This window comes from Micromonospora sp. NPDC047134 (assembly GCF_040643455.1).
In the GTDB taxonomy this organism is placed as follows: Bacteria; Actinomycetota; Actinomycetes; order Mycobacteriales; family Micromonosporaceae; genus Micromonospora.
On record NZ_JBEYUI010000005.1, the window covers coordinates 141488 to 197975 of the forward strand.

General features: G+C 72.1%; 48 protein-coding genes, 1 tRNA gene and 2 pseudogenes (2 of these 51 cut by a window edge). 21 read left to right on the plus strand and 30 right to left on the minus strand.

Annotation, left to right across the window (positions count from 1 at the left end):
- Window positions 1-50 carry the 3' portion of an SDR family oxidoreductase gene (locus ABZ795_RS09550; RefSeq protein WP_357529953.1) on the plus strand. The gene continues 1408 nt to the left of window position 1, outside the view, so 50 of the gene's 1458 nt are visible here — the last part of the coding sequence; its start codon lies off the left edge, out of view; the stop codon is at window positions 48-50.
- Between the two features lie 12 nt (window positions 51-62).
- Here ABZ795_RS09550 and ABZ795_RS09555 read toward each other — a convergent pair whose 3' ends face one another.
- From ABZ795_RS09555 to prmC, 4 genes are all read right to left on the minus strand, one after another.
- Entirely contained in the window at window positions 63-2174 is a 2112-nt protein-coding gene (locus tag ABZ795_RS09555) for a transglycosylase domain-containing protein (protein WP_357529954.1), read from the minus strand.
- Window positions 2175-2269: 95 nt separating this feature from the next.
- Window positions 2270-2881, minus strand: coding sequence for a phosphotyrosine protein phosphatase (locus ABZ795_RS09560; protein WP_357529955.1), 612 nt, complete (start codon window positions 2879-2881; stop codon window positions 2270-2272).
- Entirely contained in the window at window positions 2882-3526 is a 645-nt protein-coding gene (locus ABZ795_RS09565) for an L-threonylcarbamoyladenylate synthase (RefSeq protein ID WP_327027450.1), read from the minus strand. It lies immediately after the preceding gene.
- Window positions 3526-4479, minus strand: a complete 954-nt coding sequence (prmC, locus tag ABZ795_RS09570; protein WP_327024311.1) for a peptide chain release factor N(5)-glutamine methyltransferase — start codon at window positions 4477-4479, stop codon at window positions 3526-3528. Before prmC ends, ABZ795_RS09565 begins: the two co-directional genes overlap by 1 nt.
- A 70-nt stretch (window positions 4480-4549) precedes the next feature.
- Between prmC and ABZ795_RS09575 the strand changes: the two genes are divergently transcribed.
- Window positions 4550-6100, plus strand: a complete 1551-nt coding sequence (locus ABZ795_RS09575; RefSeq protein ID WP_327027449.1) for a GGDEF domain-containing protein — start codon at window positions 4550-4552, stop codon at window positions 6098-6100.
- Window positions 6101-6106: 6 nt separating this feature from the next.
- On the opposite strand, the gene prfA is transcribed toward ABZ795_RS09575, so the two are convergent.
- The 7 genes and pseudogenes from prfA to ABZ795_RS09610 all read right to left on the minus strand — a co-directional run bounded on the left by prfA (window position 6107) and on the right by ABZ795_RS09610 (window position 17831).
- On the minus strand, window positions 6107-7195 hold the full coding sequence (gene prfA / locus ABZ795_RS09580; RefSeq protein WP_327024310.1) for a peptide chain release factor 1: 1089 nt from the start codon (window positions 7193-7195) through the stop codon (window positions 6107-6109).
- Between the two features lie 95 nt (window positions 7196-7290).
- On the minus strand, window positions 7291-7515 hold the full coding sequence (gene rpmE, locus ABZ795_RS09585) for a 50S ribosomal protein L31 (RefSeq protein WP_327024309.1): 225 nt from the start codon (window positions 7513-7515) through the stop codon (window positions 7291-7293).
- A 374-nt stretch (window positions 7516-7889) separates the two neighbouring features.
- A complete protein-coding gene (rho, locus tag ABZ795_RS09590; RefSeq protein WP_357529956.1) occupies window positions 7890-10010 on the minus strand; it encodes a transcription termination factor Rho in 2121 nt (706 codons plus the stop codon).
- A gap of 294 nt (window positions 10011-10304) precedes the next feature.
- Window positions 10305-11258, minus strand: a complete 954-nt coding sequence (gene thrB, locus ABZ795_RS09595) for a homoserine kinase (protein WP_357529957.1) — start codon at window positions 11256-11258, stop codon at window positions 10305-10307.
- Window positions 11259-11400: 142 nt separating this feature from the next.
- A pseudogene (locus ABZ795_RS09600) lies at window positions 11401-12603 on the minus strand (MFS transporter); the annotation flags it as partial.
- 92 nt (window positions 12604-12695) lie between these two features.
- Complete coding sequence (locus ABZ795_RS09605; RefSeq protein ID WP_357529958.1) at window positions 12696-15962, minus strand: efflux RND transporter permease subunit; 3267 nt, start codon at window positions 15960-15962, stop codon at window positions 12696-12698.
- Between the two features lie 9 nt (window positions 15963-15971).
- Window positions 15972-17831, minus strand: coding sequence for an ABC transporter ATP-binding protein (locus ABZ795_RS09610; RefSeq protein ID WP_357529959.1), 1860 nt, complete (start codon window positions 17829-17831; stop codon window positions 15972-15974).
- A gap of 72 nt (window positions 17832-17903) precedes the next feature.
- Between ABZ795_RS09610 and ABZ795_RS09615 the strand changes: the two genes are divergently transcribed.
- Complete coding sequence (locus tag ABZ795_RS09615; RefSeq protein ID WP_357529960.1) at window positions 17904-18479, plus strand: TetR/AcrR family transcriptional regulator; 576 nt, start codon at window positions 17904-17906, stop codon at window positions 18477-18479.
- A gap of 74 nt (window positions 18480-18553) precedes the next feature.
- On the opposite strand, the gene thrC is transcribed toward ABZ795_RS09615, so the two are convergent.
- The 4 genes from thrC to argS form a co-directional block, all read right to left on the minus strand.
- Window positions 18554-19603 carry a threonine synthase gene (gene thrC, locus ABZ795_RS09620; RefSeq protein ID WP_327024302.1) on the minus strand — a complete coding sequence of 350 codons (1050 nt, stop codon included), beginning with the start codon at window positions 19601-19603 and terminating at the stop codon, window positions 18554-18556.
- Between the two features lie 174 nt (window positions 19604-19777).
- The gene (locus tag ABZ795_RS09625; RefSeq protein ID WP_327027448.1) at window positions 19778-21079 is read right to left on the minus strand and encodes a homoserine dehydrogenase; all 1302 of its coding nucleotides are present in this window, start codon (window positions 21077-21079) and stop codon (window positions 19778-19780) included.
- An 8-nt stretch (window positions 21080-21087) separates the two neighbouring features.
- On the minus strand, window positions 21088-22473 hold the full coding sequence (lysA, locus tag ABZ795_RS09630; protein WP_357529961.1) for a diaminopimelate decarboxylase: 1386 nt from the start codon (window positions 22471-22473) through the stop codon (window positions 21088-21090).
- A 7-nt stretch (window positions 22474-22480) separates the two neighbouring features.
- Complete coding sequence (gene argS, locus ABZ795_RS09635; protein WP_327024300.1) at window positions 22481-24145, minus strand: arginine--tRNA ligase; 1665 nt, start codon at window positions 24143-24145, stop codon at window positions 22481-22483.
- Between the two features lie 100 nt (window positions 24146-24245).
- Between argS and ABZ795_RS09640 the strand changes: the two genes are divergently transcribed.
- The 4 genes from ABZ795_RS09640 (at window position 24246) to ABZ795_RS09655 (ending at window position 26802) form a co-directional block, all read left to right on the plus strand.
- Window positions 24246-25052, plus strand: coding sequence for a DUF3105 domain-containing protein (locus ABZ795_RS09640; protein ID WP_327024299.1), 807 nt, complete (start codon window positions 24246-24248; stop codon window positions 25050-25052).
- 1 nt (window position 25053) lies between these two features.
- Window positions 25054-25710, plus strand: a complete 657-nt coding sequence (locus ABZ795_RS09645; RefSeq protein ID WP_327024298.1) for a DUF305 domain-containing protein — start codon at window positions 25054-25056, stop codon at window positions 25708-25710.
- A gap of 198 nt (window positions 25711-25908) precedes the next feature.
- Window positions 25909-26601 (plus strand): winged helix-turn-helix domain-containing protein, encoded by a 693-nt coding sequence (locus tag ABZ795_RS09650; protein WP_357529962.1) that lies wholly within the window; start codon window positions 25909-25911, stop codon window positions 26599-26601.
- 126 nt (window positions 26602-26727) lie between these two features.
- Window positions 26728-26802 (plus strand) — tRNA-Arg (locus ABZ795_RS09655).
- A 158-nt stretch (window positions 26803-26960) separates the two neighbouring features.
- Here the strand turns inward: ABZ795_RS09655 and ABZ795_RS09660 are convergent.
- Window positions 26961-27320, minus strand: a complete 360-nt coding sequence (locus tag ABZ795_RS09660; protein WP_357529963.1) for a hypothetical protein — start codon at window positions 27318-27320, stop codon at window positions 26961-26963.
- A complete protein-coding gene (locus ABZ795_RS09665) occupies window positions 27266-27661 on the minus strand; it encodes a protein kinase (protein ID WP_357529964.1) in 396 nt (131 codons plus the stop codon). The genes ABZ795_RS09660 and ABZ795_RS09665 overlap by 55 nt, the downstream gene beginning before the upstream one ends.
- 235 nt (window positions 27662-27896) lie before the next feature.
- On the opposite strand from ABZ795_RS09665, the gene ABZ795_RS09670 reads away from it, so the two are divergent.
- Complete coding sequence (locus ABZ795_RS09670) at window positions 27897-28433, plus strand: hypothetical protein (RefSeq protein WP_327027445.1); 537 nt, start codon at window positions 27897-27899, stop codon at window positions 28431-28433.
- Window positions 28434-28508: 75 nt separating this feature from the next.
- On the opposite strand, the gene ABZ795_RS09675 is transcribed toward ABZ795_RS09670, so the two are convergent.
- Together ABZ795_RS09675 and ABZ795_RS09680 are read right to left on the minus strand one after the other, a co-directional pair.
- Window positions 28509-29471, minus strand: a complete 963-nt coding sequence (locus tag ABZ795_RS09675; RefSeq protein WP_357529965.1) for an ATP-dependent DNA ligase — start codon at window positions 29469-29471, stop codon at window positions 28509-28511.
- Between the two features lie 65 nt (window positions 29472-29536).
- Window positions 29537-30307 carry an isocitrate lyase/phosphoenolpyruvate mutase family protein gene (locus ABZ795_RS09680; protein WP_357529966.1) on the minus strand — a complete coding sequence of 257 codons (771 nt, stop codon included), beginning with the start codon at window positions 30305-30307 and terminating at the stop codon, window positions 29537-29539.
- A gap of 128 nt (window positions 30308-30435) precedes the next feature.
- Here ABZ795_RS09680 and ABZ795_RS09685 point away from each other — a divergent pair, with 128 nt between their 5' ends.
- Together ABZ795_RS09685 and ABZ795_RS09690 are read left to right on the plus strand one after the other, a co-directional pair.
- Complete coding sequence (locus tag ABZ795_RS09685) at window positions 30436-30984, plus strand: TetR/AcrR family transcriptional regulator (protein ID WP_357529967.1); 549 nt, start codon at window positions 30436-30438, stop codon at window positions 30982-30984.
- A 34-nt stretch (window positions 30985-31018) separates the two neighbouring features.
- On the plus strand, window positions 31019-33259 hold the full coding sequence (locus ABZ795_RS09690; RefSeq protein ID WP_357529968.1) for an MMPL family transporter: 2241 nt from the start codon (window positions 31019-31021) through the stop codon (window positions 33257-33259).
- A gap of 72 nt (window positions 33260-33331) precedes the next feature.
- Here the strand turns inward: ABZ795_RS09690 and ABZ795_RS09695 are convergent, their stop codons facing one another.
- Entirely contained in the window at window positions 33332-34588 is a 1257-nt protein-coding gene (locus tag ABZ795_RS09695) for an erythromycin esterase family protein (RefSeq protein ID WP_357529969.1), read from the minus strand.
- 86 nt (window positions 34589-34674) lie between these two features.
- On the opposite strand from ABZ795_RS09695, the gene ABZ795_RS09700 reads away from it, so the two are divergent.
- Entirely contained in the window at window positions 34675-34863 is a 189-nt protein-coding gene (locus tag ABZ795_RS09700; RefSeq protein WP_327024269.1) for a DUF2795 domain-containing protein, read from the plus strand.
- Window positions 34864-34873: 10 nt separating this feature from the next.
- Here the strand turns inward: ABZ795_RS09700 and ABZ795_RS09705 are convergent, their stop codons facing one another.
- Window positions 34874-35782 carry a Gfo/Idh/MocA family oxidoreductase gene (locus ABZ795_RS09705; RefSeq protein WP_357529970.1) on the minus strand — a complete coding sequence of 303 codons (909 nt, stop codon included), beginning with the start codon at window positions 35780-35782 and terminating at the stop codon, window positions 34874-34876.
- A gap of 143 nt (window positions 35783-35925) precedes the next feature.
- Here ABZ795_RS09705 and ABZ795_RS09710 point away from each other — a divergent pair, with 143 nt between their 5' ends.
- Entirely contained in the window at window positions 35926-36312 is a 387-nt protein-coding gene (locus ABZ795_RS09710; RefSeq protein ID WP_327024268.1) for a hypothetical protein, read from the plus strand.
- Window positions 36305-36709 (plus strand): annotated as a pseudogene (locus ABZ795_RS09715) (hypothetical protein); the annotation flags it as partial. The gene ABZ795_RS09710 and the pseudogene ABZ795_RS09715, both read left to right, overlap by 8 nt.
- A 98-nt stretch (window positions 36710-36807) precedes the next feature.
- Here ABZ795_RS09715 and fabG read toward each other — a convergent pair.
- Together fabG and ABZ795_RS09725 are read right to left on the minus strand one after the other, a co-directional pair.
- Window positions 36808-37566, minus strand: a complete 759-nt coding sequence (fabG, locus tag ABZ795_RS09720) for a 3-oxoacyl-ACP reductase FabG (RefSeq protein WP_357529971.1) — start codon at window positions 37564-37566, stop codon at window positions 36808-36810.
- A 140-nt stretch (window positions 37567-37706) separates the two neighbouring features.
- On the minus strand, window positions 37707-39359 hold the full coding sequence (locus ABZ795_RS09725) for an alpha-amylase family protein (protein ID WP_357529972.1): 1653 nt from the start codon (window positions 39357-39359) through the stop codon (window positions 37707-37709).
- Window positions 39360-39420: 61 nt separating this feature from the next.
- On the opposite strand from ABZ795_RS09725, the gene ABZ795_RS09730 reads away from it, so the two are divergent.
- Together ABZ795_RS09730 and ABZ795_RS09735 are read left to right on the plus strand one after the other, a co-directional pair.
- Window positions 39421-40011, plus strand: a complete 591-nt coding sequence (locus ABZ795_RS09730) for a DUF1349 domain-containing protein (protein ID WP_357529973.1) — start codon at window positions 39421-39423, stop codon at window positions 40009-40011.
- 101 nt (window positions 40012-40112) lie between these two features.
- A complete protein-coding gene (locus ABZ795_RS09735) occupies window positions 40113-40772 on the plus strand; it encodes a DedA family protein (RefSeq protein ID WP_357529974.1) in 660 nt (219 codons plus the stop codon).
- A 112-nt stretch (window positions 40773-40884) separates the two neighbouring features.
- Here ABZ795_RS09735 and ABZ795_RS09740 read toward each other — a convergent pair whose 3' ends face one another.
- Window positions 40885-42297 carry a carbohydrate-binding protein gene (locus ABZ795_RS09740; protein ID WP_357529975.1) on the minus strand — a complete coding sequence of 471 codons (1413 nt, stop codon included), beginning with the start codon at window positions 42295-42297 and terminating at the stop codon, window positions 40885-40887.
- Between the two features lie 266 nt (window positions 42298-42563).
- On the opposite strand from ABZ795_RS09740, the gene ABZ795_RS09745 reads away from it, so the two are divergent.
- Window positions 42564-43712 carry a glutamate--cysteine ligase gene (locus ABZ795_RS09745; RefSeq protein ID WP_327024262.1) on the plus strand — a complete coding sequence of 383 codons (1149 nt, stop codon included), beginning with the start codon at window positions 42564-42566 and terminating at the stop codon, window positions 43710-43712.
- A gap of 13 nt (window positions 43713-43725) precedes the next feature.
- Window positions 43726-45096, plus strand: coding sequence for an FAD-dependent oxidoreductase (locus ABZ795_RS09750; RefSeq protein ID WP_327024261.1), 1371 nt, complete (start codon window positions 43726-43728; stop codon window positions 45094-45096).
- A 28-nt stretch (window positions 45097-45124) separates the two neighbouring features.
- Here the strand turns inward: ABZ795_RS09750 and ABZ795_RS09755 are convergent, their stop codons facing one another.
- Entirely contained in the window at window positions 45125-45931 is an 807-nt protein-coding gene (locus tag ABZ795_RS09755; protein WP_357529976.1) for a DNA-formamidopyrimidine glycosylase family protein, read from the minus strand.
- A gap of 185 nt (window positions 45932-46116) precedes the next feature.
- Between ABZ795_RS09755 and ABZ795_RS09760 the strand changes: the two genes are divergently transcribed.
- The 4 genes from ABZ795_RS09760 (at window position 46117) to rocD (ending at window position 50186) form a co-directional block, all read left to right on the plus strand.
- Window positions 46117-46806: an SDR family NAD(P)-dependent oxidoreductase gene (locus ABZ795_RS09760; protein WP_327024259.1), complete on the plus strand. Its 690-nt coding sequence runs from the start codon at window positions 46117-46119 to the stop codon at window positions 46804-46806.
- Between the two features lie 160 nt (window positions 46807-46966).
- Window positions 46967-47809: a UbiA family prenyltransferase gene (locus tag ABZ795_RS09765; RefSeq protein WP_357529977.1), complete on the plus strand. Its 843-nt coding sequence runs from the start codon at window positions 46967-46969 to the stop codon at window positions 47807-47809.
- 350 nt (window positions 47810-48159) lie between these two features.
- Window positions 48160-48975: a dimethylargininase gene (ddaH, locus tag ABZ795_RS09770; protein ID WP_357530022.1), complete on the plus strand. Its 816-nt coding sequence runs from the start codon at window positions 48160-48162 to the stop codon at window positions 48973-48975.
- A complete protein-coding gene (rocD, locus tag ABZ795_RS09775) occupies window positions 48972-50186 on the plus strand; it encodes an ornithine--oxo-acid transaminase (RefSeq protein ID WP_357529978.1) in 1215 nt (404 codons plus the stop codon). The genes ddaH and rocD overlap by 4 nt, the downstream gene beginning before the upstream one ends.
- A gap of 56 nt (window positions 50187-50242) precedes the next feature.
- On the opposite strand, the gene ABZ795_RS09780 is transcribed toward rocD, so the two are convergent.
- The 5 genes from ABZ795_RS09780 to ABZ795_RS09800 form a co-directional block, all read right to left on the minus strand.
- Window positions 50243-51391: an FHA domain-containing protein gene (locus tag ABZ795_RS09780; protein ID WP_327024256.1), complete on the minus strand. Its 1149-nt coding sequence runs from the start codon at window positions 51389-51391 to the stop codon at window positions 50243-50245.
- Window positions 51388-51681: a 4a-hydroxytetrahydrobiopterin dehydratase gene (locus ABZ795_RS09785; protein WP_327024255.1), complete on the minus strand. Its 294-nt coding sequence runs from the start codon at window positions 51679-51681 to the stop codon at window positions 51388-51390. Before ABZ795_RS09785 ends, ABZ795_RS09780 begins: the two co-directional genes overlap by 4 nt.
- 69 nt (window positions 51682-51750) lie before the next feature.
- Window positions 51751-55272: a hypothetical protein gene (locus ABZ795_RS09790; protein WP_357529979.1), complete on the minus strand. Its 3522-nt coding sequence runs from the start codon at window positions 55270-55272 to the stop codon at window positions 51751-51753.
- Window positions 55273-55319: 47 nt separating this feature from the next.
- Window positions 55320-55640 (minus strand): divalent-cation tolerance protein CutA, encoded by a 321-nt coding sequence (gene cutA, locus ABZ795_RS09795; RefSeq protein ID WP_327024253.1) that lies wholly within the window; start codon window positions 55638-55640, stop codon window positions 55320-55322.
- Window positions 55641-55649: 9 nt separating this feature from the next.
- Window positions 55650-56488: the 3' portion of a 1-acyl-sn-glycerol-3-phosphate acyltransferase gene (locus ABZ795_RS09800; protein WP_327024252.1), read on the minus strand. Its footprint extends 178 nt past the window's final position; the window shows 839 of its 1017 coding nt (coding positions 179-1017); the start codon falls outside the window, past its right edge; it ends in the stop codon at window positions 55650-55652.

Consider the following 56488-nt stretch of genomic DNA (forward strand, 5'->3'; position numbering starts at 1 on the left):
TCGTCTTCGGCGGCATGGCCCGCAACATCACCGCCCGCGCCGAGGGGTGAGGACAGCCTGGCTCAGTTGCCGGTGCGTTCGCCGGTGACCCGCCAGGCGGTCGTCTCGCTGGGCGGCACGAAGTCACGTACCGGCTGGTCCCGCAGGGTGAAGGCGAGGATCTCCCCCACCGAATCCACCATCGCGCGCTGCACCGCTTGACCCACCGGGTCCTGGGGGTCGTCCGGGTTGGCCGCCATCGCGGCCACCGCCAACTGGGGGGTGAAGGCGACCACCGTCTCCGTGGCGTACCGATCGGAGCTGCCGGTCTTGCCGCCCACCGGCCGGTCTAGCTGGCTGCGCAGCCGGGCGGCCGTCCCGTCGCCGCAGGTGCGGTACATCGACTGGTCGCCGACCGGACAACGAGCCGCGTCCGCCGCCGCCCGGGCCACGTCGACGTCGAGCACCTGCCGACAGTCCGGTTGGCCGGCGGTCACCCGCCGCCCGGCGGCGTCCGTGATCGCGGTGATCGGGGTGGGGGCGCACCAGATCCCCTCCGCCGCCACGGTGGCATACGCCCCGGCCAGGTCCAGGGGGGTGGTGGCGGCCACCCCCAGGGTGAAGGGTCCCCACTCCCGGGCCCCGTGCCGGGCCAGTTGCGCGTCGTCCCGGGCCCGCAGCACGATGCCGAGCCGCTGGGCCATCTCCACCACCCGGTCGGCCCCGATCCGCTCGGCCAGCCAGGCGAAGTAGGTGTTGACCGACTCCCCGAAGGCGGTCCACATGTCGTGCTCCCCGCTCATCGAGGCGCTGGCGTTCTCCGGGCACCAGTAGCCGCCGCAGCTCGTCTCGCCGCTGGCCCGGAAGCCCGTGACGATCCGGTCCGGCGCGTCGAACACGGTGTTCAGCGGCAGCCCGGCCTCCAACGCGGCCAGCAGGGTGAACAGTTTGAAGGTGGAGCCACCCTGGTAGCCGACGATCGTGCCGCCACCGGCGACGAGCTGGTTGACGGTGTTCGGGTGGTTCTTCTGCCCCGCCGGGTTGGCCGCCACGCTGTAGGTCCGGTTCACCGCCATGGCCAGCACCCGCCCGGTGCCCGGCTGCACCACCGCGGTGGGCATCGCGTACCGGGACTGCGCCGAGTAGATCCGCCGCACCTGCTCGGTGGTGGACCGTTGCACGGCCGGATCCAGGGAGGTGACGATCGTGAAGCCGCCCCGGCGCAGGGTGCGCTGCCGCTCGTCGACCGAGCTGCCGAAGGCCTGCTGGTCACTCCACCACCGGGTGAACCAGTCGCAGAAGAAGCCCCAGTCGTTGTGCCCCTCGGGTACCGCGGTGCAGTCGTTCGGGGTCTCGCTGGGGCGCAGGTTCAACGGCTCGGCCTGCGCCTGTTGTGCCACGTCGGGCGGGACCTGGCCGGACTCGACCAGCCGGTCCAGGACGTACCCTCGGCGGGCGGTAGCACTGTCCGCGTCACCGTTGATCGGGTCGTCGGTGTGCGGTGAGCGCACCAGCCCGGCCAGCAAGGCCGCCTGAGCCAGGGTCAGCTCCGCCGGGGAGGTGGAGAAGTAGCGCCGGGCGGCGGCGGCGACACCGTACGCCCCCGCGCCGAAGTAGGCGATGTTCAGGTACCGGGTCAGGATCTGGTCCTTGGTCAGTTCCCGTTCCAGGGCCAGGGCGTACCGGATCTCCTGGATCTTGCGGGCGGTGCTGACCTCGGTGGCGGCGGCCCGCTGCTCCTCGCTGAGCCGTGGATCGTTGCTCAGCACGTTGCGCACGTACTGCATGGTCAGGGTGGAGGCGCCCTGCCGGGTGGTGCCGTCGCGCTGGTTGACCGTGAAGGCCCGCACGACGCCGCGCAGGTCCACCCCGCTGTGCTCGTGGAACCGGGCGTCCTCGGCGGCGATGATCGCCTGGCGCATCACCGGCGCCACCTCGTCCAACGGCACGTCCACCCGGTCCTCCTGGTAGAAGGAGGTGATCAGGGTGGTGCCGTCGTTGGCGTACAGGTTGGACCGCTGGGCGGTCGGTGGCGTACGCAGGCTGTTGGGCAGGTCCGCGTACGGCGCGGCGAGCGACGCCAGCCCGACGCCGTACACCAGGGCGGCGGGCAGCGCCGCCACCGCCAGCGCCAGGCCGGCCAGCGTGCCGGCCAACAGGACGGTGAACACTTTCGGCAGCAACGCCCGGGTCATCAGCTCTCCCCGCAGGAGCCGTCAGGACCCTCCCAGAATGGCGCTAATCACCACTTCTGCTGCCTTTTCCTCCGAATCCGGAGGAGATTCACCGATCAGGGCAGCAGGGTGGCGGCCAGCGGCTGCACGGTCTCCTCGATCTCGTCGGCCACCCGGGTGAAGCACTGGTCCCCGCGCCCCCACGGGTCGTCGAGGTCGTCCGTGGGCAGCAGGGTCGTGCCCTGGCGAGCCGCGTGGGCCGCCTCGACCAGCGCCACCCCCCGGGCGTACACCGCCTCCGGGGAAGCCTCGGCCGCCGGCAAGCCGGAGGGGTCCAGGGTGGCCAGCACCCGCCCGAACTCCCCCAGCACGAAGGTGCGCGCCGCAGCGTCGGGCCGCAGCGCCACCACGTACTCCTGCTGGTCGGCCGTGGCGGTGAGCACCAGGTCGGCCGCGTCGATGTGCTCCGAGCGCAGCTTGCGGGCCGCGAACCCGGCGGTGCTGCCACCCCGGGTGATCACCTGCCGGGCGGCCGGCGGATTCATCTCCTCGCCGGCGTGCCAACCACCCGTGCCGGCGCTGTGGCTGTGCAGCAGTTCGTCGGCGCGGGCCGGGTCGATGTCGCGCCGGTCCAGGCGCTGCCGTACGGCCAGCACCAGCAGCCGCTCCGCCATCGGGGATCGGCAGATGTTGCCCATGCAGACGTGCAGAACGGTGAAGGGAGGCACCTAAGCCTCCTGGCTCTCGCGCAGCTCCGGCACCACTTCCCGCAGCCGGTCCAGCCCGATGGCACCTTCCCGGACGAGCACCGGATCGTCACCGGTGAGGTCCACGATCGTGCTGGGCACCGGGTCCACCGCCGGCCCCGCCTCCAGGTACGCCCGCACCGAGTAGGCGAGTTGGTCGCGTGCCTCCTCGGCCGTCAGGGCGGGCGGCTGGCCGCTCTTGTTGGCCGAGGCGACCGCCATCGGACCGGTCTCCCGCAGCACCTCCAGGGCGACCGGGTGCAGCGGCATCCGTACCGCCACCACCCCGCTGTCGTCGCCGAGATCCCACCGCAGGCTCGCGGAATGCTGCACCAGGATCGTCAACGCCCCCGGCCAGAACGCCTCCACCAGGTCCCGCGCCTCGGTGGGCAGCGAGTAGACCAGGCCGTCGAGGGTGTGCCGGGAGCCGATCAGCACCGGGGGCGGCGTGTGCGGGGCATCCTTGGCATCCAGCAGGGCCTTGACCGCGTACGGGGTGAAGGCGTCCGCACCCACCCCGTAGACCGTGTCGGTCGGCAGGACCACCAGCTCGCCGTTGCGGACCGCTTCGATGGCCGCAGCGATGCCGCGGTCCCGGTCGGCCAGCGACCGGCAGTCGTAGAGCATCACGAGGAGCCAGTCTGCCACGTGCCGGTCGTGCCGGCCGGTGGGTGGTCCGTTCGGCGGGACGCGGTGGCGAAACGGGGACGCCCGGTCAGGTCGGGATGGGCGGTGATCGCGGTGTAGCGACCGTCCGCGGCCAGCAGGTCGGGCACGGCCGCGCCGTGGGTGTCGTCGTGCTCCACCCCGAGGTGACCACCCGGGCGCAACAGGGTCGCCGCACGGTCGATCACCGGACGGATGACCGACAGGCCGTCCATCCCACCGAAGACCGCCTCCGCCGGGTCGTGTCCGGCCACCTCCGGGGGTACGGCCACCGCCTGCGGCACGTACGGCGGGTTGCACAGCAGCAGGTCGACCTGGCCGACCAGGGCGGCCAGCAGGTCCGGGTCGGTGGCGTCGGCCACCACCACCTCGATCGGTCGGTCTCCGGCCGCGGCCCGGTCCGCCGCGTTGCGCCGCAGCCAGGCCAGCGCGGCCGGTGACCGTTCCACCGCCACCACCCGGGCGGCCGGCACCTCCTGGGCCACCGACAGGGCGATCGCCCCGGACCCGCTGCACAGGTCGACCACCAGGGGCTCCTGGCTCGTCATGCTGCGGAGCCGGTCGACACCCCAGCCGGCGAGCAGTTCGGTCTCCGGGCGCGGCACGAACACACCCGGCCCGACCGCCAGATCCAGATGCCGGAATCCGGCAGTGCCGGTGAGGTGTTGCAGAGGCTCACGGCGCGCCCGGCGGTCCACCAACGCCTGGTAACGGTTTCGTTGCTCGTCGGTGAAATCTTCGGCCAGCGCCAGCCGGCCTCGGGACAGCCCCAGAACGTGCCCGGCCAGCAGTTCCGCGTCCGTACGGGCCGATTCCACCCCGGCGGCGAGCAGGTCCCGGGTGGCAGCGGCCACCAGCAGAGACGGACGGTGCCGTCTCGGTCCTTCGGACGGGTGTTGCGGCTGCGTGGTCACGCCATAATCATGAGTCGTCGCGGTGCACGTGCAAAAGCAGGTGCAGCGGCACGCCGACGGGAGGTCGCGGGTGGGCTGGCTCGACCGGGTCGAGGACCAGGTTGACGCCCTGAGGAAAGCGCGGGCGCTCCAGGAGGTGAGTCGCTCCACGGAGGCGTACGCGATCCTGGACGGGGTGCTGCGTACCACCCGGGACCCGCATACCCGGGGCGATGCGCTGGTGCAACGCCTCTCCGCCCTGATCAACCTGGGCCGCACGGCCGAGTACACCCGGGCCATCGAGGAAGCCTCCGCCGTCGTACGCGATCTCGCCGAGCCCTACCTGCACGGGCACCTCAACGCCCTGGCCGCGCTGGCCGCGCACCACCAGGGCGCGCTGGACCGCTGCGTCACCCACCTGGTGCGGGCCGCCCGGGCCTTGGGTGCGGTCGACGACCCGGATCGGGACACCGCCTGGGGCTGGCACGACCTGGCCATGGCCTACTCCTACCTGAGCTTCCACGGCTACGCCCTGGGTGCGATCGAACGGGCCCGGCAACTGGGCAACGCGGCCGGGATCCCGGAGGAGACCTTCGCCGCCCCGGGCATCCGGCTACGCAACGCGGTGGCCCTGGACCACACCGGCGACGGCGACGGCTGTCTGCGCGTACTGCGGGACATCGCCACCGACCTGACCCGGTTCATCGCCAACGGCACCGCCGACCGACTGCGTCCCAGCAGCCTCGCCGCCTACGGGTACGCCGGGGCCCGCCGGGCCGCCCTCGGTGACGTCGTCGAGACCGTGGGAGGTGCCGACCCGGCCCGGCTGCTCGGGCACGGGGCGGACAGCGCCCGCGCCAGGGACATGCGCCAACTCGGTCAGGTCTGCCTGGCCATCGCCGACGGCCGGCCCATCGAGGCGGTCACCCGGCTGGGCAGCGTGCAGGTCAGCGCCGAGACCCTCGGTGCCGCCGAACCGGCCCGGTTGCGCAGCATCGCCCTGGGCCGGGCCGGTGACCACGCGGGGGCGCACCGGGCCGACCGGTTGGCCTTCCGGCTGGCCGCCCAGCGGCACGACCGACTCCGCGACGTCTACATCGACGGCATCGCCGCCCGCATCGACCACGAGGAGATGCGCCGGGAGGCGGCCCGCTTCGAGGGGGAGGCCCTCACCGACCCGCTGACCGGGCTGCCGAACCGCCGCCGGCTGGAGCGCTACATCGCGGCCGTGGTCGCCCGCGGCGAGCGGGTCGTCATCGGCGTCTGCGACCTGGACGGCTTCAAGGCGGTCAACACCCGGCACGGGCACCACTCCGGGGATCTGGTCCTCCAGCGGATCGCCGGGGTGATCAACCGGGTGATGCGCCGGGGTGACTTCGTGGCCCGCTACGGCGGCGACGAGTTCGTGGTCGTCTTGCCCGGTGCCGGGATGACCGAGGCCGCCGAGGTGGCCCGGCGCATCGACGCCGCCATCCGCACCGAGGACTGGGAATCCCTGGTGCCCGGCACCCCGGTCGGGGTCAGCATCGGTTTCTCCGAGGTCGGCGCGGGCGGCCCGGGCCAGCGCGACGCCCTCAGCGCCGCCTTCGAGGCGGCCGACCGGGAGATGCTGCGGGCCAAGGGCTGCCCCCGCGGCGCCTGAGGCTGCTCAGCGGCGGGCCAGTTCCGGGTCCCCGGCCAGTCGGGCGGCCCGGTCGGCCTCGGTGAGGGCGTCCAGCACCCCGTCGAGTTCCCCGGCCAGCGCCAGATCCAGGTTGTACGCCGTGTAGCCGATCCGGTGATCGGTGATCCGGTTCTGCGGGAAGTTGTAGGTACGGATGCGCTCCGACCGGTCGACCGTACGCACCTGGGCCTTGCGGGCGTCCGAGGCGGCCGCGTCGGCCTGCTCCTGGGCGGCGGCCAGCAGCCGGGCCCGCAGGATCCGCATCGCCTGCTCCCGGTTCTGCAACTGGGACTTCTCGTTCTGACACGAGACCACGATGCCGGTGGGCAGGTGGGTGATGCGTACCGCCGAGTCGGTGGTGTTCACCGACTGGCCGCCCGGCCCGGAGGAGCGGAACACGTCGATCCGCAGCTCGTTGGGGTCGATGGTGACATCGACCTCCTCGGCCTCGGGCAGCACGAGTACCCCGGCGGCGCTGGTGTGGATGCGCCCCTGGGACTCGGTGACCGGGACCCGCTGCACCCGGTGGACCCCGCCCTCCCACTTGAGTCGGGACCACACCCCGTTGCCCCCTTCGGGGACCCCCTTGGTCTTGATCGCCAGGGAGACGTCCTTGACCCCGCCGAGGTCGGAGTCCTGGGCGTCGATCACCTCGGTGAGCCAGCCACGTCGCTCGGCGTACCGGGTGTACATCCGCAGCAGATCCCCGGCGAACAGGGCGGACTCCTCGCCGCCCTCACCGGCCTTGATCTCGACGATGACGTCCTTGGCGTCGTGCGGATCGCGCGGGATCAGCAGCTCGGCCAGCCGCTCCTCCAGCGCGGGCAACTCCGCCGCCAGGGTCTCGGTCTCGGCCGCGAAGGAGGGGTCCTCGGCGGCCAGTTCCCGGGCCGCGGCCAGATCCGCCCGGGCCTGTTCCAGCTCGGCGGCGGCCTTGTGCAGCGGGACCAGTTCGGCGTACCGCCGACCGACCCGCCGGGCGGTGCCCTGATCGGCGTGGATGGCCGGGTCGGCCAGCCGCTTCTCCAGCTCGGCGTACTCGTCGAGGAGCCTGGCCAGACGCTCGCTGCTCATGCTGTGCATCGCTCCTTCGAGGATGGCTGGAGGCTGGGAACAGACGGACGACGCCCGCGTCCGGCGAGAGCCGGGCGCGGGCGTCGGACCAGGAGCTACTTGGCCTTCTTGGCCTGAACCTTGGCGTACTTCTGCTGGAACTTGGCGACCCGACCAGCGGTGTCCAGGACGCGCTGCTTACCGGTGTAGAACGGGTGGCAGGCGTTGCAGGTCTCGACGTGGATCGAGCCTCCCTTGGCGGTGCTGCGGGTGCTGAAGGTGTTGCCGCAGGAGCAGGTGACCTCGGTGGTCACGTACTCCGGGTGGATGTTCTGCTTCATGTCGCCTCGGTCCTCTCGTCGTGGTCGCCGGGTCGCCCTGACACGCCGTTGCGCGTCGATCGTGGGGCGTGAACCGGAACCGGTGGCCGATTGACCAGTCTGCCATGGGCTGCCGCGGGCCCCGAAATCGGGCCACACCAGCTGGTCGCCGGTAGCAACAACAGCCCTTCCGTACGCATTCCCACCGCCCCGCCCACCATTCCTCCACCTCCCCCGCCGGCCGGTCGCCGCGCCGGGGCGGACTGGGCCAGCGGAGACAACACCCCCTTTGCGCCCAAAGGGGTACGGGCGGCGGGATCCGGCAAGGGAGCGGCCATGCGAAGGGGGCGCGGCCAGTCGGCCACGCCCCCTTCGTCGATCTTCGTCGGCGGAGGTTACTCCCCCGGGGTCGACTTGGCGATCTGCATCAGGAACTCGATGTTGGTACGGGACTGCTTGAGCCGGTCCAGCAGGAGGTCCAGCGACGCCTGCGAGTCCAGCGAGTGCAGCACCTTGCGGAGCTTGTGGATGATGGCCAGCTCCTCCGGCGCGAGGAGGATCTCCTCCTTGCGGGTACCGGAGGCGCTGACGTCCACGGCCGGGAAGGTCCGCTTGTCGGCGATCTTCCGGTCCAGCTTGAGCTCCGCGTTACCGGTGCCCTTGAACTCCTCGAAGATGACCGTGTCCGCCATCGAACCGGTCTCCACCAGCGCGGTGGCGAGGATGGTCAGCGAGCCGCCGTTCTCGATGTTGCGGGCCGCGCCGAGGAACCGCTTCGGCGGGTACAGCGCGGTGGAGTCGATACCACCCGACATGATCCGGCCGCTGGCCGGCGCCGCCAGGTTGTACGACCGACCGAGCCGGGTCACCGAGTCGAGCAGTACGACCACGTCGTGGCCCAGCTCGACCAGGCGCTTGGCCCGCTCGATCGCCAGCTCGGCGACCGTGGTGTGGTCCTGCGGCGGACGGTCGAACGTGGCCGCGATGACCTCGCCCTTGACCGAGCGCTGCATGTCGGTGACCTCTTCGGGCCGCTCGTCGACCAGCACCACCATCAGGTGGCACTCCGGGTTGTTGTGCGTGATCGCGTTGGCGATCGCCTGGAGCACCATGGTCTTACCGGCCTTCGGCGGCGAGACGATCAGCGCCCGCTGCCCCTTGCCGATCGGCATGACCAGGTCGATCACCCGGGTGGTGAGGATGTGCGGCTCGGTCTCCAGCCGCAGTCGCTCCTGCGGGTAGAGCGGGGTGAGCTTGTAGAACTCCGGCCGCCGCTTGGCCTCGTCCGGCTCCATCCCGTTGATGGTGTCCAGCCGGACCAGGGGGTTGTACTTGTCGCGACGCTGCTCGCCGTCCCGGGCCGCCCGCACCGCACCGGTGATCGCGTCACCCCGGCGCAGGCCGTACTTCTTGATCTGGGACATCGACACGTACACGTCGTTCGGGCCGGCCAGGTAGCCGGTGGTCCGGACGAAGGCGTAGTTGTCGAGGACGTCGACGATGCCGGCCACCGGCACGAGCACGTCGTCCTCGCCGACCTGCGGCTCACGGCCGCCGGACTCGCCGCCGGACTCGCCACGCTCGTTCCGGCCGCGCCGACGGTCCCGGAAGCGGCTACGCCGGCTGCGCCGACCTCCGCTCTCGTCGTCGTCGTCGTTGTTGGTGTCCCGCTCGGCACGCTGTCCGCGGTCCCCGCGCTCGCCACGCTCAGCACGGTCACCCCGCTCGGAGCCGCGCTCACCGCGGTCGGCACGGTCACCCCGCTCGCTGCGGTCGGCACGGTCGGCGGCACGCTCGCCCCGCTCGGTGCGGTCGCCCCGCTCACTGCGCTCAGCACGATCGCCCCGCTCGGTGCGCTCGGTGCGGTCGCCCCGCTCGGTGCGCTCGGTGCGGTCGCCCCGCTCGGTGCGCTCGGCCCGCTCGGCGGTGCGCTCGGCGGCACGCTCGCCCCGCTCGACGGCACGGTCGGTCCGCTCGGCGGTCCGCTCCGCGCCGCGCTCGGCACGCTCGGCAGGACGCTCAGCGGTCTGCTCCGCAGCCCGCTCGGTACGGCGCGCCCGGCCCTCGGTCCGCTCGCCGGCCTCGGCTGCGGGCTCCTCAACGCGCGGCTCCGCTGCGGCGGTGGCCCGGCTGCGCCGGGTCCGGGTCCGGCCCTCGGTCTCGACGCTCGCCGCCGGTTGCTCGGCGGCACGGCGACCGGACTCCGGCCGCTCAGCGCTCTCGCGTACCTCGGCGTGGACCTCTTCGCGGGCCGGTGCGGCGGCCGCCGCTACCTCGGCCCGTGGTCGAGGGGCGCCCGCGGCGCTGCCCTGCCGCTCGGTGATCGCGCTGATCAGCTCGCCCTTGCGCATGCGAGCCGTCCCCGAGATGCCGAGCGACGCAGCCAGGCTCTGCAGCTCCGGCAGCAGCATCGCCGACAAGCCGGTGCCGCTACGCCGGCGGCGGGCAGGAGCAGCGGTGGTGGCATCGCCAGCGACGTTGGAAACATCCGACGTCACGTCGGTGGTGTCGCTCAATGGATTCCTTCCCTCGATAGGCCGGGACTGCCCGGAATCGACTACAGGTGGCCGGGCGGCCTCGGTGCACCCGCCTCGCATGACGCTTCGCGGGAGTCTGTGACACAGCAGCCGGTCGGTCGCCCGACCCACCCAGGAAAGCTGTGGGCGGCGTTTCGCCGTCTGCGGCGACCAGTGAAGACTGCGGTGCGGCGTGGCCTAGGCAGGGGTGACGGGCTTACCGCCGAAAGCTTCGGGGGGCGCCGACCCGCAGGAGATCGCATGCTTCGCGGCTGTGCTAAGTCTAGAGCGTAATCAACTCTTGCGACCTGCGGCAACAGGGTCCCGCTCCGCGTGTCCGAGTCTACCTTGCCCGACCTGGGCGCCGCGTACGTCCACCGGCAACCGCAGAATCCGCCAATCTGTTCCCGGCTCGAACCCTTCGGGCAGGTCAGACAGGGCGAGGGCGGTCGGACCCGCCCCACTGACCACAGCGGCCACACCGGCCGCACGCAACTCTTCCACCACGGCGGCCGTACCCGGCATCGAGGACGCCCGGTAGTCCTGGTGCAGTCGGTCGACCGTGGCCGGCAGCAACAGATCCGGCCGGGTGGTCAACGCGTGCACCAGCAGCGCCGCCCGACCGGCGTTGAGCGCGGCGTCGCCGTGCGGCACGGTCGGCGGCAGAGCCGCCCGGGCGGAGGCGGTCAGGCCCCGCTCGGTGGGCACCAGCACCGTGGGGCGTACCCCCTCGGCCACCGGCAACGACACGGCCCGTGCGCCGGAGGGCTCCGTCCAGGCCAGGGTGAACCCGCCGAGCAGGCAGGGTGCCACGTTGTCGGGATGGCCCTCGATCCGGGCGGCCAGCCGCAGCGCGGCGTCGTCGTCGAGCCGCTGGGTCCCGTCGGTCACCAGGGCCCGAGCCAGCAGCACCCCGGCGACGATGGCGGCCGAGGAGGAGCCGAGCCCACGGGCCTGCGGGATCCGGTTCACGCACTCCACCGACAGTCCCCTCGGCTGCCCACCGAGTTCGTCGAAGGCCGCCCGCATCGCGCGTACCAACAGGTGGCTGTCGTCCAGCGGCAGGTCACCGGCGCCCTCACCGACCACGGAAACGGTCACGCCGCTCGTGGTCACCTCGGCGGCCACATCGTCATAGAGCGCCAGGGCCAGACCCAGGGCGTCGAAGCCGGGCCCCAGGTTAGCGCTGGTGGCGGGGACCCGGACCCGGTAAGGGCCGGCGGCGAAGGTGGTCGGCACGCCGTCCATGCTAGGGGTTCACCGACCGGGTCCGGGGCACCGCCCGTCCCCTGAGACGCAACTCGCGCCCGAGCGCGCTTTGCTCGCAGGCTCTAGCCTGACCGCACCAGTGCCCTGTGCCGGTCTCGGCGACGGTCGGCTCCGGGGCGGCCAGCGAGAGCCGTCGGGTGGCCACCCGCCAGCCGATCGCGTACACCAGAGTGACCAGGCCACAGCCGGCCAGCACGACCCGTTCGTCCACCACGTCGATGACGAAGGCGACCACGAGTTGGCTGACCGAGATGGCCAGGGTCGCCAGCATCATGTCGGTGGCGAAGACCCGGCCCCGCAACCGGTCCGGCACCTCGCCCTGCAACGCGAAGTTGGACATCACCCAGTTGCTGCCACCGGCGAAGTGCGCCACGAAGACCAGGACCAGCACCAAGGGGAACCAGGACACCAGGGAGGTGCCCAGGTAGGCCAGCCCGTAGGCCGACATGGACAGGGCCAGCCCCGGCAGCAGCCAGGCGCGGTTGGTCAGCACCCGGCGCATCAGGATCGGACCGATCAGGGCGCCCGCACCGCGTACCGCGAACAGCAGGCCGGTGCCGATCGGGCCGACCCCGTACAGCCCGGCCAGCAGCGGGAAGACCGTCAGGACGCCGTTGCCCAGCCCCACCGCCGACTTGACCGTGACCAGGGCCAGCACCCGGGGGCGGTGTCCGATGTAGCCCAGGGCCTCGCGGATCGCCGTCCAGGTCTGCGGTACCGGCGTGTTCTTGTCGCGGGGGGCCTGCAAGGGCCGGCGGATGCGCCCCGCCAGGCCGGCGGCGACCACCAACGCGACCACGGCCACCCAGAAGCAGACGTACGGGCCGGTGGCGGCGGTGAGCACCCCGCCGAGTGAGGCCCCGACGATGGTCATGGTGCCCCAGGCCGAACCGGCCACCGCGTTGCCCGCGGCCAGTTCCTCGGGTTCGAGCACATTGGGCAGGGCGGCCTGCGCGGCCGGGGAGTAGAAGGCCTTGGCCACCGCGATCACTCCGATGCCCAGCATCGCCAGCCACGCCGTACCGGCGCTGCGTACCCCGAGCAGGAGCAGCACCCCGACGAGCGCGGCCAGGTTGGACACGATCATGATCTTGCGGCGGTCGAACCGGTCGGCGATGGCCCCGGCGTACGGCAGCAGCAACGCCAGGATGCCGGTGTCCACCGCGAGCACCAGGGCGCCCCACACCCCGCTGCCGGTCAGCTTCGGCAGCAGGACCAGCAACGGCACCATCACGAACCAGTCGGCCCCGAAGACCACCAACTCGGCCATGAACAGATTCCGGAAGTTCCGGTTGCGGGTGAGGACCGACACGGTGGAGACCACGAGGCGGACCATACCTGCCCGGCCTCCGAGTCACGGCACAGCGGACGCCGAGGCCCCCGGCGGTCGACCGGGGGCCTGAAGCGTCGACGTGGTTACTCCGCCGGTGGGAGGGGTGAGTTGCGGCTCCTGGGCAGCCGGAGCACCTCGAACTGGTCGGTGCCCTCCAGCAGCGCCCCGGAGGGTGCCGCCGGCACCGGCCGGCTCTGCGCCGGCTGCTTGTCGGTGGCCTCGACCTCGGCCGAGGCGGCCTCGCCGGTGGGCTGGGTGGCCCCGGCGTCCGACCCGGACCGCCCTGCCGCCGAGGAGTCGCCCGAGCGCCGGTTGCGCAGCGACTGCTTGGTGTCCTCCACCATGGCGTACAGGGTGGGCACCAGGACCAGGGTGAGCAGGGTGGAGCTGAGCAGCCCACCGATCACCACGATCGCCAGCGGCCGGGAGATGAAGCCGCCCTCCCCGGTGAGCCCGAAGGCCATCGGGGTCAACGCGAAGATGGTGGCGATCGCGGTCATCAGGATCGGGCGCAGCCGGTGCCGGCCACCCTCGACCACCGCCTCCCGTACCCCCATCCCCTGTGCCCGGTACTGGTTGACCAGGTCCAGCAGCACGATCGCGTTGGTCACCACGATGCCGACGAGCATGAGTACGCCGATCAGCGCCGGCACGCTCAGCGCGGTTCCGGTGGCCAGCAGCAGGGCCACCGCCCCGGTGGCCGCGAACGGGATGGAGACCAGCAGGATCAGCGCCTGCACCACGCTCCGGAAGGTGGCCATCATGATCAGGAACACGATCGCGATCGCGGCCAGCACCGCCAGGCCCAGGTCGGCGAAGGTCTCCTGCTGCTCGGCGCTGACCCCGCCCAGGGTCAGGGTGGCCCCCGGCACCTCGATCGCGTCCAGCCGCCGCTGCAACTCGCTGCTGATCGCGCCGAGGTCCGAGCCGGTCACCGTACCGGTCACCGAGACGCTGCGCTCACCGTCGATCCGGCGTACCTGCTGGGGTCCTTCGGTCTCGGTGACCTCGGCGATGTCGCCCAGCTTGACCGCCCCGACCGGCAGGGCCTCGAGTTCCTCCACGGTCAGCGGCGGCTTGGCCGACAGCCGCAGCACCAGGTCCCGGCTACCGCCGTCGAGGCTGATCTGACCCACCGGGGTGCCCCGGAAGGACTGGGCCACGAGTTGACCGACCGCCGCCTCGGTGAGCCCGGCCCGGCTGGCCGCTACCCGGTCGACGGTCACCTCCACCCGGGGTACCTGCTGGGCGAGGGTGGTCGAGACGTCCTCGACACCGGAGATGCCGGCCAGGGCCACCCGGGCCTGCTCGGCGGCGGTGGCCAGGGTCTGCTGGTCGGCGGCGGTCACGATGACGGCCAGTTCGTTCGCGGAGGCGCCACCCTGCCCGGCCGGGAAGGTGATCTCACCGGCCGTCGCGCCCAGCGCGGCGAACCGCTCCCGCAGGATGCCGCGCATGGCCTTGGCGTCGGTCTCCCCGTCCAGCCGCAGGGCGTAGCTGGCCACGTTGTTGCCGGCGCTGCCGGTCCACGGGCTGTCCCCGCCACCGGCCGTGACCTGGTACGACTCCACACCGGGGGTCTGGGCCAGCACCGCCTCGACCCGACGTGCCGCCGCGTCGGTGCCGGCCAGCCCGGTGCCCACCGGCAGTTCCTGCCGGATGTTCAGGGTGTCCTGGCCGGAGTCGTCGAGGAAGTTGCTCTCCAGTTGCCGGGCCAGGCCGAAGGTGCCGAAGAGCACGAGCACTCCCACGGCCAACGTGGCCCAGCGGTAGGCCCGCCGTCCGGTGGCGAACCGGATCACCGGCAGGTACGCCCGCTGCAACGGGCTGCGCAGTTCGCGCTGCTCGGCGGCCTGACGCAGGGCCGCACCGTCGGACCCGGTAACCGGCTTGAGGAACCAGTACGCCAGCACCGGGATCACCGTCAGCGACACCAGCAGGGAGGCCAGCAAGGCCACGGTGACAGTGATCGCGAAGGGCGCGAACAACTGCCCGACGAAGCCGCCGACCAGGGCGATCGGGGCGAAGACGGCGACCGTGGTGAGGGTGGAGGCGGTGACCGCCCCGGCCACCTCGCGTACGGCGGTGAGGATCGCCTCCCGCTTCGGCTCGCCGTAGGTCAGATGCCGTTTGATGTTCTCCAGCACCACGATCGAGTCGTCGACCACCCGGCCGACCGCCACCGTCAGCGCGCCGAGGGTCAGCAGGTTTAGCGAGTAGTCGCCGAGCCAGAGGGCCAGCAGGGCGACCACCACCGACAGCGGGATGGAGACCGCGGTGACCACGGTGGACCGTACCGACAGCAGGAACACCAGGATGACCACCACGGCCATGATCAGACCCAGCAGGCCCTCGGTGCTCAGGGTCTTGATCGACTTCTCCACGAACGGCGCCTGGTCCAGCACCACGGTCAGCTCGGCTCCGGTAGCGGTCCGCAGGTCGTCCAGCCGGTCGCCGACCGCGTGTGAGATCTCCACCGCGTTGCCGTCCGGGTCGGCGGTGACCGTGATGCCGAGGCTCTCCCGGCCGTTGGTACGGGTGATCGCGGTGGCCGGGGTCAGCTGCTCCTCCACCGTGGCGATGTCACCCAGCCGTACCGCAGGGGTCTTCTTGACCGGTGGGGCGACGACCACCTCCCGCAGCTCCTCCAGAGTGGTCAGCGGCGCCCCGACCTGCACCGGCAGGCTGCGCTCGCCGTCGCGCACCACCCCGGCCGGTACGGCCACCCCGTTGGCCTTCAGGGCGGTCGTGATCGCGGTCGGCTGCACCTTGGCCTTGGCCAGCTTCGCCGGATCCGGGGTGATCACCACCAGTTCCTCGCGGACCCCGGTCAACTCGACGCCGCGTACCCCCTCGATGGCCGCCAACTCGGGTACCACGACCTCACGCAGCTTCGCCGCCAGCTCCCGCTCGTCGCCCCCGCCGGAGGCGGCCAGCACCACCGCCGGCAGGTCGTCCGTGCTGCCCGCGAAGACCTGCGGCTCGACCCCCTCGGGCAGCCGGGTGCGGTTCAGCGCGGTCTGCATCTTGTTGACCACGTCGTCCAGGTCGGTACCGAACTCGTACTGGACGGTGACCGTGGTCAGACCCTCACGGGAGGTGGAGGTGACCGTGTCCAAGGCGGGGATGCCCCGCAGGCTGTTCTCGATCGGCTCGGTGACCTGGGACTCGACGACCTCGGGCGCGGCGCCGGGGTACGAGGCGACGATGAAGGCGGCGGGAAACTCCAGCGAGGGCAGGAGTTGCTGCTTCAGCGACGGCACGGCGTACGCACCGAACGCCGTGGTCACCACCGCGATGAGGGCTACCAGCCCCCGGTTGGCGAGGCTGAATCTGGCGAGCAGCGACATCGGCGTGACTCACTCCTGGGGGAGACGGTCGTGGGGCACGAGCAGTGTGCCCGACCCGTTCCCTTCGTCAGCTTCCGGGGCGGTCATGACCGGTTCCGCCACGGTGCCGATCCGCAGCGCCGCCACCAGGTCCCGATAGAGCTCGTCGGTACGCAGCAGGGTGGCGTGGTCACCGACGGCTCGGATCCGGCCACCCTCCAGCACGACGATCTGGTCGGCATCGAGCACGGTGGAGAGCCGGTGGGCGATCGTCACCACGGCACCCTGCCGGGCCCGCTGCCGCACGCACCGGCTGACCACCGCCTCGGTCAGGCCGTCGACCTGCGAGGTGGCCTCGTCCAACAGCAGCACATCCGGGGTACGCAGCACCGCCCGAGCCAACGCGATGCGCTGCCGTTCACCCCCGGAGACCGTGGTGGCCGCCAACGGGGTGTCCAATCCGAGTTCCAGGCCGGTCACCTTCTCGTGCAGGTCGACCGCCCGCAGGGCGGCCCACAGTTCGTCGTCGGTGGCGTCGGGATGGGTGAAGCGCAGGTTGTCGCCGATGGTGCCGGGCACCACCGGCGCCTCCTGCTCCACGTAGGCCAGTCGGCCACGGATCTGCGCCGGGGTGTGCTCGACGTACCGGCGGCCGTCCAGCAGCAGTTCACCGTGCTCCGGTTCGAGGAAGCGCAGCAGCAGGGAGAACAGGGTGGTCTTGCCGGCCCCGGAGGGTCCCACCAGGGCGGTGTGGCCGACCCGGGGGATCTCCAGGTCGATGTCCCGTACGGCGGGCGGGGCTCCGGGGGCGTACCGGGCGGTGACCCCGCGCAGGGCCAGCACCGGCCCGGCGGTGGCACCCCCGTTCGCTGATACCTCGGCGGGCGCGGAGCCGGGCTCCGCCGCCAGGGCCTCGATCTCCCGCAATCGGCCGGCCGCCGCGATGCCGGCCTGCATGGCGGTCAGGTTCTGGGTCAGGTCACCGATCGGCCCCATCAGCCCGAAGGCGTAGAGCAGGAAGGCGATGAGGGTGGACACCTCGATCAGGCCGCGTTCGGCCCGCGCGGCCCCGACCCCGAGGATGACGATGACCGCTAGTTGGATGCCGGTCCAGGAGATGGTCCAGACCAGGGCGGTACGCCGGGCGGCGTGCAGGCCGTGCCGGGCGGCCTCGCGGGCGTGGGTGGTGAGGGCCTCGGTCTGACGCTGCTCGGCGCGGCTGGCCTTGACCGTGCGGACCGCCCGCAGGGAGCCTTCCAGGATTCCGCCCAGCCGTCCCACCGACTCCTGGGCGGCCTCCTGGGCTCGGCCGATGGTGGGCAGCAGCAGGCCCATCAGCACCGCGACCACCAGCACCGCGACCATGGTGACGCCCAGCAGCACCAGGTCCAGGGTGCCCATCAGCACCAGGGTCCCGATCAGCGCCAGGGCGCCGTTCGTCAGTCCGACCAGGCTGCCGGATGCCTGGTGCAGCAGCGCCGGGTCGGAGGTGGCCCGGGTGACCAGTTCACCACTGGGGCGGCGGGTCAGCTGGTCGATCCGGGCGGCCAGGTAGCGGCGGATCACCCCGGTGCGGGCGTCGAGCACCACCGCCTCGGCGATCCGGCCCATCAGGATCCACTGCCACAGCGAGATGACGGCACCGACCACCACGAGCATCAGCAGCACGGTGACCGGTCGGGTCAGGGGCTCACCGGCACCGAGGGTGTCCAGCACCCACTTGGTCACCAGCGGGGCGGCCAGCCCGGCGGCGTTGGCGAACAGGCCGAGCAGCAGCCCGACCAGCATCGCCGGCCAGTGCGGCCGGAGGTAGGCCAGCAGCAGCCCGGTGCGGGCCCGCTGGGTGGGCGGCTGCGGTTCGGTCCGGGTGGGTAAGACGGTCGAAGTCACCCCACAATGGAACATTACTGTTCCATTGCGGGCAAGCACTATTCCAAATTCGTACGTTGTAGCCTCTTCGACGTGGCGAGCAGGGATGAGAGCGGCAGCCGGGCGCGGACCCGGCAGGCCATCCTGCAAGCCGCGATCGAGGTGCTCAGCCGCAACCAGACCGCCAGCCTGGGTGATATCGCCACCGCCGCCCAGGTCGGCCGGACCACCCTGCACCGGTACTTCGCCGAACGGTCCGACCTGCTGGCCGCCGTGGCCGCCGAAGGTACGGCCCGGCTCAACGAGGCCACCACCCGCGCCCGCCTGGCCGAGGGCAACGGCGCCGAGGCCCTGCTGCGGCTCTGCGCGGAGTACTTCGACCTGGGCGACCTGCTCTCGCTGGCCTTCTCCGAGCCCGCGCTGGTCGGCGACCCCGCCTGGAGCACCGAGGTCTGCGACGACGACTTCCACGCCATGGTCGCCCGAGGCCACGCCGACGGCAGTATCGACCCGGCCCTACCCGCTACGTGGTTGCAGTCGGTCCTCTGGTCCCAGCTCTACGCCGGCTGGAGCTACCTCACCGAACACCATGTCTCCCGCCACGAAGCCCTGGCCCTGGTCCTCCGCACCCTGACCGGCGCAGTCAAACCCCCACCCCACCCCGCTTGAGTTGATCAAGAGTTTGCGTCGGAAATGGCGCTCGCCAAGACGCAAACTTCTTGATCAACACGGAAGTCCGGGGGTCAGGCCAGGTCCAGGGAGCGGGCGGCGGCCAGGGGGTCGTTGGCGATGGTGACCGGGGAGGGGGCGGTGGAGATGGCCCATTCCGGGTCCTTCAGGCCGTGGCCGGTGACCGTGCAGACCACGGTGGAACCGGCCGGCACCCGACCGGCGGCGGCCTGCTGGAGCAGACCCGCCACGCTGGCCGCGCTGCCCAACTCGACGAAGACCCCGACCTCCCGGGCCAGCAGCCGGTACGCGGCGAGGATGTCCCGGTCGGTGACCGCGTCGATCAGACCCCCGGAGGCGTCCCGGGCGTCCAGGGCCTTGGTCCAGCTCGCCGGGTTGCCGATCCGGATGGCGGTGGCGATGGTCGAGGGCTCCGGCACCACCTGGCCGGTGACGATCGGCGCGGCACCGGCGGCCTGGAAGCCGTACATCCGGGGGGTGCGGGTGGCGTTGCCGGCCGCCAGGTCCTCGGTGTAGCCCATCCAGTACGCGGAGATGTTGCCGGCGTTGCCGACCGGCAGGCAGTGGATGTCCGGGGCGTCACCGAGGGCCTCGACGATCTCGAAGGCCGCCGTCTTCTGGCCGTGCAGCCGGTCGATGTTCACCGAGTTGACCAGCGCCACCGGGTAGTCCTGGGCGAGCTTGGCGGCCAGCGCCAGGCAGTCGTCGAAGTTGCCGTTGACCTGGAGCAGCTTGGCCCCGTGCACCAGCGCCTGGGCCAGCTTGCCCAACGCGATCTTGCCCTGGGGCACCAGCACCGCGCAGGTCACCCCGGCACGGGCCGCGTACGCGGCGGCGGAGGCGCTGGTGTTGCCGGTGGAGGCGCAGATGATCGCCTTGTTGCCGGCCTCGACCGCCTTGGAGACCGCCATCGTCATGCCCCGGTCCTTGAAGGAGCCGGTGGGGTTGGCCCCCTCCACCTTGAGGTAGACGTCACAGCCGAGCCGGGCGGAGAGCACCGGGGCGGGCAGCAGCGGGGTGTTCCCCTCGTGCAGGGTGACGACCGGCGTGGCGTCGGTGACCGGCAGTCGGTCCCGGTAGGCGTCGATCAGGCCCCGCCACATGTCGTTCTCCTCAGTCTCAGCTCTGCACCGTCGGCAATTACCAGCCTCGCGCGGCCGCGCCGCGCGGAGGCCGGCGCACCCCGCGCCAACCACCTGGCGGGACGGCCCCACCAGTCAACCAGCCGGCCCGACCGCCCTGGCAGCGGCCGTCCCCACCCGCGTTGGTCGAGGACCTCAGAGACCGCCCTCGACCCGCAGCACGCTGGCCACCGACCGGACGATCTCCAGCCCACGCAGCTCGTCGACCGTGGCCGCCAGCGCCGCGTCCGGGGCCACATGGGTCACGATCACCAGTACGGCGTCGTCGTTGTCGCCACCTGAGGGGCCCTGCCGGACGGTGGCGATGGAGACGTGGTGCCGGGCGAACACTCCGGCCACCGCCTCCAGCACACCCGGACGGTCGGCGACGTCCAGGCTGATGTGGTAGCGGGTCAGGGCCTCCCCCATCGGCCGGACCGGCAGGTCGGCGTAGGCGGACTCACTGGCCGAGCGGACCCCGGCGAGCCGGTTGCGGGCCACCGCCACCACGTCACCGAGAACGGCGCTGGCGGTCGGCGCCCCACCGGCACCCCGCCCGTAGAACATCAGCTGACCGGCCGCGTCGGCCTCCACGAAGACCGCGTTGAAGGCGTCGCCGACGCTGGCCAGGGGGTGGGTCAGCGGGATCATCGCCGGGTGCACCCGGACGTTCACCGACTCCCGGCCCTGGGCGTCCGTGCCCCGGGCCGCGATGCAGAGCAGCTTGATGGTGCAGCCCATCGCCTTGGCGCTGGCCACGTCGGCGGAGGTCACCTCGGTGATGCCCTCCCGGTGCACGTCGGCCGCGCCGACCCGGGTGTGGAAGGCCAGGGAGGCGAGGATGGCGGCCTTGGCCGCGGCGTCGAAGCCCTCCACGTCGGCGGTCGGGTCCGCCTCGGCGTACCCCAGCTCGGTCGCCTCCTCCAGGGCCTCGGCGAAGCCGGCGCCGGTGGCGTGCATGGCGGAGAGGATGAAGTTGGTGGTGCCGTTGACGATGCCGGTGACCTGGGTGATCCGGTCCCCGTGCAGCGACTCGCGCAGCGGGCGCAGCAGCGGGATCGCCCCGGCCACGGAGGCCTCGTAGTAGAGGTCGCCACCGCCCTCGAGAGCCGCGTCGTGCAGGGCGCCGCCGTCCTCGGCGAGCAGGGCCTTGTTGGCGGTGACCACGCTCTTGCCGCCCCGCAGCGCCTCCACCAGCCAGCTGCGCGCCGGTTCGATGCCGCCGACCACCTCGACCACCACGTCGACGTCGTCGCGCTTGATCAGGCCGAGGGCGTCCGTGGTGAACAGCGCCGGGTCCACCGGCAGGTCACCACGGTCACGACCGATCCGGCGTACGGCGATGCCGGCGATCTCCAGCGGGGCACCGATCCGGGCGGCGAGGTCAGCGGACTGCTCGTGCAGCAGCCGGACCACCTCGGCACCGACGGTGCCACAGCCGAGCAGGGCCAGGCGCACAGGTTGTTTCATCCCACATCCAAGGCGAGCAGGTCAGCTTCGGTCTCCCGCCGGACGATCAGCCGGGCCTGGCCATCCCGTACCGCGACCACCGGGGGTCGGGGCACGTGGTTGTAGTTGCTGGCCATGCTGCGGCAGTAGGCACCTGTGCCAGGCACCGCGACAAGATCTCCGGGCTGCACGTCCGCGGGCAGGAATTCATCCTTCACCACGATATCCCCGGACTCACAATGCTTTCCCACCACGCGGGCGAGCATGGGCTCGGCGGTGCTGGACCGGCTGGCCAGGGTGGCCGAGTACGAGGCGTCGTAGAGGGCGGTGCGGATGTTGTCGCTCATCCCCCCGTCGACACTGACGTAGGTCCGGATGCCATCGACGTCCTTGACCGTACCGACCTCGTAGAGGGTGAACACGGCCGGGCCGACGATCGCCCGGCCCGGCTCGATGGACAGGTGCGGCACGGCCAACTGTTCCGCCGCGCACTCCGAGTCGACGATCTTGCGCAGCCGCTTGGCCAGGTCGTGCGGGGCGGCCGGGTCGTCCTGGCTGGTGTACGCGATGCCGAAACCGCCACCGAGATCCAGCTCGGGCAGCTGCACCCCCCGGGCGTCGCGGATCTGCGCCTGAAGGGCCAGCACCCGACGGGCGGAGACCTCGAACCCGCTGGTGTCGAAGATCTGGGAACCGATGTGCGAGTGCAGCCCGCGCAGCTCCAGCACGCCCTCGTCGAGGATGCGCAGGGCGGCGGCGATGGCCGCCCCACCGGCCAGGGAGAAGCCGAACTTCTGGTCCTCGTGGGCGGTGGCGATGAACTCGTGGGTGTGTGCCTCGACACCGACGGTCACCCGGATCAGCACCCGGGGGCGGATCTCCCGCTCCCGGGCCAGCGCGGTCAGCCGGTCGATCTCGGCGAAGGAGTCGACGATGATCCGGCCCACCCCGGCGTCCAGCGCCCGCCGCAGCTCCGCCTCGGACTTGTTGTTGCCGTGGAAGCCGATCCGCTCCGGTGGCATCCCGGCGGCCAGCGCCACGGCCAGTTCACCGCCGCTGCACACGTCGAGGAAGAGGCCCTCCTCGGCGATCATCCGGACCACCGCCCGGCAGAGGAAGGCCTTGCCGGCGTAGTAGACGTCCTCGGTCGGGAAGGCCGTCCGGAAGTCCCGGCAGCGCGAGCGCAGGTCGTCCTCGTCGAGCACGTAGACCGGGGTGCCGAACTCGGCCGCCAGGTCGCGTACCCGCAGGCCCGCGACGACCAGGTCGCCGTCGGCGCCGCGCGCGGTGTTGCGCGGCCACAGTTGCGGCATCAGGGCGTTGACGTCGGCCGGGGTACGCAGCCAGGCCGGCCCCCGGTTGCCGATGTCGCCGTGCAGGGCACCGGCCTCATGAGCACGCATTCGAGAACTACATCCTCTCCGGAGCCGAGACGCCGAGCAGGCGCAGGCCGTTGGCGATGACCACCCGGGTGGCGTCGTTGAGCCAGAGCCGGGCCCGGTGCAGGTCGGTGACCTCCTCGTCACCACGCGGCAGGATCCGGCAGTTGTCGTAGAACCGGTGGTACGCCCCGGCCAGGTCCTCCAGGTAGCGGGCCACCCGGTGCGGCTCGCGCAGCTCGGCGGCGGCGGCGACCACGGTGGGGAACTCGGCGAGCGCCTTGAGCAGCTCGTTCTCCTTGTCGTGGTCGAGCAGCTCGGGGCGGAAGGCGTCCGCCTCGCCCCGGGTCAGCCCGACCTCGGCGGCGTTGCGCCCGACGCTGGCCGTCCGGGCGGCCACGTACTGCACGTAGTAGACCGGGTTGTCGCGGGTGGCCCGGGTCCACAGCTCGATGTCGATGTCGATCGGGGAGTCGCTGGAGTAGCGGGCCAGGGCGTACCGGGAAGCGTCCACCCCGATCGCCTCGACCAGGTCCTCCAGGGTGATCACCGTGCCGGCGCGCTTGCTCATCCGTACCGGTGCCCCCTCGCGGACCAGGTTGACCAGCTGGCCGATGAGGATCTCCAGGTTCTGGGCCGGGTCGTCACCGAAGCAGGCCGCCATCGCCTTCATCCGGCCGATGTAGCCGTGGTGATCCGCCCCCAGCATGATCACGACCCGGTCGAAGCCGCGCTCCCGCTTGTCCAGGTAGTAGGCGCAGTCCGCGGCGAAGTAGGTCCACTCGCCGTTGGACTTGCGCAGCACCCGGTCCTTGTCGTCACCGAAGTCGGTGGTGCGCAGCCAGGTGGCGCCGTCGGCCTCGAAGATGTGCCCCTGCTCACGCAGCCGGGTCAGGGCGTGCTCCAACTCACCCCGGTCGTGCAGGTCCTTCTCGTTGAAGTAGGTGTCGAACTCCACCCCGAAGTCCCGCAGCGAGGACTTGATCTCGGTGAACATCAGCTCGACGCCCTCGACCCGGAAGACCTCCTGGGCGGCGGCCTCGTCGAGCGACAGCACCTCCGGCCGCCGGGCGGTCACCTCATCGGCGATCTCGGCGATGTACGCCCCGCCGTAGCCGTCCTCCGGAGCCGGCTCCCCCTTGGCGGCGGCGAGCAGGGAACGGGCGAACCGGTCGATCTGGGCACCGGCGTCGTTGAAGTAGTACTCCGTGCCGACCTGCGCGCCGGTGGCCCGCAGCAGCCGGCTCAACGCGTCGCCGACCGCCGCCCACCGGACCCCGCCGATGTGCACCGGGCCGGTCGGGTTGGCCGAGACGAACTCAAGGTTGATCTTCAGACCGGCCAGGGTGTCGCCCCGGCCGTACTCCTGGCCCGCCGTGACGATCGTGCGGGCCAGCTGGCCGGCGGCGGCGGCGTCCAGCCGGATGTTCAGGAAGCCCGGACCGGCGATCTCCACCGACTTGATCCCCGGTGTGCTGGCCAGTTGGGCGGCCAGTCCGGCGGCCAGATCCCGGGGTGGCACCCCCACCTTCTTGCTCAACTGCAACGCCAGTGTCGAGGCGTAGTCGCCGTGCTCGGGGTTACGCGGTCGCTCGACCGTCGTCTGCTCCGGCAGCGCCGCACGGTCCAGCCCTCGGTCGGCAAAGAGGGCGTGAGCGGCGGCTAGGACAGCTTCGGCGAGTTCTGCGGGAGTCACCGAACCATGTTATCGGGGGTAGACTCGGCCTCCGCGGCGGCGACCCGGCATCGGGGGCCGGGCCGCCAAATCCCCTGACCGACCGACCTGACGAGGACCGATGAGCATCAGCACCCCGGGCGGCCCGCAGCGGCGCCCGACCGTGGTCAGCACCGGCAAGAAGCCGGCGGCGGGCCGGCCGGCCGCCGACACCAAGGCCGCCTCCACCAAGCCGGCGACACCCAAACGTGCTGGTGGGGGCGGTAAGGGACCACGCAAGCCAATCACCCCGGTCAAGGTCAGCCAGGGCCGGCCCTGGGGCCCGATCGCCCTCTTCGTCGCCGTCGGCGTGCTCGCCACGTCGATCATCGGGTACGGCGCCTGGGCGGCCATCCGGGGCGCCCAGACCTGGGAGGAGAAGGCGGCCCAGATCGAGGGCATCGTCAACTTCCGCGAGACCGACCCGGAGGCCATCTCCAACTCGGAGCACCGCTCCGGCAAGCAGGAGTACGCGCAGAGCCCGCCGGTCGGCGGCCCGCACAACAACACCTGGCAGCGCTGCCTCGGTGACGTCTACGACGCGCCGATCGCCGCTGAGCACGCCCTGCACAGCATGGAGCACGGCGCGGTCTGGCTCACCTACCGCCCCGACCTGCCCGCCGCCGACGTGGAGAAGCTGGCCGAGGTGATCCGTGGCAACGACTTCATGATGATGAGCCCGTACGAGGGCCTCGACAAGCCGGTCTCGATCCAGGCGTGGGGCTACCAGCTCAAGGTCGACAGCGCCGACGACCCGCGGATCAAGGAGTTCGCCACCACCCTGGCGCAGAACGCCACCGTGGAGCCGGGCGCCACCTGCTCCGCCGGCAACTACACCACCGGCACCGGCACGGAGCCGCGTGACATGCAGCCGTCGATGGGCGGCTGACATGCCCAGCGCGGTGCAGGAGACGGCGGTCGAGGAGCGGGCCGCCTCGGCGCAGCCACGGCCGGGGTCCCCGATGCTGCGCTACCTGACCCTGGCCATGACGGCGTTGCTGCTGCTCGGGGCCGGCTGGACGGCCGCGACCCTCTACGCCGGGCGCACGCCGGGTGAGACGTCGGCCGAGGCCGGGTTCGCGCGGGACATGTCCCGTCACCACGCCCAGGCGGTGGAGATGGCCATGATCGCGTACGCCAAGGGCCAGGATCCGGCGGTCCGGCAGATCGGGTACGACATCGCCCTGACCCAGCAGGCCCAGATCGGGCATATGCAGCGCTGGTTGCAGGAGTGGGATCTGCTGCCGACCGGCTCCCGGCCGTCGATGGAGTGGATGTCCGACGGGGTCACGGTGGACGCCAACGGCCTGATGCCCGGCATGGCCACCCGCGAGGAGATCGCCAGCCTGCACGAGGCCCAGGGCCCCGAGGTCGACCGGCTCTTCCTCGACCTGATGATCAAGCATCACATCGGCGGGGTGCACATGGCCGACGGAGTCCTTGAGGCCACCGACCGCCCCGAGGTGGTCCGGATGGCCCAGTCGATGAAGCAGGGGCAGCAGAAGGAGATCAACGAGCTGCGCAAGCTCCAGCAGGGCGTCGGCTGAGGCCGGCACCCACGGCGTGACCGGTGCCGCCCCGCTCATCCGAGCGGGGCGGCACCGTTTTGTCTGCACCCCGGGATTGCTACCCCATGACGAACAACCCAGAAAGCCCGGGATCAGAGTTTCCGTCACGACTTGAGGCATACGACCGATTTTCCCTCTAGGGGTTACTTAGAGAGAAGTGCACTCGTTGTCCAGGACGTGGGGGTTGCACTCAGAGACGCACGGCGTTCCGTCACCAGCTGGTGCCGGCGCCACACCATCGGCGGTGACGGGACGGTGGCAGCCGTCCGTCGCGGACAGCGGCAGGGCGAGCCGGGAACGCTCAGCCGCGAGCAGGAGTTGGAACTGATCGACACCCTCCGGGGGGTCCACCCCGACCAGTTCGGCCTGGACGAGGAGCTCTGGACCCGACAGAGCCTGCAAGCGCTGATCCAGCAGCACTTCGGGCTCTCCCTGGAGACCGGGGCGGTCGGGGCGTACCTGCGGGCCTGGGGGTTGGGTCCCCGCGAGCCCCGCGAGCGGGCCTGCGGCCTCTGCGTCGGTGCGGTCGAGCGCTGGGTACGCAGCGAGTACCCGGCCATCACCCGGGCCGCCCAGGAGCACCTAGCCGAGGTCTACTGGCTCGGCCGGGTGCGCCTGCGCGGCACCATGCCGGCCGCCGACGTGATCTCCGCGGTCTCCTCCCGGGGTCGGGTCCGCTTCATGATCACCACACCCTCGCTGGACCCGGCGCTGCCCCGGGACTTCGTCCTGCGGCTCAGCGGTGCCGAGCAGCGCACGGTGCACCTGATCGTGGACGGCTCCTGGGCCCGCAACGAGTGGCCCCGCCGACTGCCCCGGCGCATCGTGCCGCACCCGCTGCCGAGCTGCGGCCGGGCCGTGGCCGCCTGAGCCCGCCCACCGGGGGCCGACCAGGGCTGGAGCGGTCCGGGCCCCGGTCGCAAGGGTGATCACGACCGGCCGGAGTACCGATTCGGCGATCCCAGGAGGAGTTTGCTAGTCTTCTCCAGTCGCTGAGCCCCCGTAGCTCAGGGGATAGAGCACCGCCCTCCGGAGGCGGGGGCGCAGGTTCGAATCCTGCCGGGGGCACCAGAGCCACTCAGCACGCAAGGCCGCCGACCAGGGAAACCCGGTCAGCGGCCTTGACTGTCTCCAACCACAACGCCCCCTCAGAGGGCGTTCGCCCTGCTCAACGGCGGCTCATACACTGCCCTGATGCCAGATGATCATGTGTGATCGAGCGGTTGGCGCTAGCCGCCGCCAGCGGCGACCGGGCCGCCCTGGAGGCGCTGCTGGCGCGGGTGCGGCCGGAGGTGCTCCGACTGTACCGATCGGCCGGGGCCACAGCGGTAGCGGTAGCCAACACCGCCGCCACCGCCGAGGGCACCCCCGGCCGCAACCGGAACCTCGTCGAGGGTTGCTGCCCCTCCTGCGGTACGGCCAGCAGGGTGACCCCCCAGACGACCCAGCCCGTACACGTCGGCGCGGGCGTCCACGATCGCCAGTGGATCGTCCTGTTCCGGCGCCATGTAGCCGGGGGTACCGGCCCGGGCGGTCAGACCGGACGCGGCCGCCAGCGCCTTGGCCAGGCCGAGATCCGCGATGAGCACCTGTTCCTCGCCGGTGGCGCGGGTCCGGAACAGCACATTGCCCGGGGTGATGTCCCGTGCACGATGTCGCTGTCGTGCAGCACCGCCACGCCCGCGGCCACCTCGCGCAGCAGCCGCACACCCGGCTCCGCCGGCAGGGGTCCCGCCGCCAGGCGGTCGCGCAGGCTACCGCCGTCCGCCCAGGCCAGCACCGCGTACGGCCGACCGTCGTCCAGTTCACCGACCGCGTGCACGCTGACCAGCCGCTCGTGGTCCAGCCGCCACAGCAGGCGGGCCTCCTGCCGGAACCGTTCGCGTACCCGCAGCTCGATGCGGTAGGAGCCGATCTTGGTGGGCTGCACAGCCCGCACGGTACCAACCACCAGGCCCAGGTCGCCCCGGCCGCGTCGATCAGCCGGGCTGAAGGGACCCCCTCAGGTCGGGACCTTGGTCCCGGTGTCTTGAGGTGTTCCGGCCCGCGCGCCGGGACCCCGCCGACGGCGAGAGTAAGGGGGAAAGAAACAGACACCGGAGGCAACGATGACCATCCAGCGCAACACCCACCGTTCGATCGAACGCCCCCTCGAGCGCGCCGAGATGCCCGGCTCGATGCTCACCACCACCGCCGCCCGGGCCCTGGCCGTGCTGCGGGTCGCCACCGGCCTGATCTTCGGGTGGGCCTTCCTGGACAAGATGTTCGGCCTCGGCTACTCCACCCCGACCGAGCGGGCCTGGATCAACGGCGGCTCCCCCACCAAGGGCTTCCTGGCCAATGTCGATGTCGGCCCCTTCCAGTCGATCGCCCACTCGATCGCGGGCGCCTGGTGGGCCAACGCGCTGTTCATGATCGGCCTGGCCGCCATCGCTGTCGCCCTGCTCGCCGGCATCGGCCTACGCATCGCGGCCGCCTCGGGCAGCCTGATGATGGCGCTGATGTGGCTGGCCGACTTCCCGCTGGCCCGGTTCAACGCCGCCGGCGAGCCGACCGGTTCGACCAACCCGGTCGTCGACTCCCACCTGATGTACGCCGTGGTGCTGGTCGTCCTGGCCGCCGCGTACGCCGGGCACACCTGGGGTCTGGGACGGCGCTGGGCGCAGCTGCCCTTCGTACAGCGCAACCGCTGGATGCTCTGACCTTCTCGATCACCGGTGCGCCGGACCGTCACCACGGTCCGGCGCACCGCCGTGTCCGGAGCACGCCGGCCGCGCTCAATCGGCGGCGGCGCGGCGGGCGCGGGCCCGGCGTCTGCCCTCGTGCATGGCCTGCACCCTCGGCACCGGGATCGTCCGGCCCTCCTCGACCAGGTCGGCGGGGAGGGACTGCGGTGCCGGCATCAGCTCCGCCCAGGGGTCACCCTGGGCCAGCAGGCCCGGGACGGTACGGATGGTGAAGTCCGCCGGGGCCACCGACGGCAACTGCGCCCAGGGCACCGGGAAGGAGACCGGTACCCCCGGACGCAGCCGTGGGCTGTAGACCCCGACGACGGTGGCCCCGCCGGTGCGGGTGGGGTCGATGAAGACCTTGCCGTCCCGGTCCTCCCGGATGAAGGCCGTGGTCGCCAGCGCCGGATCCAGCCGTTGCGCCCGGGCGGCCAGCGCCCGGGTGGCCGCGGCGAGCTGCTCGGCGTCCGGGCCGGGTGCCACCGGGACGAACACGTGCACCCCCTTGGCCCCGCTGGTCTTCACCGCACCGGCCAGCCCGGCCTCCGTCAGGGCCTGCCGGACCAGCAGGGCGGCGGCCACCCCGGCGGCGAAGCCGTCACCTTCCGGAGGGTCGAGATCCAGCACCAGGTGGGTGGGACGGCCCAGGTCCTCGGCCGTGGCCAGGGTGGGGTGGTATTCGACCGCCCGCTGGTTGGCGAACCAGAGCAGGGTGCGACGGTCGTCGCAGAGGGCGTACGAGATCTCCCGCCGGGAGGCCTCGGCCCAGATCGGCACCCGCCGTACCCAGTCCGGGGTGTAGCGGGGCAGGTTCTTCTGCATGAAGGGCGGCTGCCCCGGGCGTACCCGGACCACCGACAGGGGTCGGTCGCGCAGCGGCGGGAGGATCCGGTCGGCCACCGCGTCGAGGTAGTCGACCAGGTCACGCTTGGTCGCGCCGGACCCGTCGAACAACGGCTGGTCCAGGTTGGTCAGCGCCACCCCGTCCCGAGTCTCGTCCGCCCCGCTCACCCGACCACCATCCCGGCTGGACGCCCGGCGGTCAATCGCAACACAGCGATGTCTAGCGCAGATGCTCAGGCGAGCCGGTCTCCGGCGGCCACCGAGGTGAGCAGTTCGGCGGTGTGCGCGTAGGTGGCCGCGTACAGGGCGGGGCCGTAGCTGATCCGGGCCACTCCCAGGGCGGCCAGCTCGGCCGGGGCGGGTGCCGCCGGGTGGGCCAGCACGTTCACCGGCGCCGCCACGGCCTCGACGAAGGTACGCAGGTCGGCCGGGTCGGCGAGCATGATCGGGTAGACGCAGTCGGCACCGGCGGCCAGGTAGCGCCGAGCCCGGCGGATCGCCTCGTCGAGCCGTCCGGCCGGCTCACCGTACCCTCGCAGGAAGACGTCCGTCCGGGCGTTGATCACGATCGGCACCCCGGCGGCCTCGGCCGCCGCCCGCACCCCGGCCAGCAGCTCGGCCTGGGCCCCAGGGTCCACCAGGTTCCCGTCGTACGGGTCGGAGTCCTCCAGGTTCAGCCCTACGGCTCCGGCGTCGAGCAGCCGTTGCACCAGTTCGGCCGGGGACAGCCGGTAGCCCCGTTCCAGGTCGGCGGTGACCGGCACCTCGACCGCCCGGGTGATCCGGGCGACAGCGGCGAGCATCTCCCCGACCGGGGTGCCCTCCCCGTCGGCGTACCCCAGGGACTGGGAGACGGCGGCGCTGGCGGTGGCGATCGCGGGGAAACCGGCCTGGACCACCGCCCGGGCCGAGCCGGCGTCCCAGACGTTCGGCAGCACCAGCGGGTCGCCGGGGTGATGCAGGGCACGCAGCGTGGCCGCCCGGTGGGCCGGGGAACTGGTCATGATGATGATTCTCGGCGATCGACAGAAGGCCGGCGGAGGTCCAATCCTCCGGCCATGGTCTGTGGGGAAGGCCACTGATCTGACCGTTCGGTCAGCACCTGACCGAACGGTCAGGCATTCTGGTGGTCATGGCCCGCACCACCCCGCAGACCCACGACGAGATCCTCGCCGCCGCGGCGCGACGGTTCGGCGTCACCGGTTACCGGGGCACCTCCTTGCAGGACATCGCCAGCGAGGTGGGTTGCTCCAAGGCGGCTGTTCTCTACCACTTCGCCAACAAGGAGGCCATCCTCACCGAGCTGATGGCCCCGGCGATCGAGATGTTGCGGTCCCTCGACGAACAGATCGTGGCCCAGCCGGACCCCGCGCGGGCCCAGCAGGTCGCCGCCGAGGGGTTCGTGGACCTGGCGGTCCGCTTCCGGGGGGAGATCGCCCTGCTCCGTGGCGAGTTCCCGGAGTTGCTGCAACAGCCCGTCTTCGCGCACATCCAGCAGATCTCCGAACGGCTGGCCGAGGCCCTGGCCGGGCGCTCCGGTCGGGCCGCCGCGCGGATCTGCGCCCTGGTGCTGCTCGCCGGCATCGCCGAGACCTGCGGCGAGTTCGCCGACGTACCCGACGACGACCTTCGCGACGCCCTGCTGGCGTTGCTGAGGCGGGCCCTGGAGCCCGCCCGCTGACCCGTTGCACCATCACGACTGAGGGAAGGACCTCATGGCGACCCTGCTCTACCGGCTAGGCCGGGGCTCGATGCGCCGGCGGCGACTCGTCGCCGCGATCTGGCTCGTCGTACTCGTCGCACTCGGCCTGGCCGCGGCGACCCTGCGCAGCCCGACGGCCAGCAACTTCTCCATGCCCGGCACCGAGTCCCAGCAGGCCATCGACCTGCTGGCCGAGCAGTTCCCGGCGGCGGCCGGTGCCACCGGCACGATCGCCGTCAAGGCCCCCAACCCCGGCCAGCTGGGCACCCCTGAGGGGCAGGCGGTGGTCCAGACGGTCACCGAGGAGGCCACCACCGTGCCCGGGGTGCTCGGCGCGGTGAACCCCTTCCAGGTCGGTGCGGTCTCCCCCGACGGCCAGTACGCCCTGATCCAGGTGCAGTTCGGCGGCGGCGTCGACACGGTGACCGACGAGCAGCGGGACGCCTACGAGAAGGTCGGCGCCCAGGCGAAGGCCCAGGGCTGGCAGGTGGCCCCCGGCGGTGAGGTGCTCAACGCCGAGCCCGAGGTGGGTTCCACCGAGGTCATCGGTGTCGCGGTGGCCCTCCTCGTCCTGATCATCACCTTCGGCTCGCTGGTGGCCGCCGGCATGACCATGCTCAACGCCCTGATCGGCGTCGGGGTCGGCATGGCCGGTCTGTTCGCCCTCAGCAGCGTCGTCGAGCTGACCAGCACCGCGCCGATCCTGGCGCTGATGCTCGGCCTGGCCGTCGGCATCGACTACTCGCTGTTCATCACCTCCCGATACCGGCAGAACCTGCTCGACGGGCTGCCCGCCGACGAGGCCGTGGGCCGGGCGGTCGGCACCGCCGGCTCGGCGGTGGTCTTCGCCGGAGCCACCGTGGTCATCGCCCTGGCCAGCCTGGCGGTGGTGAACATCCCGTTCCTGACCGTCATGGGTCTGGCCGCCGCCGGCACGGTGACCGTCGCGGTGCTGGTCGCGATCACCCTCCAGCCGGCCCTGCTGGGCTTCGCCGGGGGCCGGGTGCTGCCCCGGCGGCTGCGCTCCGTGGTCCCGGTGACGACCGAGGACAGTTCCCGGATCGCCGAGGGCGCCGGCAGCGCCTCGACCGACCACGCGGCACCGGAGGCGGCCACCCTGGCCGGTGAGGACCGCTCGGCCTTCGGGTTCCGCTGGGCCCGGCTGGTCACCAGGTTCCGCATTCCGGTGATCCTGGTCGGGGTGCTCGGGCTGGGGCTGCTGGCGCTGCCCGCGCAGGACATGCGGCTGGCCCTGCCGGACGCCGGCACCGCGCCGGCCGGCTCTCCCGCCCGGGTCTCCAACGACCTGATCACCGAGGGCTTCGGGCCCGGTTTCACCGGCCGGCTCGCGGTCGTCGTGGCCGGGGACGACGCCCAGTCCACCGCGGCGGCGATCCCGCAGGTGACCAACCTCGTCCAGGGCACCGAGAACGTGCTCGCGGTGGCCCCGCCGCAGTTGAGCCCGGACGGCAAGACCGCCCTGTTGGGAGTGATTCCGCAGACCGGTCCGACCGACCCGGCCACCGAGACGATGGTGCACGACATCCGGGACGCCGTGGCCGAGGTGCCCGGCGCCGAGGTACTGCTGACCGGGGTGACCGCGGTCGGCATCGACATCTCGGAGAAGCTCTCCGACGCCATGCCGGTCTACCTGGGCCTGGTGGTCGGGCTGTCGATCCTGCTGCTGATGCTGGTGTTCCGCTCGCTGCTGGTGCCGGTCAAGGCCGCGCTGGGCTTCCTGCTCACCGTCGTCGCGACCTTCGGCATCACGGTGGCGGTGTTCCAACAGGGTCACCTGGCCGACCTGGTCGGCCTGGACACCCCGGGCCCCCTGATCAGCTTCCTGCCGATCCTGCTGATCGGCATCCTGTTCGGCCTGGCCATGGACTACGAGGTCTTCCTGGTCTCCCGGATGCGGGAGGACTTCGTGCACGGTGACACCGCCCAGCAGGCCACCATCAACGGGATGGGGCACGGTGCCCGGGTGGTCACCGCCGCCGCACTGATCATGACCGCGGTCTTCGGTGGCTTCGTCTTCCTCGACGACCCGGTGATCAAGTCGATGGGCTTCGCCCTGGCCATCGGGGTGGCGATCGACGCCTTCGTGGTCCGGATGACCATCGTCCCGGCGGTGATGTCCCTGCTCGGCAAGTCCGCCTGGTGGCTGCCGCGCTGGCTGGACCGGGCGCTGCCCAATGTCGACATCGAGGGCGAGAAGCTGCGCGCCCAACTCGACGCCAAGGCCACGGTGTAAGGAAGGGCCCCCTGTTAACGCCTCGCGTATAGCAGGGGGCCCCTATTAACGTCGCGCGTACCCGGCTGGCGGTCACACGCCGGCCGGGTACGTCTCCATCTCCCCGGGAGTGGTGAGGGCGGGCAGCGGATGCAGGGCGGTCGTCTCGTCGCACCAGATGAAGGCGTCGTACCGCTGCCCCAGCCGGGTCGGCACGTAGTTGCCCCACGACTCGAACGAGGGGTCGTACACCACCCCGATGGCCCGGTGGTCGAGGGTGTCGGTGACCCAGCCCGGCTGGTCGGGGCCCTCGAAGACCAGCACCGCCCGCTTCGGCATGAGCTGGTGCAGCAGAGCCTCCACCGAACCGGCCCGCGCGGGCGGTACGACCATCGGCTCGGCCGGCGAGCCCCACCTTGGGGCCGCGATCACCGAGCCCCGCCACCCCCCGAAGCCGATCAGCACCACCTCGTCGGCGCCGTACCGTTCCCGCGCCAACTGGCCGATGTTGAGCATCCCGTCGTCGGCCATGTCGGTCGCCCGGGCGTCACCGATGTGGGTGTTGTGCGCCCACACCACCCCCCGGGCGTCCGGTCCGTAGCGTTCCAGCAGCCGATCCAGGGTGTCGGCCATGTGGCTGTCCCGTACGTTCCAGGACCCGGGACCACCGGCGACCATCTCCCGGTAGTAGCGTTCCGCGCCGGCCACCACCTCGGCGTTCTGCCAGGCCGAGAAGGCGTCCGGCCCGTCGCTGGCGGCGATCTGCCGGGTACGCGCCAACAGCCGTACCACCTCCTGCTCGCAGCGGGCGGAGACGAACCGGCTGGCCAGGCCGTACTCCTCGACCCGTTTGCCGTACGGCTCGAAGCACCGGTACGCCTCCTGGGCGGCCTCCAGCGACGCCGGGTCCTCCTCGCCCAGGTAGTCGAAGATCGCCTGCATCGACTCCCACAGGCTGTAGACGTCCAAGCCGTGGAATCCCACCCGGGAGGCCTCGACCCGCTCGACGTTCCACGCCCGCAGCCAACTGCAGAAGCGGGCCACCTCGGCGTTGGCCCACATCCAGGTCGGCCAGCGTTCGAACCGTTCCAGGGCCACCAGCGGATCGACCGCGCCACCGGCCGCGCCGACCACACAGCGGTGCACCCGGTCGCAGTCCGGCCAGTCCCCCTCCACCGCGACGAAGTCGAACCCGCACTCGGCGATCAGCCGCCGGGTGAGCTGTTCCCGGATGCGGTAGTAGTCGTGGCTGCCGTGCGTAGCCTCCCCGATCATCACCACCCGAGCGTCCCGGGCTCGCTCCAGCAACGGGTCGAGGTCGCTCGGCGCACCGAGCCGCTGTACCAGCATGCCTGCGGCTACCCGGGACCCGCACGGGCAAACGCGAGGGTGCTCCGGTGGTGTGCCGAGGCGCTCGGGTGGGTAGAGCGCACGGTATGACCGACCGCGGCGGCGCCCTACCGGAGTACCTGGCGGGGCTGGAGTATCCGGTCTCCCGCGAGGACCTGATCCGCTGGTGCCAGGAGAACGGCGCCAGCACCGAACAGTTGCAGGCCGTACGGGCCCTGCCGGTGGACCAGATCGGCTCCGCCGCCGAACTGTCCGACCTCCTGCCCGCCCGCTAGGGGCAATTAATCAGGGATTCGGCAGGTCGATGACGGTCCCCAGGACGCGGGCGGTCTCCGCGGCGGCCAGCACCCCGACCACCTCCCGGCCGAAGCGCACGTCGCACCGGTGATCCCGGGTGCCGGCGTCCACCTCCGCCAGCAGTTGATCGATCGCCACCTCGAAGGCGGTCGCCGCGGAGGCGCTCACCGGCGGCAGGGTTTCGATGCCGTTCGTCCCGTAGAAGGTGAATTCCGCCGCCACCCCGGCGGGCGGGGCGTCCAGGCTCAGCGACACCGTGCTGGTGGCACCGCCGGTGTGGGTGAGCAGCAGATGCACCAGGCCGCCCAGCCCGTCGCCGGCCGCCACCCGGGTCACCCGGCCCAGCACCGGCAGCAGGACCGCCAGGGCGTGCGGGCCGACGTCCCACAGGGCACCGTGTTCGCGCCGCCAGGCCGACTGGGCGTACGGGCTGCCGGGCTGGAAGATCGAGGCGAAGCGGATCACCCGGGCGGTGTGCCAGCCACCGGCGGCAGCCGCCGCGGCGATGAAACCGGCCACCTCCGGGTGGTACCGGCCGGTGAAGAAGACCACCGAGGCCACCCCCGATCCGGTGGCCGCCTCCACCACCCGGTCGGCGTCGGCGAGGGTCAACGCCAGGGGCTTGTCCAGCAGCAGGTGACGTCCGGCGGAGGCGGCCCGTACGGCGATCTCCGCCTGCACGTCCGGGGGCAGCGCCACGGCGACCGCCTCACACGCCTCGATCAACTCGTCTACCTCGTCGAAGGCCGGTACGCCGTACCGGGTGGCCAGCGCGGCGGCCCGATCCCGGTTGCGCCCCCACACCCCGACCAGTTCCGCCCTGGGGTGCGCGTCCAGTGCCGCCCCGTGCGTCTGGGCCGCCCAGTGACCCGTACCGAACAACCCGAACCGCATCACCGGTACCTCCGCCCTCGTCTGCGCCCACGCTAACCGTTGCCCGCCGAGCGAGTCGGCGCGCCGTACGGCGGGCGTGCCGACTCCTCTTACTACGCGGGTTAGTAGAGTGGGCCGGTGATCGGAACCAGCAGCGGAGGGCTCAGGTGAACGCGGCCGGGTCACCGGTCGACGGCGTACTGGCCGTTGCCGCCATCGTGTTGTCCCTGCTGGTGGCCGGATGGGCGCTGATCGCCACACTGCGCCACCGGCCCCCGGACTGGATTCAGTTGATCGGCCTGGGGGTCCTGGAACTGGCCCTGCTGGGGCTGGCCATCATGGCGGGGGTGGCCCTGGCCGGTGGCGACCAGCCCGGTGAGCCGGGCGCCTTCTTCGGCTACCTGGTCACCCTGGTCTGCCTGCCGCCGCTGGCCGGGGTGCTGGCCCGGATGGAACCGACCCGCTGGGGCTCGGCGATCGTCTGCGCGATCTGCCTGGTCACCCCGGTGGTCGTGGTCCGTCTCCAGCAGACCTGGGAGGTGCTCGGTGGCTGAGCCGGGTACCGCCCAGCCGCTGCGGACCAACAGCGGTCCCGGCCGGCTGCTGATCGCGGTCTACCTGGTCTTCGCCATCGCCGCCACCAGCCGCGCCACTTTGCAGATCGTCACCCGGTTCGACGAGGCCCCGCTGGCGTACCTGCTCTCCGCGCTGGCCGCGGTGGTCTACATCGTGGCGGCCGTGGGCCTGGCCCGGGCCGGGCACGCCGGCCGTCGGGTGGCCCTGGCCTGCTGCCTCGTCGAACTGGTCGGGGTGCTGGGGGTGGGCGCCTTCAGCCTGGCCCGGCCGGACCTGTTCCCGGACGAGACGGTCTGGTCCGGCTTCGGCAGCGGCTACGGCTACATCCCCCTGGTCCTGCCCGTCCTCGGCCTGGCCTGGCTCTACAAGACCCGGTAAGGAAGGGCCCCTTCTTAACGCCTGGTGCATAGGAAGGGACCCTTCCTAACATCGGAAGAGCCGAGCCGACGTCGGCGGAGCGGCCGGGTGAGGGGTCAGTCCCGGGGGCCGCCGGCCACGTAGATCACCTGGCCGGAGACGAAGGACGCGCCCTCGCTGGCCAGGAACGAGATGGTGTGGGCGACATCCTCGGGTCGGCCGACCCGCCGGACCGGGATCTCCGACTCGGCGTGCTTCTGCATCGCCTCGAAGTCGATCTTCATCCGGGCTGCGGTGGCGGCGGTCATGTCGGTGACGATGAACCCGGGCGCGACCGCGTTGACGGTCACCCCGAAGGGGCCCAACTCGATGGCCAGGGTCTTGGTGAAGCCCTGCATACCGGCCTTGGCCGCGGCGTAGTTCGCCTGCCCCCGGTTACCCAGGGCGGAGGTGCTGGAGAGGTTGACGATCCGCCCCCACTTCGCTTCCACCATGTGCTTCTGCGCGGCCTGGCTGAACAGGAAGGCACCCCGCAGGTGTACGCCCAGGACGGTGTCCCAGTCGGCGTCGGTCATCTTGAACAGCAGGTTGTCGCGGAGCACCCCGGCGTTGTTGACCAGTACGGTCGGGGCGCCCAACTCGGCGACGACCCGGTCGACGGCGGCCTCCACCTGGGCCCGGTCGGACACGTCCGCGCCCACCCCGAGGGCCCGGCCACCGGCCGAGTTGATCGCGTCCACGGTTTCCTTCGTCGCCGACTCCTCGATGTCGACCACGGCCACGGCCAGGCCGTCGGCGGCCAACCGGCGGGCGGTCGCCGCGCCGATGCCGCGCGCGGCTCCGGTCACGATGGCGACGCGGGGCTCCTCCGACATGCTTACCTCCCGGTAACTTGGGCTCGATCGAAGGAGCTTAACCCAGTCGTACGCCCGATCAGGGCCGGTGAAGACGGGGCCGGAGAGCTGCCGGCCCCACCTTCGGTGTGCCTGGCTGCGGACGCTTTTCGACGCCCCGCCTACCGGTCGTGGCCCAGGCGGAGCCGGATCCACCGGTAACCGTGGCCGGCCAGCTTGAGCCGGTCCAGCTTGCCGAGGTCGTCGTAGTTGTGGTCGCTGAGCACGTCGATCGGCTGGTCCGCCTCCGGCGCCAGCGTGCTCAGGTCGACCTCTACGTCCTCGGTGCTCAGGTTGTGCAGGAAGACCATCGTCCCGGTAGGCCCGTCCGCCCGATGGGCCAGCACCCCGGGGGGCATCGGTACGTCGATGTAGGTGGTGCTGCCCGAGCCGGTCTCCGGCGCCTCCCGCAGGGTACGGATCATCCGTTCGAACCAGCCCAGCAGGGAACGCGGATCCCTGCGCTGGGCGGTGACGTTGACCTGCTGGTAGCCGTACTCCCCCTTGTCGATCACCGGGCGAATCAGCTTCTCCGGCTCGGCGGTGGAGAAGCCGGCATTGTCCTGATAGGACCACTGCATCGGGGTACGGATGGCGTCCCGCCCCTCCAGGGACAGGTCCTCCCCCATCCCGATCTCCTCGCCGTACCGCAGCACCGGGGTACCCCGCAGCGAGAACTGCAGGGAGTAGGCCAGTTCGATGTGCCGACGGTCGTTGCCGAGCATGGGGGCCAGCCGACGGCGGATGCCCCGGCCGTACAGCTGCATGTTCTCGTCCGGACCGAACCTGGCGAACACGTCGTTGCGCTGGTCGGCGGTGAGCCGGGACAGGTCGATCTCGTCGTGGTTACGCAGGAAGGTCGCCCACTGGCCGCCGGTAGGCAGCTTCGGGGTGTCCCGCAGCGCCTCGATGATCACCTCGGGGTCCTCGCGGGCCAGGGCCAGCATCAGTCGACCGTTGAGCATGAAGTCGAAGAGCATGTGGATCCGGTTGCCCGAGCCGCTGCCGTCGCCGAAGAAGGCCGGCAGCTGATCCGGCTCGACATTCGCCTCGGCCAGCAGGACCGCGTCGCCGCGCCGCCACTGCACATGCTGGCGCAGGTCGGTGAGGAAGTCGAAGTCCTTCGGCGAGTCCGGGTTGCCGGGCTCGGTGCGCTCGATGATGAACGGCACCGCGTCCATCCGGAAGCCGGAGACACCGAGCTGGAGCCAGAACGAGGTGATCTTCTTGATCTCCGCCCGGACCTGCGGGTTCTCGATGTTCAGGTCGGGCTGGAACTTGTAGAACCGGTGGTAGTACCAGGCCTTGGCGGTGCGGTCGTAGGTCCAGGTCTCGTGCTGTTCGCCCGGGAAGACCATGCCCTGGTGCCGGTCCGCCGGCTCATGATCGGACCAGATGTACCAGTCCCGGTACGGCGAGTCCGGCGACGATCGGGCGGAGATGAACCAGGGGTGCTGGTTGGAGGTGTGGTTGACCACCAGGTCGATGATCACCCGGATGCCCCGGTTGCTCGCCTGGTGCAGCAGTTCGGCGAAGTCGCCGAGGGTGCCGAGTCGGGGGTCGACGTTGTAGAAGTCGGTGGCGTCGTACCCGTCGTCCTCGTTGGGTGAGGGATGGATGGGGTTGAGCCAGAGGCAGGTGACTCCTAGCCGGGCGAGATAGTCGAGTCGACCGATCAGACCCTGGAAGTCACCCACCCCGTCGCCGTCGGAATCGGCGAAGGTGTCGATGTCGAGGCAGTACACGACCGCCTCCGAGTACCACCTGTCAGACATGCCCCCGTACCTTCTCCCCGGCCGGGCCACGGCAAACCCGACGGCCCGTTACGGTTCCGTGGTGCGAGACATCGATTGGTCCAGTGGCAGTTGGCATCGACGACCCGTGCAGGCGATCGAGGAGGCCGACGGCGGACTGCGCGTAGAACCGGGCCCGGGCAGTGACCTGTGGCGGCACACCGGCTACGGATTCGTGCACGACGACGCCCCGGCCCTGCTCGTCGACCTCCCGGTCGGCAGCGCGATGGAGGTGGACTTCCGGCTGGACTACGCCGAACAGTTCGACCAGGCCGGGGTGCTGGTGTGGGTGGACGACCGGAACTGGGTGAAGGCCGGGGTGGAGGTCAGCGACGGCCAGCCGCAGGTCGGGGCGGTGGTGACCCGGGAGTTCTCCGACTGGTCGGTAGCGCCGGTGCCGCAGTGGGCAGGCCGGGAGGTGACCGTACGGGTCAGCCGGGCCGGTGACGCCCTGACCGTACGCGCCCGCCCGGCCGGTGGAGAGTGGCAACTGGTCCGGCTGGCCCCGTTGCCCGCCGACGCGCCGGCCGCCGCCGGCCCCTACTGCTGCTCCCCCACCCGAGGCGCACTGACCGTGCGCTTCAGCGGCTGGCGGCAGGGCCCGGCCGACACGACCCTGCACCCACAGGAGTGACGACTCTGCAGCCGGGTGTCCACCGGGGCCGCACCGGGTAGGAACGTCGGTACGCCGCCTGCTCGCGGCGGGCTACGCCGACTAACCACGGAGGCATCGCGATGGCGCTCGCCCAGGATGTCGATCCCAGTCAGCTCGGCGGCCTGACCGGCTGGGTGGCCGGGGTGATCGACGCGGCTGGACCGCTGGGGGTAGCCCTGCTGGTCGCCCTGGAGAGCATCATCCCGCCGATCCCCAGCGAGATCGTCCTGGCGATGGCCGGCTACCTGGCCGGCGAGGGCCGGTTCAACGTGGTGGTGGTGACTGTCGCGGCCACGGTCGGCTCGGTGCTGGGCGCCCTGGTGCTCTACTGGCTGGGCGCCGTGGTCGGTGAGGACCGGCTCAAACGCTGGCTCGACCGGCTGCCCCTGGTGGACCTGGAGGACCTGGAGAAGGCCGACCGGTGGTTCGAACGGTACGGCCGCTGGGCGGTCTTCTTCGGCCGGATGGCTCCGGTGGTCCGCAGCCTGGTCTCGATCCCGGCCGGCGCCAACCGGATGCCCCTGGCCGAGTTCGTCACCCTGACCACCCTGGGCAGCGCCCTGTGGAACGGCCTCTTCATCGCCCTGGGGTACGCCCTGGGCTCCCGCTGGGATCAGATCGACCGCTACAGCTCCTGGTTCGACTACGCCATCCTGGCCATCCTCGCCCTGATGATCGTCTCCTGGGCCATCAAGAAACACCGCCGCCGCACCCACCCCCGAACCCCCTCCCACCCCTAAACCCCTCCCTCCCTCCCACCCCCGCCCTCGCCCGCCGCCCTCGCCCCGCCCCGGGGGCGAGGGGGCCTGCTCCACCCCGGGAGGGCGGTGGGAGGGAGGGCTTGCTGGCAGGTCAGCGGCGGAAGTGGAACCAGTTGACGTTGACGAAGTCGTTGGGTTGGCCGCTGCTGAAGGTGAGGTAGACCGTGCGGCGCCCGGTCACCGAGGACACGTTGCCCGGTACGGACCGCCAGCTCTGCCAGCCGCCGGTGTTCGCGATGGCGAAGCTGCCGATCGGGGTACCGGTCGGGCTGTCCAGCCGCACCTCTACCAGGCCACTGACCCCGCCCGCCGCACCGGAGGCGACCCGGGCCACGAAGTCACGCGGGCCGCTGGAGCCGAACTCGACATTGTCGTAGCGCACCCAGTCGCCGTTGCGCAGCGCGCCGATGTTCTGCCCGCCCTCGGAGCATGCCTCCACGAGCACGCCGTTCTGGGCGTTGAACGACTCGGCCTGGATGGTCGCGTACGCGTCCCGCACCCCACCGGTCGGCGGGGGCGTGGTGGGCGGCGGGGTGCTGCCGCCACCTCGGCTGTAGACGGCCACGTAGTCGACCAGCATGGGTCGACCGGGCACGGTAGCCGAGGTGGGGGTGGTGCTGCCGGCCACCCCGTTCGGGAAGGCCCCGCCCATCGCCACGTTGAGCAGCAGGAAGTAACCGGCATGGTTGGTCATCTGCGACCAGTACGGCTCACCGACCCGGCTCTGGCTGACGGTGTGGTAGAGCTGCCCGTCGACGTACCAGCGCAGTTGTTGCGGGCTGACCGAGGCGTCCCACTCGAAGCGGTAGGTGTGGAAGGCCGACTGGCAGGTGCTGCCCGGGCAGGCCCGGGAGGCACCGATGCCGTTGAACTCGTCGCAGGGCCCGCCGGGGGCCACCCCGCAGTGCAGCACCCCCCACACCGTGTTGAGCCCGTTGACGTTCTCCATCACGTCGAACTCGCCGATGCCGGGCCAGTTCTGGTAGTTGCCCCGGTACGGGGAGCCGAGGGCCCAGAAGGCCGGCCAGTAGCCGGCGGCGGCGGCCCCGGTGATGTTCGGCATCTGGAGGCGGCCCTCGATGGCCAGCACCCCGCCGGTCGGGGCCTTGAAGTTGCTGCGGACGGTCTCGATCCGGGCCGAGGTCCAGTTGCCGGCCCCGTCGCGCAACGGGGTGATCCGGAGGTTGCCGGCACCGTCGTGGCTGATATTGGCGGTGCTGTTGGTGTACGTCTGGATCTCGCCGGTGCCCCAGTTCGGCGGGCCACCCGGGTAGCTGGTGCCGGTGTCGATGATCCAGTTGCTGGCGGACGGCAGGGTGCCGGCGGCACCGGTGAAGTCGTCGCTCCAGACCAGGCTCCAGCCGGACGGGGGCGGCGGCACGGCGGCGTCGGCGGTCGCGGTCAGCCCGGCCAGGCCGGTGGTGGCGGTGATGAGCAGGGCCATCGCCAGCGACAGCCGGCGTCTGGCGGGTAGGGCGGGCGCGGCCGCCGGGACAGGGGTCATCGGTCTGCCTCTCTACGGGACGAGTGAGAGAGCGCTCTCTCGATGAGTTGTACGGCCCTCCCGGACAGTTGTCAATGTCGATAGGTTCGTCCGCGCCACCCACGCCGGACCGAGCAAGGGACGCGCCCACCCCGCGCCGCCATGAGGCGACAGACGAGCCGTACGCCACGCGCGGGCGGCGTTTCCGGGGACCGCCACTGCGGGTAATTGCCGCCGCGACCCGGTGCGGACCTACCGCCCCGGCTTAGGTGCGGACGGTGGTGGCGATGGTCAGGCAGCCTGCGGTGGCTCCGAACCCTCCGGCGGAACAGACCGACCTGCTCACGGTGGGCGTCGAGGAGGAGTTCCTGCTCGTCGACCCGGACACCGGGGCTGCGGTGCCGGCCGTCGACGAGGTGCTGGAGCAGGTGCCCCCGGAGTTGCGCGGGCAGGTGGAGCGCGAGTTCCAGACCAGTCAGATCGAGATCGGCAGCCCACCGGGGGTGGAGCTCTCCTCGATCCGGCACTCCCTGGGCCTGCTGCGGTCGGCCCTGGCCGAGGCCGCCGAGCGGGCCGGTGCCCGGCTGCTGGCGATCGGCACCGGACCGGTCGACGGGCCGGTGCCGCCGGTGGTCGACAAGCCCCGCTTCGACCGGATGATCGAGCGGTACCGGCTGCTGGTCCCCGGGCCGGGCAACAACGGCATGCACGTCCACGTCGGGGTGCCCGATCCCGACACCGGGGTGCAGGTGCTCAACCACGTACGCCCCTGGCTGCCGATCCTGCACGCGATCACGGTCAACTCGCCCTTCAGCCGGGGGGAGGACACCGGCTACGCCAGTTGGCGCTCGATCGAGTGGGAACGGTGGCCCTCGGTGGCCCCGACCCCCTACCTGGCCTCACACGAGCACTACCGACGGTTGATCCGCCAACTGATCGCCAGCGGGGTGATGCTCGACGAGGGGATGCTCTACTGGTATGCCCGACTGTCGGCCAAGTACCCGACGGTGGAGCTGCGCATCGGTGACGTCTGCCCCACGGTGGACGACGCCGTCCTGGTCGCCGCCCTGGTCCGGGGCCTGGTGGCGACCGCGTTGGACGACATCGCCGCCGGTCGGCCACCCCTGCCCACCGACCATCACCTGCTGGTCGGCGCGCACTGGCGGGCCGCCCACGACGGGCTGGAGGGCTCGGCGGTCGACCCGACCAACGGTGAGCTGCGACCGGCCTGGGACCTGCTGCACCAACTCGTCGGGCGGCTCGGGTCGGCCCTGGAACGCCACGGTGACCACGCCGAGGTGACCGGGCTGCTGGAGGGGTTGCGCGAGCACGGCACCGGCGCGGCGCGGCAGCGGATGGCGTACGCCCGGACCGGACGGTTGGAGGATGTGGTGGCGCAGGTGGCGCGACAGACCCGGGGCGAGGCCCCGGCCTGACAGGAGGGTTGCCGTGGCCGAACGTTTGATCGTCATCGGTGGCGACGCCGCCGGGATGGCGACCGCCGCCCAGGCCCGACGGCGTCGGGACCGCCAGGATCTGGAGATCGTCGCCTTCGAGCGGGGGCACTTCACCTCGTACTCGGCGTGTGGGATCCCGTACTGGATCAGCGGGTTGGTGCCCGAGGCCGAGCAGTTGATCGCCCGGGACCCGGCGACCCACCGGGAGAAGTACGACATCGACGTACGGCTGCGCCACGAGGTGGTCGCGATCGACCTGGACCGTCGCGAGGTGACCGCGGTGGACCTGGAGGGCGGCGGCGAGGTCCGGGAATCCTTCGACCTCCTGATGTACGCCACCGGGGCGGTGCCGACCAAGCCGGACTGGGCGCGTACCGAGGCCGCCGGGGTGTTCGGGGTGCAGACCCTGGACGACGGCTCGGCGCTGCGCGAGTGGCTGGACCGCGACCCGCAGCCCCGCAGCGCGGTGGTGGTCGGCGGCGGCTACATCGGGGTGGAGATGGCCGAGGCCCTGGTACTGCGTGGGCTGTCGGTCACCCTGGTGGAGCGGGGCGAGCAGCCGATGTCCACGGTCGACCCCGACATGGCCGGGCTGGTCGCCGACGCGATGCGCGGGCTGGGGGTGGACATCCGTACCGGGGTGCAGGTCACCGGGCTGTCCGAACGTGACGGCCGGGTGGCCGCCGTGGAGACCGACGCCGGCCCGATCCCGACCGACCTGGTCGTCCTGGGCCTCGGCGTACGCCCCAACACCGCCCTGGCCGAGGCGGCCGGTCTGCCGCTGGGTCCTACCGGCGGGCTGCGGGTGGACCGCCGGATGCGGGTGCTCGGGGTGCCCGGGGTGTGGGCCGCCGGGGACTGTGTGGAGACCCTGCACCGGGTCAGCGGGATGCCGGTGCACGTACCCCTGGGCACCCACGCCAACAAGCAGGGCCGGGTCGCCGGCATCAACATCGGGGGCGGATACGCCACCTTCGCCGGGGTGATCGGCACCGCGGTGACCAAGGTCTGTGAGCTGGAGGTGGGGCGTACCGGGCTGCGTGAGCAGGAGGCCCATGCGGCCGGGTTCGAGTTCGTCTCCGTGATCGCCGAGTCGACCAGCCGGGCCGGCTACTACCCGGGCGCCCGCCCGATGACGGTCAAGCTGCTCGCCGAACGGCCCAGTGGTCGCCTGCTGGGGGCCCAGATCGTCGGCTGGTCCGAGGCGGCCAAGCGGATCGACACCTTGGCGGTGGCGCTGTGGAACGGGATGACGGTGGACGACATGACCGCCCTGGATCTCGGCTACGCCCCGCCGTACGCCCCGGTCTGGGATCCGGTGCTGGTCGCCGCCCGCAAGGCGGTCGACGCCCTGGCCCGCTGACCCCTCGCGGCGCTGATGGCGCCCTTCCTCACCGCTGGCAGCGGGGGCACCAGTAGAGGTTGCGGGCGGCGATGGTGCCTCGGCTGATCGGAGTGGCGCAGATGTGGCAGGGCTGGCCGGGGCGGCGGTAGACGTACACCTCTCCCCCGTGCCGGTCCACCCGGGCCGGGCGGCCCATCGCCTCGGGCAGGTGCTCGGCCCGGACGGTGTCGATCCGGCCGGTGGTCACCGCCGGCCTCATCAGCTCCACCAGGTCGGCCCAGAGGGCCGCCCAGTCGGGGCGGGTCAACGCCCGGCCGGGCAGGGTGGGCGGCAGTCCGGCCCGGAACAGGGCCTCCGTCACGAAGATCAGCCCGGTGCCGGCCACCACGGCCTGATTCAGCAGCAGTGCCGCCAGGGGGGTCGAGCTGCGGGAGATCCGGTCGTACCCCCGCTGGGGGTCGGCGTCGGGGCGCAGCGGGTCGGGGCCCAGGCGGGCGCGTAAGGTCGCCGCCTCGGGTGGGGTCAGCAGTTCGCAGGCGGTCGGCCCGCGCAGGTCGAACCAGTGCCGGTCACTGGTCAACCTGAGTCGGATCTGCCCCACCGGCTCCGGCGGCTCACCCGCACCGTCGGTCACCTTGCCGTACAGGCCCAGGTGCACGTGCAGGATCCGCTCACCGGTGTAGTGGTGCAGCAGGTGCTTGCCGTACGCCTCGGTGCCCTCCAGCACGCTGCCGGAGAGCAGGGCGGCTCCCTCGGCGAACCGGCCCTGCGGGCTGGCGGCGAGGACCTTGTCCCCGGCGAACAGCTCGGCGTGCCGGGCCGCCAGGCGATGAATGGTGTGTCCCTCTGGCACGGTTGCCAAGCGTAGCCAGCGGAACCTCACTCGGATCGGGCCCGGCACCCGGAGCCCGGGAGTTGGCGCAGCGGGGCCGGATCCGACTACCGAACGGTAACGATTCGGCCGGGCTGTCTGGTTCAATTGCCGGTCGGGCCGACGGCATTCTGAGCAGTGGGTCAGCGGCAACGAGGACGGTGGACATGACGGATCGGGTGCGCCGTGCGGTACTGGTCGGCAACAGCGACGGCATCGGGTTGGCCTTCACCCGGCGGCTGCTGGCCGACGGGTGGCGGGTGGCCGGACTGTCCCGCCGGGACAACGTCATAAACGTCCCCACGTACACCCACCACACCGTCGACGTGACCGCGTCGGACTACCCCGAGGTGCTGGCCAAGGCGATCGACGAACTGGGCGGGGTGGACCTGTGCGTGTACGCCGCCGGGGTCGGGGAGCCGATCGACCTGGCCGACCTGCCCGCGCAGACCCACACCTTCGAGGTGAACCTGTTGGGTGCGGTACGCACCGTGGCCACTGTCGTGCCCCGGATGATCGATGCCGGCGAGGGGCACTTCATCGGGATCTCCAGCCTGGCCGACCGGATGGTCTCCAGCGGATCTCCCGGCTACGCCGGAAGCAAGGCCGGTCTGTCGTCGTACCTCCTGGGGTTGTCCCGGCCCCTGCGTGACCGGGGGGTGAGTGTGACCACGGTCCGGTTCGGGTTCGTGGACACCAAGATGGCCAAGGGCCCGGTACGCCCCCTGATGATCTCGGTCGACCGGGCGGTGGAGATCCTGGTCCGGTGCGTACGCACCCGGCCCGTCCTGGTCTCCCGACCTCGCCGGATGGCCCTGCTCACCTCGGCGCTGGCCACCTTCACCCGCCCTCGCTGACCGGGGCGGCGCTGGGGCGGAAAGCCGCTGGTCAGGAGCACTGCCGGGCACGGGAGTGTCGGCAGCGGGATGGCTGGGTACCTCCGAGGACATCAGGCGTGGGTGATGGCGACTCCTGGGGCTCGCGGCACCCCGCACGCACCTGTCAGGAGGTACAGCCATGAGATTTCCTTCGCTGTCGCGCCGTACGGAGCCCGCGCCCTCGACGGTCGAGGAGGACACCGACCAGGGCGGCGCGGTCGCCACCGACACCCGGGACACCGACACCAGGAGCCCGGAGAGCCGCACGGAGAGCCGGACGGCCGACACCCGGAGCAGGGACGTCCGCGCCGACGGGTCGGAGCCTGGCGCTGATGCGGCGCGGGGGTCCGCTGCTGCGGACCGCACCCCCAACGAACGGGCGGCCGCCGCCCGGGCCGCCACCGCCCGATCCGGGGTCGACGGTTCCCGTCGGGCCCGCAACGCCCCACCGGCCGTCCGGTCGGACCTGGACCAGAACACCACCCCGGACCGGTCCGCCCCGCGCGCCGCCACCGCGGCCCCCGCCGTGGCCGCCTCGGACACCACCCTCGCGCCGGACACCACCCGCGAGACCGAGCGGGACCGCGACGGCGTCGGGCCGGTCCGCACCGCCGACCGGGAGTCGGCACCGGATGCCCCGCCGGCCCCCGTCGGGCCGCGGCCCCGGGCCAGTCTGCTGGCCACCTTCGGCCTGGTGGTCGGGCTGGCCGGGCTGGGGTTCGTGCTCACCGGCACCCTCGCCGGCTACGGCATCGCCCTGGGCGCGATCGGCGCGATCCTCGCCGTCCTAGGGATGATCAGCACCCGGCGGCGGCACATCGCCGGCAAGTCCGACGCCCTGCTGGGGATCGCCTTCGGCCTCGGTGCGGTGGTCGTCGGGGTGCTGGCGATGACCGGCATGTACGACTGGCCGAGCACCGACGGTGACCTGGTGGCACGCTTCCGCGAGTGGCTTGATTCACAGTTTGCCGATCGCTTCTAGTGGGGCACATTTCGGCCCGCCGGTGGTGCACCGGCGCCCGGCCGGCGAGTTACCGGCCACAGCCCGACCAGTTCTGGTGGTTCACCAGCCGGGCGCACTCCTCGTCAGGGGCGGCGACTTCGCCGCCCCTGATCGCTGTTCAGGCCCCGGTTCCGCCCGCCGCCGGCGGGACCAGCGGGCCGACGCAACGATCCGCCGCCGGAACTCCACCACACGCAACGAACAGTCGTTCATCGCAATGCTTCGCGGTGGATCCTGCGAGTCGGGGCCGCATAGCGTTGAACCACGCGCCAGCCCGTGGGCCGACCGTGGCCAGGGCGCGCGGAGACCCTGGGAGCAGGACAATGACGATGGACGCCACCCGCCAGCACCTTCTGATGTGCCGGCCGACGTACTTCGCCGTCGATTACGCGATCAACCCCTGGATGGACCCGACCGCCCCGGTCGACACCGACCTGGCCATCCGGCAGTGGGAACAGCTGCGGCAGATCTACCGGGATCTGGGCCACACCGTCGAGGAGATCACCCCGCTGCCCGGCCTGCCGGACATGGTCTTCGCCGCCAACGGCGGCACCGTGATCGACGGCAAGGCCATGGCGGTGCAGTTCCGCGACCCGCAGCGCGCCGACGAGGCCCCCGCCTACCGCGCCTGGTTCGAGGAGGCCGGCTTCGAGATGTACGACCCGAAGCACGTCAACGAGGGTGAGGGCGACATCCTGCTGGCCGGTGACCACCTGCTGGCCGGCACCGGATTCCGTACCGCGCACGCCTCCCACGCCCAGTTGCAGGAGGTCTTCGGCTACCCGGTGATCACCCTCCAGTTGGTCGACCCCCGCTTCTACCACCTGGACACCGCGCTGACCGTGCTCGACGAGCAGACCCTGGCGTACCTGCCGGAGGCCTTCTCCCCCGGCAGCCAGGCGGTGCTGCGTCGACTCTTCCCGGACGCGCTGCACGCCACCATGGCCGACGCCGAGGTGCTCGGCCTCAACGCGGTCAGCGACGGCCGGCATGTGGTGCTGCCCGTGCAGGCCACCGGCCTGGCCGCCAAGCTGCGGGACCGGGGCTACCAGACCATCGGGGTCGACCTGTCCGAGCTGCGCAAGGCCGGCGGTGGACCGAAGTGCTGCACGTTGCGACTGCGTCAGGGAAAGGCGAGCCGATGATCGAGGACATGCTGCGGACCCCGGCCGCGGTGCAGGAGGCGCAGCGCCACACCGCGCACAACTACCACCCCCTGCCGGTGGTGATCGCCTCCGCCGAGGGTGCCTGGGTCACCGACGTGGACGGCCGGCGCTACCTGGACTGCCTGGCCGGCTACTCGGCGTTGAACTTCGGTCACCGCCACCCGGCCCTGATCGCCGCCGCCCACGCCCAGCTCGACAAGCTGACCCTGACCAGCCGGGCCTTCATCCACGACCAGTTCGCCGACTTCTGCCGGGAACTGGCCGCCCTGTGCGGCAAGGACCTGGTGCTGCCGATGAACACCGGGGCCGAGGCCGTGGAGACCGGGATCAAGGTGGCCCGCAAGTGGGGCTACCAGGTCAAGGGGGTACCGGCCGGTCAGGCCACCATCGTGGTCGCGGAGGGCAACTTCCACGGGCGTACGACCACCATCGTGAGCTTCTCCACCGATGACGACGCCCGCGCCGACTTCGGGCCGTACACCCCGGGTTTCAAGATCGTCCCGTACGGCGACCTGACCGCGCTGGCCGAGGCGGTCGACGAGACCACCGTGGCGGTGCTGCTGGAACCGATCCAGGGCGAGCAGGGTGTGGTGGTGCCCCCGAACGGCTACCTGCCCGGGGTGCGGCAGCTCTGCACGGAGCGCAACGTGCTGTTCATCGCCGACGAGATCCAGTCGGGTCTGGGGCGTACCGGGGCCACCTTCGCCTGCCAGCAGGAGGGGGTCGTGCCGGACATGTACCTGCTGGGCAAGGCCCTCGGCGGGGGCATCGTGCCGGTCTCCGCGGTGGCGGCCGACGCCGAGGTGCTCGGGGTGCTCCAGCCGGGCCAGCACGGCTCCACCTTCGGCGGCAACCCGCTGGCCTGCGCGGTGGCCACCGAGGTGGTCCGGCTCCTGGCCACCGGCGAGTTCCAGCGCCGCTCGACCGAGCTGGGCGAGCGGCTGCACGCCGGGTTGCGCGCCCTGATCGGCAAGGGCCTGGTCGCCGTACGCGGCCGGGGTCTGTGGGCCGGGTTGGACATCGATCCGGCGCTGATGAGCGGCCGGGAGGCCTGTGAGCGGCTGATGGAACGCGGGGTACTGGCCAAGGACACCCACGGCTCGACCATCCGGCTGGCCCCGCCGTTGACCATCACCGCCGAGGAGATCGACCACGCCCTCGCCCAGTTGGCGGCCGTCCTGGCGGGCTGAGCAGCCGAACCGACGGGGTGGGTGCCAGGTCCCGGCCCCACCCGCGTCGGGGCGTCTCAGCGGGGCAGGCGCATCGCCATCGTCGGGGCCTCGGACATCACCGAGTCGGGGTTGTACGGCGCACCCGCCGGCAGTTCGGCCGGGCGACCCAGCTGCACCCCCGGGTACAGCTCCACCATGTCCCCGTTGGCCAGCACCCGGGACTGTTGCGGGGCCAGCGGGATACGGTCCGCCTCCGCCATCGAGGCGGTCGGGCGGATGCCGGAGCCGTTGGTGCTCACGTCGGTGACCACCACCTCGTCGCCGCGCAGCTCCAACCGCAGGTGGCTGCGGCTGATCCAGCGGCGGGCCTCGTCGTTGAGCCACTGCCCGAGGGTGATGCCGCCGGTGCCCTCCGGGGCCCGGCCGACCAGCACCGGCTGCTCCTCGGTCAGGACGAACCGGCGTCGGATCAGCCCACCGACCCGTACCGCCAGGACCTCGCTGCGGGGGCGGGGACCGGCGTCCCGCAGTCGGGCGCCGTGCCGGGGGCAGGTCGGTACGCCGTTGCGCAGCGACGGCGGCGGCTGACCGGCCGGGGCGCGGTCCACCCGGGCCAGGTCGGCGAAGGCCCCGCCGCCGCCCCCACCGCCGAACAGGTTGCACCCGGACTCGGAGCAGCGCCACTGCCGCGCGAGCAGTTGCGCCGCGAACGGGGCGGGTGGCCCGGCCGCCGGGGTGTGGCCGCCACCGACATGGGCGATGAAGACCGGCCCGCCGGCCCCCGGTACCGGGGCCACCACCCGACCGGGCTGCTCGGCCAGCCACGGGAACCGCCCGCGCAGGCCGTCGAAGCGCACCCGGCTGAGCACCGGTAGGCCCAGCAGGTCGGCCACCTCCAGCATCCGGTCACCGGGGTTGTCCAGGACCTCGACCAGGCCGTCGTCGGCCCAGCGACGCACCACCATCCGCTCGTTGGAGGTCAGGTCGGCGTCGGAGAGCACCCCCCGGTGCACCACCGCGTAGACCGGGACGGTGTCCTCCTCCAGGCTGCGCGCCAGGGCGTCGATGACCATGCCGAGGCGCAGGGTGTTGGCCGGGCGGCCACCATCCAGGTCCTGATACCGGATGATCTCGGCCAGATCGACCACCGCGCGGACCAGCTGCGGATCGGTGCAGACCCGTCCCTCGATGGCGTCCAGCACCTTGCTGATCTCGAACCTCATCGGGGCCCTCCCACGATCTCGTCGATCCGCCGAGCCAACTCGATGTCCCGCCCGGTGACCCCGCCGGCCGAATGGGTCACGCAGCGGAAGGTGACCGTACGCCAGCGGATGTCGATGTCCGGGTGATGGTCCAGCTCCTCGGCCGTCACGGCGACCCGGTCGACCAGCCCGATGGCGTCCGGGAAACCGGCCAGCTCCACGGTGCGGGTGATCCCGGTGGAGTCGTACGACCAGCCCGCGAGCTGACCCAGCTCGTCTCGTACCGCCTCAGCGGTGAGCACCTCTGCCATGGGCCCGACCCTACCGCTGACCTCGCCCACGACGCCGGGCAGCAAGCATCGACCGGTGAGCGCCCCTCCTCAGCTCATCCGGCCCACCGTGGCCCGCAGGCGCATCAGGTCACGACGGCGGCGCTCGTAGGTGGTCGCCAGCGCGATCAGGGCCAGCCCGGCCACGCCGAGGTATACAAACCGGGGCAGCAGGTCCCAACTGCGCACCAGCTCGTGCAGGGCCAGCACGGCCAGGGTCAACCCGCCGAGCACCACCGGGGCCTGCCAGCGCCGGACCGCCCCCAGCAGGGTGACCGCCAGGGCGGCGGCGCCCAGCAGCAGCCGCCGCCAGGGCTGCGGGTCCGGGCCGAACAGCACCGTGACCAGGGTGGGCAGCAGCATCGCGGCCAGGCCGGGGCCGAGCGCCAACCAACTGGTCAACCCCGGTCGGGTACGCAACGCCACCGCACCCGCAGCGAGCGCCAGCAGTGCCAGCGGCACCGTGTACGCCTCCAGCAGGGTCACCCCACCGGCCGCCAGCAGCAGCCAACTGGCCAGCAGCACGCTGCCGCCGGAAATCGTGGCGAAGCCCCACCGCAGGGCCCTCGACTCGTCCCGACGCAGCAGCCGCAGCCCGACCACCAGGGCCCAGAGCACGCAGAGCGTGGCGGCGTGCCGGGCGGCACCGCTGGTGAGCAGGAGGGCGATCAGCGCCACCGTCTGGGCGGCGGCGTCCAGGCTGCGGCCCAGCAGGGCCACCTGCCCGGCCGGCCCGCCTGCGGCGGCGCGGGCCGGCACGATCGCGGCCAGCGCCAGGGCGACGGCGGCCACCCCCAGCACCGCGAAGGCCGCCACCCGCAGCGGCTGCCCGGCGGCCAGCGGGGCGGTGATCGCGAAACCGGTCGTCGAGGCCACCGCGATCAGCCAACCGGCCATCCGCATCGTGAAGCGTCGGGCGCTCGCTGCGGCCACGGTCGCCGCCACCGCCAGCAGCCCCAGCCCGGACAGGGTCCCGGCCCGGGTGGCCTGAAGGTTGAGCAGTCCGGCCCCGATCAGCACCAGTCCCACCGGCACACCCACCCCGGCGAAGGTGGCCCCGACCGGCCGCACCGCCACGATCAGCAGCAGCACCACCCCGACGACCAGCCCGGTGGTCGGCACCGCCGGCCAGGGTGCACCGGCGGCCACCAGCAGCACCGTCCCGGCGAAGGCCAGGAAGGGCAGCACGGTGGCGGCGCGACGCCACCGCCCGGCCCGGCCGTTCGGCCAGGTCACCAACACCGCCGCCAGGGCCAACAGCACCAGGGCCAGGCCGACCGGCACCGCACCCGCCACCGCCCGCACCTCGGGCGCACCGGACCAGACCGCGGGCGGCGGCCCGTACGGGGTCACCAGCGCCTTCAGGGAGACCGGGAGGGCGGCCAGGACCGCCACGGCGGTCAGGCCCAGACCGGCCACCCACAACGGGACCGAGTGACGGGACCGGAATCCGGCCACCGCCAGCAGCAGCGCCCCTCCCGCCGCATAGAAGGACAGGGGCTCCTCGGCCGGTACGACGATCGACCCGAGAGCGGTCAGGGTCGCCGCCAGGGCCAGACCGGTGGTGGCGTACCCCCGCAGATCGGTCCAGCGTCCACGGAAGAGGACCAGGGCGACCGCCGGCAGGGCCAGGGCGGCCAGGGTCGCCCGGGACTGCCACCAGGGCGGCGCACCCGCGCCGATCAGCGCGATCGCCGCGCCGGCCGGCACCACGAGCACCGCCGCCAGCAGGGCGCACCCGGCCACCACCCGGTGCGCGGAGCTGCCCCGGCGACCCACGGCGGCCACCCCCAGACCGGCCAGCAGCACCACCGCACAGGCCGCACCGGCCCCGGCCGGGGCGGCCAGGCCGACCAGCAGCCCGTGCCCGAGCAGCCCGGCCGCCGCCGAGGCGGTGGCAGCCACCGTCGCTCCGCCCACCGGACGGACCAGCACGGCGACCAGCATCGCCACGGCGACCACCAGGTCGAGGGCGACCACGGCCGGCCAGGGCGTCGCCCAGGCCGTCGGCAGGGCGAGCACGGTGGCGGCGACACCGATCGCCACGACCGTCGACCGGAAGGCCCGGGGCAGCAGCCAGGCCAGGGTCCCCGCACTCAACGCCACCGCCACCGGCAACTGCCAGCCCCAGGCGAAGACCGGCCCGGCATCGGCTCCCTCCCAGGGTGGCAACGACCGGACCACGGTGGAACCGGCCCGCATCAGCACCCACAGCCCGGTGAACAGCGTCGCTACGACAGCCACCACGATGGCACCGATGCGGGGACCGGGCCGCCAATCCACCGGAAGCAGCCGCACCGCACCGGCCAGCGCCGCCACCACCAGTGCCGACACCACCAACAGCACCGACTCCCGCAGCTCCGCGACCGGGCGGATCAGGGCCAGGGCCAGGGCCGGCACCAGGAGACCGGCCGTCACCGCCCGCGGGGTCGACCCGCCGAGCAGCAGGGCCGTACCGAACAGGGTCAGCGCCACCAGCAGCATCGGCACCCCGGCCAGCACCGCCAGCCCACCGGCCTCGCCGGACTGCAGGGTCATCAGCGCGGCGCTCGCGGCCAGCAGCAGCGCCACGAGGTACCCGACCCCGGCGACCACCTGGCCGGCGATCCGCATCGGCGAGTTCGTCGTGGCCCCCTCGCCCGCGACCTCACCGCTGCGGTGCCGCAGGGTGACCACCACCGCCAGGTTGATCAGGGCCACCCCGAGGAAGACCACCGACAGGGCGGCCGTACCCGGCCGGGCCTCGGCGGTCACCAACGGCAGCACCGGCTGCACCGCCAGCAGGGCGGCGAACCAGGGCACGGTCAGCCGGCTCAGCCGGGCGTACCCGGCGGCCAGGGCCGCGGTGACTGCCGCCACCAGGGCGGCGTACATGCTGCCCGGCCAGTCGGTCACCCCGCCCAGGTCCACCGACCAGGCGGCGTACCCGTCGAGCACCACCAGCAGGAGCCCGACGGCGGCGAAGGTCTCCGCGGTGCCCCGCAGCCCACGCCAGCGCGCCACCAGCGGCACGGCGAGCAGCAGCATGGTCAGGGCCAGCAGGATCAGGGCCCGACCGGAGACCCCCACGGAGGCCCAGGCCACCGCCGTGAACACCGTCACCGCGGTGCCCAGCAGTAGTCCACCGAGGGTGAACAGCAGCCCCTGCATGGTCCGGGTCGAGGCCTCCGCCCCACCCGGGACGGTTGCCGCCGGGTCGATCGGGCTCATGCCGGGCCACCCGAGGGGCCCGACCGGCGTCACGGCGTCCGGTACCGGCACCACGGCGTGCGGAGCCGCCGATTCGGCACCGGGGTGGGTGACCGGCGTACCTGCCCGGGCCACAGCCATGACCGGGAACTCGGTGCGGATCGCGGCGGCCAGCTCGGAGCGGCGCCGTTGGGCCACCACCAGCCGACCGCTGAGCTCCTCGTACGCCGCCCGGGCCCGCTGGGTCTGGGTACCGAGTTGGACGATCTCCTGGTCCAGCCGGATCACCTCGGCGGCGGCCGGGTAGGGCGGCCGGCCGCAGCCGGAACAACCCGAGGTGAGGTTCGCCGACGCGCCGCACGCCGGGCAGGGGTAGGCAGTCACGCAGCCATCTTTGACCTACCTGGCCGGGTGCACCAGAGCCCAGGTACTCAGGGGCGGCTGTGCTCGTACACCCAGGCGGCGTACTCGGGGTTGCCGCAGTCCACCTGACTGACCAGAATTTCCGGCACCTCGTACGGATGGCTGGCCCGGATCTGCTCCACCAGGGCGCCGGCCCGGTCCGGCGCGGTCTTGAACTGCACCGACCATTCGGTGCTCGTCTCCACCCCGCCCCGCCACCAGTAGGTGCTCTCCACCTGGCCGCCCACCTGCGCGCAGGCCGCCAGCCGTCCGGCCACGGCGGCGGCGGCCAACAGGTCCGCGACCGAACGCGCGTCGACCACGGTCGTCACCACGCTGATCTGGTCCATCCACGAACCCTACGCGGCGCCGTCGCGGTTCGCGGCGACCCACTCGTCAATTCGACTCCACCAGTCGTACAACCAGTCGATGCGTTGCTGCCGCTCGCTCGGGATCTCCTCCGGCGGCACCGACCAGAACCGCATCAGCAGTTGCTTGTCCATCGGCAGTTCCCGCCACACGTCGGCGACCGTGAGCATCTTGTCCAGACCGGTGTGCGCCACGAAGATCACCCCGGCGTCCGGGGCGGCGTCCAGTGCCGCCAGCAGTCCACCGGGCTGCGGGGCGAGTACGTGCCGCATGGCCTCGGCCTTGCGCGCCATCCGATGGTGCCCCAGGTCCCGCAGCCGCTCGATGGCCCGCACCCGGCGTCTGGGGGTGAAGTTGCCCCCCTCGGGGAAGATCACGAAGGCGTCGTCGTCGTCCAGCCCGGTGGCCAGGTGCCCGACCTGCTCGCTGACCGACCCCCGACCGTCGCGGCCGGGTGCGATGAAGCGACTCGGCAGCCGGTTGAGCAGCACGTCGATCGCCGGATCCCACTGGAGGGTGTCCTTGAGGACGATCCGTGGCTCCCGCTGGAACCAGTTCACCAGGGCGTGGATCAGGATGAACGAGTCACCCGGCCCGGCGTGCCGACTGACCACCAGCTCCGGACGGCCCGGCAGGGCGGTGTCCGGGTCGGTGCCGACCACCTCGATGTTCAGCCGCAGCGTCCACCGGGCCTGCCAGAAGAACACCCGCAGGAACCAGCCCGCCAACACGTAGTGGGCACGCTGGAAGGCCGGGGTGTGCACCCGGGTGCCGAACCCGGCCGCCACCCAGAGGGCGAACAGGCAGATCAGCGCGGCCGCGTCCCAGA

What these genes read in the sequence shown, in the direction of transcription:
- ABZ795_RS09645 (WP_327024298.1), top strand. Translation starts at nt 25,054, where the DNA reads ATGCCCAGCGCGGTGCAGGAGACGGCGGTCGAGGAGCGGGCCGCCTCG.
- cutA (WP_327024253.1), bottom strand. Translation starts at nt 55,640, where the DNA reads ATGGACCAGATCAGCGTGGTGACGACCGTGGTCGACGCGCGTTCGGTC.
- rocD (WP_357529978.1), top strand. Translation starts at nt 48,972, where the DNA reads ATGATCGAGGACATGCTGCGGACCCCGGCCGCGGTGCAGGAGGCGCAG.
- lysA (WP_357529961.1), bottom strand. Translation starts at nt 22,473, where the DNA reads ATGCGTGCTCATGAGGCCGGTGCCCTGCACGGCGACATCGGCAACCGG.
- fabG (WP_357529971.1), bottom strand. Translation starts at nt 37,566, where the DNA reads ATGTCGGAGGAGCCCCGCGTCGCCATCGTGACCGGAGCCGCGCGCGGC.
- ABZ795_RS09725 (WP_357529972.1), bottom strand. Translation starts at nt 39,359, where the DNA reads ATGTCTGACAGGTGGTACTCGGAGGCGGTCGTGTACTGCCTCGACATC.
- ABZ795_RS09565 (WP_327027450.1), bottom strand. Translation starts at nt 3,526, where the DNA reads ATGCTCTACGACTGCCGGTCGCTGGCCGACCGGGACCGCGGCATCGCT.
- rpmE (WP_327024309.1), bottom strand. Translation starts at nt 7,515, where the DNA reads ATGAAGCAGAACATCCACCCGGAGTACGTGACCACCGAGGTCACCTGC.
- ABZ795_RS09640 (WP_327024299.1), top strand. Translation starts at nt 24,246, where the DNA reads ATGAGCATCAGCACCCCGGGCGGCCCGCAGCGGCGCCCGACCGTGGTC.
- ABZ795_RS09765 (WP_357529977.1), top strand. Translation starts at nt 46,967, where the DNA reads ATGAGATTTCCTTCGCTGTCGCGCCGTACGGAGCCCGCGCCCTCGACG.
- ABZ795_RS09745 (WP_327024262.1), top strand. Translation starts at nt 42,564, where the DNA reads ATGGTCAGGCAGCCTGCGGTGGCTCCGAACCCTCCGGCGGAACAGACC.
- ABZ795_RS09685 (WP_357529967.1), top strand. Translation starts at nt 30,436, where the DNA reads ATGGCCCGCACCACCCCGCAGACCCACGACGAGATCCTCGCCGCCGCG.
- thrB (WP_357529957.1), bottom strand. Translation starts at nt 11,258, where the DNA reads ATGGACGGCGTGCCGACCACCTTCGCCGCCGGCCCTTACCGGGTCCGG.
- ABZ795_RS09785 (WP_327024255.1), bottom strand. Translation starts at nt 51,681, where the DNA reads ATGGCAGAGGTGCTCACCGCTGAGGCGGTACGAGACGAGCTGGGTCAG.
- ABZ795_RS09700 (WP_327024269.1), top strand. Translation starts at nt 34,675, where the DNA reads ATGACCGACCGCGGCGGCGCCCTACCGGAGTACCTGGCGGGGCTGGAG.
- ABZ795_RS09735 (WP_357529974.1), top strand. Translation starts at nt 40,113, where the DNA reads ATGGCGCTCGCCCAGGATGTCGATCCCAGTCAGCTCGGCGGCCTGACC.
- ABZ795_RS09760 (WP_327024259.1), top strand. Translation starts at nt 46,117, where the DNA reads ATGACGGATCGGGTGCGCCGTGCGGTACTGGTCGGCAACAGCGACGGC.
- ABZ795_RS09555 (WP_357529954.1), bottom strand. Translation starts at nt 2,174, where the DNA reads ATGACCCGGGCGTTGCTGCCGAAAGTGTTCACCGTCCTGTTGGCCGGC.
- ABZ795_RS09740 (WP_357529975.1), bottom strand. Translation starts at nt 42,297, where the DNA reads ATGACCCCTGTCCCGGCGGCCGCGCCCGCCCTACCCGCCAGACGCCGG.
- thrC (WP_327024302.1), bottom strand. Translation starts at nt 19,603, where the DNA reads ATGTGGCGGGGCCTGATCGACGCCTACCGGGACCGACTGCCGGTCACC.
- ddaH (WP_357530022.1), top strand. Translation starts at nt 48,160, where the DNA reads ATGGACGCCACCCGCCAGCACCTTCTGATGTGCCGGCCGACGTACTTC.
- ABZ795_RS09780 (WP_327024256.1), bottom strand. Translation starts at nt 51,391, where the DNA reads ATGAGGTTCGAGATCAGCAAGGTGCTGGACGCCATCGAGGGACGGGTC.
- ABZ795_RS09690 (WP_357529968.1), top strand. Translation starts at nt 31,019, where the DNA reads ATGGCGACCCTGCTCTACCGGCTAGGCCGGGGCTCGATGCGCCGGCGG.
- ABZ795_RS09670 (WP_327027445.1), top strand. Translation starts at nt 27,897, where the DNA reads ATGCCCGGCTCGATGCTCACCACCACCGCCGCCCGGGCCCTGGCCGTG.
- ABZ795_RS09605 (WP_357529958.1), bottom strand. Translation starts at nt 15,962, where the DNA reads ATGTCGCTGCTCGCCAGATTCAGCCTCGCCAACCGGGGGCTGGTAGCC.
- prfA (WP_327024310.1), bottom strand. Translation starts at nt 7,195, where the DNA reads ATGAGCAGCGAGCGTCTGGCCAGGCTCCTCGACGAGTACGCCGAGCTG.
- ABZ795_RS09695 (WP_357529969.1), bottom strand. Translation starts at nt 34,588, where the DNA reads ATGCTGGTACAGCGGCTCGGTGCGCCGAGCGACCTCGACCCGTTGCTG.
- ABZ795_RS09680 (WP_357529966.1), bottom strand. Translation starts at nt 30,307, where the DNA reads ATGACCAGTTCCCCGGCCCACCGGGCGGCCACGCTGCGTGCCCTGCAT.